The organism is Microcoleus asticus IPMA8 (assembly GCF_013179805.1).
Classification (GTDB): Bacteria; Cyanobacteriota; Cyanobacteriia; order Cyanobacteriales; family Microcoleaceae; genus Microcoleus; species Microcoleus asticus.
Genome location: NZ_SRRZ01000056.1, coordinates 1 through 45,571, shown reverse-complemented (window position 1 = coordinate 45,571; position 45,571 = coordinate 1). Strand labels below are relative to the sequence as shown.

Annotated in this window: 39 protein-coding genes and 2 pseudogenes; 16 read left to right on the top strand and 25 right to left on the bottom strand. The window is 46.8% G+C overall.

Annotated elements, in window-relative coordinates; all coding sequences use genetic code 11:
• Positions 1 to 93: 93 nt before the first annotated feature.
• The 3 genes from E5S67_RS16120 to E5S67_RS16110 form a co-directional block, all read right to left on the bottom strand.
• Positions 94 to 441, bottom strand: coding sequence for an NINE protein (locus E5S67_RS16120; protein WP_172188925.1), 348 nt, complete (start codon positions 439 to 441; stop codon positions 94 to 96).
• A 95-nt stretch (positions 442 to 536) separates the two neighbouring features.
• Positions 537 to 749 (bottom strand): hypothetical protein, encoded by a 213-nt coding sequence (locus E5S67_RS16115; RefSeq protein WP_172188922.1) that lies wholly within the window; start codon positions 747 to 749, stop codon positions 537 to 539.
• Positions 750 to 1,102: 353 nt separating this feature from the next.
• Positions 1,103 to 2,695, bottom strand: a complete 1,593-nt coding sequence (locus E5S67_RS16110) for a CPBP family intramembrane glutamic endopeptidase (protein WP_172188920.1) — start codon at positions 2,693 to 2,695, stop codon at positions 1,103 to 1,105.
• Between the two features lie 241 nt (positions 2,696 to 2,936).
• Here E5S67_RS16110 and E5S67_RS16105 point away from each other — a divergent pair, with 241 nt between their 5' ends.
• From E5S67_RS16105 to E5S67_RS16095, 3 genes are all read left to right on the top strand, one after another.
• Positions 2,937 to 4,298 (top strand): histidine phosphatase family protein, encoded by a 1,362-nt coding sequence (locus E5S67_RS16105; RefSeq protein WP_172188918.1) that lies wholly within the window; start codon positions 2,937 to 2,939, stop codon positions 4,296 to 4,298.
• Between the two features lie 226 nt (positions 4,299 to 4,524).
• Positions 4,525 to 5,838 (top strand): dihydroorotase, encoded by a 1,314-nt coding sequence (locus E5S67_RS16100; RefSeq protein WP_172188916.1) that lies wholly within the window; start codon positions 4,525 to 4,527, stop codon positions 5,836 to 5,838.
• Positions 5,839 to 5,960: 122 nt separating this feature from the next.
• A complete protein-coding gene (locus E5S67_RS16095) occupies positions 5,961 to 6,716 on the top strand; it encodes a 4'-phosphopantetheinyl transferase family protein (protein WP_172188914.1) in 756 nt (251 codons plus the stop codon).
• A 464-nt stretch (positions 6,717 to 7,180) separates the two neighbouring features.
• Here the strand turns inward: E5S67_RS16095 and E5S67_RS16090 are convergent, their stop codons facing one another.
• Positions 7,181 to 7,921, bottom strand: a complete 741-nt coding sequence (locus tag E5S67_RS16090; protein ID WP_172188911.1) for a winged helix-turn-helix domain-containing protein — start codon at positions 7,919 to 7,921, stop codon at positions 7,181 to 7,183.
• Between the two features lie 110 nt (positions 7,922 to 8,031).
• Positions 8,032 to 8,190 (bottom strand): hypothetical protein, encoded by a 159-nt coding sequence (locus tag E5S67_RS16085; RefSeq protein ID WP_172188909.1) that lies wholly within the window; start codon positions 8,188 to 8,190, stop codon positions 8,032 to 8,034.
• A 263-nt stretch (positions 8,191 to 8,453) separates the two neighbouring features.
• On the opposite strand from E5S67_RS16085, the gene E5S67_RS16080 reads away from it, so the two are divergent.
• Positions 8,454 to 9,200, top strand: coding sequence for a creatininase family protein (locus tag E5S67_RS16080; protein WP_172188907.1), 747 nt, complete (start codon positions 8,454 to 8,456; stop codon positions 9,198 to 9,200).
• A gap of 208 nt (positions 9,201 to 9,408) precedes the next feature.
• Here the strand turns inward: E5S67_RS16080 and ndk are convergent, their stop codons facing one another.
• Positions 9,409 to 9,858 (bottom strand): nucleoside-diphosphate kinase, encoded by a 450-nt coding sequence (ndk, locus tag E5S67_RS16075; RefSeq protein ID WP_172188905.1) that lies wholly within the window; start codon positions 9,856 to 9,858, stop codon positions 9,409 to 9,411.
• A gap of 303 nt (positions 9,859 to 10,161) precedes the next feature.
• Between ndk and E5S67_RS16070 the strand changes: the two genes are divergently transcribed.
• A complete protein-coding gene (locus tag E5S67_RS16070) occupies positions 10,162 to 10,917 on the top strand; it encodes a hypothetical protein (protein WP_172188903.1) in 756 nt (251 codons plus the stop codon).
• A gap of 4 nt (positions 10,918 to 10,921) precedes the next feature.
• On the opposite strand, the gene proB is transcribed toward E5S67_RS16070, so the two are convergent.
• The 7 genes from proB to E5S67_RS16035 form a co-directional block, all read right to left on the bottom strand.
• A complete protein-coding gene (gene proB / locus E5S67_RS16065; RefSeq protein WP_172188901.1) occupies positions 10,922 to 12,031 on the bottom strand; it encodes a glutamate 5-kinase in 1,110 nt (369 codons plus the stop codon).
• A 109-nt stretch (positions 12,032 to 12,140) separates the two neighbouring features.
• Complete coding sequence (locus E5S67_RS16060; protein ID WP_172188899.1) at positions 12,141 to 12,662, bottom strand: YqeG family HAD IIIA-type phosphatase; 522 nt, start codon at positions 12,660 to 12,662, stop codon at positions 12,141 to 12,143.
• A 142-nt stretch (positions 12,663 to 12,804) separates the two neighbouring features.
• Positions 12,805 to 13,929 (bottom strand): endolytic transglycosylase MltG, encoded by a 1,125-nt coding sequence (mltG, locus tag E5S67_RS16055; protein ID WP_172188897.1) that lies wholly within the window; start codon positions 13,927 to 13,929, stop codon positions 12,805 to 12,807.
• Positions 13,930 to 14,176: 247 nt separating this feature from the next.
• Positions 14,177 to 14,755, bottom strand: coding sequence for a DUF3727 domain-containing protein (locus E5S67_RS16050; RefSeq protein WP_172188895.1), 579 nt, complete (start codon positions 14,753 to 14,755; stop codon positions 14,177 to 14,179).
• 315 nt (positions 14,756 to 15,070) lie between these two features.
• Entirely contained in the window at positions 15,071 to 15,529 is a 459-nt protein-coding gene (gene ruvX / locus E5S67_RS16045) for a Holliday junction resolvase RuvX (RefSeq protein WP_172188893.1), read from the bottom strand.
• Positions 15,530 to 15,789: 260 nt separating this feature from the next.
• Positions 15,790 to 17,118, bottom strand: a complete 1,329-nt coding sequence (locus E5S67_RS16040; protein WP_172188890.1) for a GNAT family N-acetyltransferase — start codon at positions 17,116 to 17,118, stop codon at positions 15,790 to 15,792.
• Positions 17,119 to 17,309: 191 nt separating this feature from the next.
• Positions 17,310 to 18,491 carry a F420-0:Gamma-glutamyl ligase gene (locus E5S67_RS16035; protein WP_172188888.1) on the bottom strand — a complete coding sequence of 394 codons (1,182 nt, stop codon included), beginning with the start codon at positions 18,489 to 18,491 and terminating at the stop codon, positions 17,310 to 17,312.
• A gap of 24 nt (positions 18,492 to 18,515) precedes the next feature.
• On the opposite strand from E5S67_RS16035, the gene E5S67_RS16030 reads away from it, so the two are divergent.
• Together E5S67_RS16030 and E5S67_RS16025 are read left to right on the top strand one after the other, a co-directional pair.
• Positions 18,516 to 18,677, top strand: a complete 162-nt coding sequence (locus E5S67_RS16030; RefSeq protein WP_172188886.1) for a hypothetical protein — start codon at positions 18,516 to 18,518, stop codon at positions 18,675 to 18,677.
• 92 nt (positions 18,678 to 18,769) lie between these two features.
• Positions 18,770 to 19,336, top strand: a complete 567-nt coding sequence (locus E5S67_RS16025) for a hypothetical protein (protein WP_172188884.1) — start codon at positions 18,770 to 18,772, stop codon at positions 19,334 to 19,336.
• A gap of 123 nt (positions 19,337 to 19,459) precedes the next feature.
• Here E5S67_RS16025 and E5S67_RS16020 read toward each other — a convergent pair whose 3' ends face one another.
• Entirely contained in the window at positions 19,460 to 20,458 is a 999-nt protein-coding gene (locus E5S67_RS16020) for an RpnC/YadD family protein (RefSeq protein ID WP_246276809.1), read from the bottom strand.
• 192 nt (positions 20,459 to 20,650) lie between these two features.
• Between E5S67_RS16020 and E5S67_RS34765 the strand changes: the two genes are divergently transcribed.
• The 3 genes and pseudogenes from E5S67_RS34765 to E5S67_RS16005 all read left to right on the top strand — a co-directional run bounded on the left by E5S67_RS34765 (position 20,651) and on the right by E5S67_RS16005 (position 22,966).
• Positions 20,651 to 21,136 (top strand): helix-turn-helix domain-containing protein, encoded by a 486-nt coding sequence (locus E5S67_RS34765; protein ID WP_172188931.1) that lies wholly within the window; start codon positions 20,651 to 20,653, stop codon positions 21,134 to 21,136.
• A gap of 114 nt (positions 21,137 to 21,250) precedes the next feature.
• Positions 21,251 to 22,459, top strand: a pseudogene (locus tag E5S67_RS16010) (ISAzo13 family transposase).
• Between the two features lie 3 nt (positions 22,460 to 22,462).
• Positions 22,463 to 22,966, top strand: a complete 504-nt coding sequence (locus E5S67_RS16005) for an IS630 family transposase (RefSeq protein ID WP_339382883.1) — start codon at positions 22,463 to 22,465, stop codon at positions 22,964 to 22,966.
• A 263-nt stretch (positions 22,967 to 23,229) separates the two neighbouring features.
• Here E5S67_RS16005 and E5S67_RS16000 read toward each other — a convergent pair whose 3' ends face one another.
• The 5 genes from E5S67_RS16000 to E5S67_RS15980 form a co-directional block, all read right to left on the bottom strand.
• Positions 23,230 to 23,481, bottom strand: coding sequence for a hypothetical protein (locus E5S67_RS16000; protein WP_172188857.1), 252 nt, complete (start codon positions 23,479 to 23,481; stop codon positions 23,230 to 23,232).
• A 128-nt stretch (positions 23,482 to 23,609) separates the two neighbouring features.
• Positions 23,610 to 24,554 (bottom strand): GDP-L-fucose synthase family protein, encoded by a 945-nt coding sequence (locus E5S67_RS15995; protein ID WP_172188882.1) that lies wholly within the window; start codon positions 24,552 to 24,554, stop codon positions 23,610 to 23,612.
• A gap of 534 nt (positions 24,555 to 25,088) precedes the next feature.
• Positions 25,089 to 26,120, bottom strand: a complete 1,032-nt coding sequence (gene gmd, locus E5S67_RS15990; protein WP_172188880.1) for a GDP-mannose 4,6-dehydratase — start codon at positions 26,118 to 26,120, stop codon at positions 25,089 to 25,091.
• 226 nt (positions 26,121 to 26,346) lie between these two features.
• Positions 26,347 to 27,078 (bottom strand): undecaprenyl-phosphate galactose phosphotransferase family protein, encoded by a 732-nt coding sequence (locus tag E5S67_RS15985; protein WP_172188878.1) that lies wholly within the window; start codon positions 27,076 to 27,078, stop codon positions 26,347 to 26,349.
• Between the two features lie 303 nt (positions 27,079 to 27,381).
• Complete coding sequence (locus tag E5S67_RS15980; protein WP_172188876.1) at positions 27,382 to 28,548, bottom strand: glycosyltransferase; 1,167 nt, start codon at positions 28,546 to 28,548, stop codon at positions 27,382 to 27,384.
• A 299-nt stretch (positions 28,549 to 28,847) separates the two neighbouring features.
• On the opposite strand from E5S67_RS15980, the gene E5S67_RS15975 reads away from it, so the two are divergent.
• Complete coding sequence (locus E5S67_RS15975; RefSeq protein WP_172188873.1) at positions 28,848 to 30,935, top strand: iron uptake porin; 2,088 nt, start codon at positions 28,848 to 28,850, stop codon at positions 30,933 to 30,935.
• Between the two features lie 466 nt (positions 30,936 to 31,401).
• On the opposite strand, the gene E5S67_RS15970 is transcribed toward E5S67_RS15975, so the two are convergent.
• Both E5S67_RS15970 and E5S67_RS15965 read right to left on the bottom strand, forming a co-directional pair.
• Positions 31,402 to 33,168 carry an NFACT RNA binding domain-containing protein gene (locus E5S67_RS15970; protein ID WP_172188871.1) on the bottom strand — a complete coding sequence of 589 codons (1,767 nt, stop codon included), beginning with the start codon at positions 33,166 to 33,168 and terminating at the stop codon, positions 31,402 to 31,404.
• 229 nt (positions 33,169 to 33,397) lie between these two features.
• Complete coding sequence (locus E5S67_RS15965) at positions 33,398 to 34,975, bottom strand: phytoene desaturase family protein (protein WP_172188929.1); 1,578 nt, start codon at positions 34,973 to 34,975, stop codon at positions 33,398 to 33,400.
• A 203-nt stretch (positions 34,976 to 35,178) separates the two neighbouring features.
• Between E5S67_RS15965 and E5S67_RS15960 the strand changes: the two genes are divergently transcribed.
• Positions 35,179 to 35,766, top strand: a complete 588-nt coding sequence (locus tag E5S67_RS15960; protein WP_172188869.1) for a hypothetical protein — start codon at positions 35,179 to 35,181, stop codon at positions 35,764 to 35,766.
• Between the two features lie 42 nt (positions 35,767 to 35,808).
• On the opposite strand, the gene E5S67_RS15955 is transcribed toward E5S67_RS15960, so the two are convergent.
• The 3 genes from E5S67_RS15955 to E5S67_RS15945 all read right to left on the bottom strand — a co-directional run bounded on the left by E5S67_RS15955 (position 35,809) and on the right by E5S67_RS15945 (position 37,804).
• Positions 35,809 to 36,612: a tetratricopeptide repeat protein gene (locus E5S67_RS15955; RefSeq protein WP_216670498.1), complete on the bottom strand. Its 804-nt coding sequence runs from the start codon at positions 36,610 to 36,612 to the stop codon at positions 35,809 to 35,811.
• A gap of 84 nt (positions 36,613 to 36,696) precedes the next feature.
• Positions 36,697 to 37,161, bottom strand: a complete 465-nt coding sequence (locus tag E5S67_RS32475; protein WP_216670496.1) for a DUF2281 domain-containing protein — start codon at positions 37,159 to 37,161, stop codon at positions 36,697 to 36,699.
• Between the two features lie 160 nt (positions 37,162 to 37,321).
• A complete protein-coding gene (locus E5S67_RS15945) occupies positions 37,322 to 37,804 on the bottom strand; it encodes a hypothetical protein (RefSeq protein ID WP_172188867.1) in 483 nt (160 codons plus the stop codon).
• A gap of 210 nt (positions 37,805 to 38,014) precedes the next feature.
• Between E5S67_RS15945 and E5S67_RS15940 the strand changes: the two genes are divergently transcribed.
• The gene (locus E5S67_RS15940; RefSeq protein ID WP_172188865.1) at positions 38,015 to 38,200 is read left to right on the top strand and encodes a ribbon-helix-helix domain-containing protein; all 186 of its coding nucleotides are present in this window, start codon (positions 38,015 to 38,017) and stop codon (positions 38,198 to 38,200) included.
• Between the two features lie 109 nt (positions 38,201 to 38,309).
• The gene (locus E5S67_RS15935) at positions 38,310 to 39,068 is read left to right on the top strand and encodes a DUF429 domain-containing protein (protein WP_172188863.1); all 759 of its coding nucleotides are present in this window, start codon (positions 38,310 to 38,312) and stop codon (positions 39,066 to 39,068) included.
• Between the two features lie 74 nt (positions 39,069 to 39,142).
• On the opposite strand, the gene glgP is transcribed toward E5S67_RS15935, so the two are convergent.
• Entirely contained in the window at positions 39,143 to 41,701 is a 2,559-nt protein-coding gene (glgP, locus tag E5S67_RS15930) for an alpha-glucan family phosphorylase (protein ID WP_172188861.1), read from the bottom strand.
• A 665-nt stretch (positions 41,702 to 42,366) separates the two neighbouring features.
• On the opposite strand from glgP, the gene E5S67_RS15925 reads away from it, so the two are divergent.
• Together E5S67_RS15925 and E5S67_RS15920 are read left to right on the top strand one after the other, a co-directional pair.
• Positions 42,367 to 45,201 carry a TonB-dependent siderophore receptor gene (locus E5S67_RS15925; protein ID WP_172188859.1) on the top strand — a complete coding sequence of 945 codons (2,835 nt, stop codon included), beginning with the start codon at positions 42,367 to 42,369 and terminating at the stop codon, positions 45,199 to 45,201.
• A 65-nt stretch (positions 45,202 to 45,266) separates the two neighbouring features.
• A pseudogene (locus tag E5S67_RS15920) lies at positions 45,267 to 45,571 on the top strand (hypothetical protein); the annotation flags it as partial.

Genomic DNA, 45,571 nt, shown 5'->3' with positions numbered 1-45,571 from the left:
CCTTCTTCCTTCTTCCTTCTTCCTTTTTCCTTCTTCCTTCTTCCTTCTTCCTTCTTCCTTCTTCCTTCTTCCTTCTTCCTTCTTCCTTCTTAATTACAATTCTCGCAGCAATTTTTGGCGTTTTTCTTCATATTCTTCAGCCGTAATTGCGCCCATATCGTAAAGTTTTTTCAATTCGCCGATCGCCCCTGTTACATCTTTTGCCGCTCTGAGGACATACCCAGACGGCAACATTCCGCCATTGTACTGTACCTGAAAAGCTTGTTCCGACATCAGCAGCAGGCCGATAAAATCGAAAAATGCGATCAGTGAGGGAATTAATGTCCAAGAAAATAGCAAGTATAATACCCCTGCTAAGTTATTGCCCAAATAAAATTTGTGAACTCCGAAACCTCCAACAAAGAAAGCTAACACAACTGCTACTGTTTTATCTTTTACCATTTTTACTTTCCCCAGTTTTTTTATTTGAACTTCCGCGCTCGACCTTTAACTATCGACCTTAAACGATCGAGCTAAGGAATCTTACTAATTTTTACTCATTTATTTGGGTTTTTGCGAAACTTAGACATCGCAAAATACAGCAGAACTATACCGGCTTGAGCCTCTAGAATGACCAAGTAGCCTCTCAAGAAATAATTGAGTTCGCTGCCTGAATTGAGAGAAAATATTAAAATGCCTAGGGCTGCGTAGGGTGCGAAACGCATCCAACTCGGCGTTCCCTCTAACTTGCGGCTGTTAAAATTGCTCATTGGGTTTAACCCTCATCCTAAATTAAAATTTAGCTAGAAATTGGCCGGATTGTCAACTTCCGCTTGGTGCGATCGCCCGGGCCAGTCTCTCAATCATCAGCCGACAAGATATTACTTCCATGTTAAACCAAGTTTTTCCGCTAAAGTAAGCGACCGGGGCGGGTCTATCTCGATCTGTTGCTGATATTAAAGATGAGGGTGAACCAGCCCCTACTGGAATTCGGATTATTTTACCGAACTAGATATTAGGGGCGCACCGAGCACCCTACTGCTGTTTTTGGCAAGAGTCGATCGCCCTCACGAAAACTGTCAAAAAAACAACGTTAATTCACAATTATTAACAACCGCCAGAATTAAGTGGCGCCGCCGCCCAAAAGAAACAGACTCAGGAGAGTACCGCTGTTCCAAAGACTGTGGAGAAGCATGGGAGCGAGGAGATTGCGCGATCGCGTGTACACAAACCCCAAAACCGCACCCAAAGTCGCCAAAGGCAGAATCTCAGACACATTCAAGTGAGCCACCGCAAACAAGAAAGCAGAAGCTGCGATCGCCCCCCAAACAGGCAAATAGCGAGTCAGAGAAGGCAGCAGAAAGCCCCGAAACACGATTTCCTCAAAAACCGGAGCGGCGATCGCAGCAGTGCCGAAAAACACCGCCAAAGCCACGTTGTCCCTACCTTCGAGAACGATCGGCAAAATCGGATTGCTGCCACCTTGTCCCTGCCAGAATTGCTGATTGATCAGCGACACCAAAACTACCAAAGGCAAAGCAACAAAATAGCCGCCAAAACCCCACAAAAACCAATTTCCCCGCCAATTAATCCGAAACCAACCTTCCGGCAAAGGCAAAAAAGACTTGACCGAAAAATACAGTACCGAAAGCCCCCCAGCCGACAGCAACAAATAAGTAGCAAAGATATAAAAAGCCTTTTCGCGCGGGTCAAAAGTAGCAGGATTGAGTTTTAAAACAGCCAGAGAAACCGGCAGCAACAAATAGGGAATCAAGATTTGCCCGACAAAGAAAAAGCCGACCACAAGTACCTGCCAAACAATCTCACCATCCCAAGGCACATCCCAAATCAAGCTCGCATTTCGCGCCAACAGCGGGCCGGAACCTGCTGTCTCTAACTGCTGCCGCTGCAACAGCCACTGCACGGTCAAACCAACCAGCAAAACCGTACCAATACAAAGCGCGATCGCCGGAACGCCAACTATAATTGCCAATTTTTCTACAGCTTGCTCAGCCGTTGCTTGCTCTGCTGCTTGCAGCGCCACCAGCTCTTTAGAACGTTCTTGCAGCTTGTAAAGTTGAGCTAGAGCGCGATAGCGAAACCAGCCATCCAAAGACTTTTGAATCCGCGGCTCGGCATCCGGCAGCAGTTGAGCCGGATTGCTCCAAATTCCCGTTAAAACTTGAGCAGTTACCACCGAAGAATCGTCATCTATTTTAGTTTGGTAGCGCTCAACTAAATTTTTCCAAGTTTGGAGAGCCGCCTCAGTTTTACCGCTGCTTGCCTGCAAAATTCCCAGGCGCAAGTCAAGTTCGTTTTGCAGCGCTGACTGTTGCTCGATCGACTCTGACAAAGCCTTTTGTTGAGCCAATTTGAGAGTAGAATCTTCAGACTTGAAGGCGATAGTAGTCTGAATTTCTTTAAATTGTGCTTGAGTTGTTTCGAGAGTTTTGCGAGTCGAGTCTCGCGCTGCTTGATATTGTGTCAAAGCCGTATTTAAAGGATCTGCACCGACAATATTGTTGCGCGCCGAACTTAAATTAGCACTCTGATTATTTTCTCCTTGCCACTCGGAGGCGTGAAGCAGCAAATTTGTCTGGTAGAGTTCCAGCCGACTTTGAATTTGTGGCTGGTTCCAACTAGCAACTAAAGATAAACCGACCAGGGCGATCGCGATCGCCGTTAAAATACCTAAAATCACCCGCTTCAATGTCATTCCTGCTTTTCCGTCCCGCGCGAATCCGTGGCTAAATCTTTTCCGTCTTTAATCATAGGTCGTTGCAGACGAGAGTATCCCGACAACTGGTAAAATTTCACTGGCTCATCTTTTTGACTCGCCTCAACAAGACTTACGCCACAAATCCTTGACCCGCCATGTATGGGTAAGGTGCGCACTGCGCACCCGCAGCGGGGTAGCAGGCTAAATCTAAAATCTAAAATCTAAAATCTAAAATCGAATGACTCGCATTATCTTAGTCCGTCACGGCAAAAGCACCTACAATCAAGAACGCCGCATCCAAGGCCGCCTGGATAAATCGATTTTGACAGAAGCAGGCCGCAGCGCCGCCCTGCAAGTAGGCGACACACTCAGCAGTATCGCCTTTGATGCCGCCTATACCAGTCCCCTGCAACGAGCCAAAGAAACAGCGGAAATCATCCTGTCGCGCTTGACAAATCCGCCACAACTCGAGCCAACTGATAATTTGATGGAAATCGATTTGCCTCTGTGGGAAGGAATGTTGCGCCAAGATGCGATCGACAAATTCCCCGAAGCATATCAGCAGTGGCAAAGACAGCCAGACAAATTTTCCATGAAACTGGCATCTGCTGACGGAGACATCGAACACTTTCCCGTATTGGCAATTTTTGCTAACGCCCGTCATTTTTGGCAAGAACTTTTATCGCGCCACCAGCACGGCACAATTCTAGTAGTAGGTCACAACGGAATCAACCGCGCTCTCATCGCCACCGCGTCGGAAATTACCCCGGATTACTATCAATCAATTCAACAGTCAAATTGCGGAATTAGCGTCATTAATTTTGGAACTTCCCCTGTTACTAACGACGAACTAGGACAGCCAAAAAAGAAAGTTGCAGTTCAATTAGAATCGCTGAATTTAACTTCCCATACCGGGGAAATTTTTCCCAAACCGAGGGACGGACACCGAGGCCCGCGCTTGTTGCTGGTACGTCACGGCGAAACCGACTGGAATAAAGCAGGTAAATTTCAGGGGCAAATTGACGTGCCTCTCAACGATAACGGCCGCGAACAATCCCGGCGGGCGGCAGAATTTCTCAAGGATGTAAAATTAGATTTTGCAATCAGCAGTTCGATGCTGCGCCCGAAAGAAACTGCGGAAATTATTCTCAAATATCACGGCGGTTTGCAACTGGAACTGCGCGATGAATTGAGAGAAATCAGCCACGGACTTTGGGAAGGAAAATTTGAATCAGAAATAGAAGAATCCTATCCGGGTTTGCTGGAGGAATGGAAAACATCTCCTGAAACAGTGCAAATGCCCGAAGGAGAAAATTTGCAGCACGTTTGGACTCGGGCGATCGCATCTTGGCGAGAAATTGTAAATTCTGTTTCTGGTACTGGGATTGTCGTTGCTCACGATGCCATCAACAAAGCAATTCTCTGCCACCTGTTCAATTTAGAACCCGAACATTTCTGGAAGTTCAAACAAGGAAACGGCGCGGTTAGCGTGATTGATTATCCCCACGGCCCCGATGGTTTGCCGGTATTGCAGGCGATGAATGTCACAACTCATTTGAGCGGCGGCGTTTTTGACCAAACAGCCGCAGGAGCACTGTAATTAGTAAAGTGTTCAGCGCGAACCCGTAGCGGAAGGAACGCCCACCGCTACGCTTCGCCCGCCTGAAAAATGTTTGAATTTTGATAACAACCGCGCCCGACGCTTAGGAATTTCTTAATTCCTGAAACTAATGCGGTGGATTGCTTCTTCCTTCTTCCTGACATCCGTTACATCCGTTACATCCGTTACATAATCCGTTGCCGAACTTCCTTCTTCCTTCTGCTATATGAGCCGCGAACTGCTACAAAATGTACGAGTGCTAGATCCAGTTTCAGGGAGCGATCGCATCGCTGATATTCTGATTGCTGAAGGTAAGATCAAAACAGTCGAAGAAAAAATTGCTGAGTTTCCCGCTGATACGAAAGTGCGGGATTGCCGGGGACTGATTTTGGGGCCGGGGTTAACTGATATCTACAGTCACAGCGGAGAACCGGGTTTTGAGGATCGCGAAACGCTGGAATCTTTGATGCAGGCTGCGGCGGCTGGGGGTTTTACGCGAGTGGCGATTTTGCCGGATACCTCGCCGCCTGTTGACAATTTGGCCGGTTTAGCTTTGTTGCAGCAACATATCGGCAATTTGTCGCCCGGGCGGCCCCGCTTGTATTTTTGGGGCGCGCTGACAGCGGGTGTTAAAGGGCAGCAGATGGCGGAGTTGGGCGAGCTGGCCTCCTCTGCGGTGGTGGGTTTTGCGGACGGTTTGCCGCTGTCTAATCCGGCTCTGGTGAGGCGTTTGCTGGAGTATATCAAGCCTTTGGGCAAGTCTGTGGCTTTGTGGCCGTGCGATCTAACTTTGGCAGGAAATGGTGCGGTGAGGGAGGGTGCGGTGTCGGTGCGCTTGGGTTTACCGGGAATTCCGGCGAGTGCGGAAACTTCGGCTTTGGCGGCAATCCTGGAGTTGATGGCATCTGCGGGCACTCCGGTACACATTATGCGCGTTTCTACGGCGCGCAGCGTGGAATTGATTCGGGATGCGAAGGCGCGGGGTTTGCCGGTGACTGCGAGTGTTACTTGGATGCACTTGCTGTTGAATGTCGGGGCAATTTCAGGAGACTCTAAAGATTCCGGCGGCAAAAATGCTTTGACTGCTTTGTTCGCCTACGATCCGAATTTACGCCTAGAACCGCCGCTGGGCAATCTCAGCGACCAATTAGCGCTGATTCAAGCTGTGAAAGATGGCGTAATTGATGCGATCGCGATCGACCACAACCCGCATACTTATGAGGAGAAAACTGTGGCTTTTGCTGATAGTCCGCCCGGGGCGATCGGCTTGGAATTAGCTTTGCCTTTGCTATGGCACGGACTGGTAGAAACAGGCGAATTTTCCGCTTTAGAACTGTGGCGAGTGTTGAGCGCAGGCCCTGCCGTTTGTCTCGGACAAACCCCTGCCACGGTTGCGCCGGGAGTCTCTGCTGAGCTGATTTTGTTCGACCCGGAAATGAGTTGGACTGTTGACGGGCAAAGTCTGAAGTCGCGATCGGCAAATACGCCTTGGTTGGGACAAAAAATTGCAGGAAAAGTTGTACAAACCTGGATTTATTAACATTTGGAATTGCAATTCATCTGTTGTAGAACAGGCATCTTGCCTGTTGCTCAAAGTAGAACAAGCATCTTGCCTGTTTCTGGGAATGCTGCATGAGGTGAGTCATAAGAGAAGATAAATACATGATTACTGCTTTTGATTCGTGGAATTCCCCACCGCTCGACTTGACATTGGATCGGGGCGAAATTCATGTTTGGCGTGTGTCTCTGGCTCAAACAGAATCTTGCTTGCAGAGTTTACAACAGACTCTCTCTACCGACGAGCGGACAAAAGCCGAGGGTTTTCACTTTCCCAAAGGTCGATCGCAATTTATTGTAAGTCGTGGCGCGCTGAGAGCGATTTTGAGTCGCTATCTTAACATAAATTCTCACATTTTACGCTTTGACTACAATCCTTACGGCAAACCCTCTCTCATCGCCGCCCAAGGTGGAAATACCCTGCGTTTCAATTTGTCTCACTCTGGCGGAATGGCTCTAATTGCTATTACCAAAAATCGAGATATTGGTGTCGATATTGAAGGCATAAATCCCAACTTTCCTTATCTGGAGATTGCTGAAAAGTTTTTTTCACCTTTAGAAAGCTCTGTGCTGCAAGCGCTCCCTGAATATCTCCAACCCACAGCTTTTTTCACCTGCTGGACTCGCAAAGAAGCCTATATCAAGGCAGTCGGTAAAGGACTTTCTATTCCCCTGAATCAGTTTGATGTCAGCCTCGCACCAGGAGAACCAGCAGCATTGTTAAATGTTGAAGAAAACCCTGATGAAGCATCAAGATGGTCTTTAATTGAATTAATTCCCTGTTCAGATATGGTGGCGGCTGTTGCGGTTGCAGGAGATTGCTGGAAACTTCATTGTTGGGAGTGGACAGGGGAGTTTTGAGTTATGGTTTGCAGCCAGGAATGCAAGTCCTTCATCATCAGCTTAGAGAGCACTGGGTGCGCAATGCCAGCCCGATCGGGAGTGACTGCCGAGCCTGGTCTAAAAGTCTTGCTGTAGAAAGGTGACGGTGGCGCGAGTCCACAATCAAAGGTGGTTTTTTCTTTTTAGGCGAACGTGGCTACTTAGCGAAAAAGCTCGCGCCACACAACTTTAAAAATAGTAGGTTCGTCGCTTATTTCTCAAATTTACCCAGCGATGAACCACGAAAGTGCAAGGGTTTTTAGCCTTGCTTATGCTATAACTTGCACTTGCTAGGTCAAAACAAAAACAAGATTAAAACTTTTATCTGGCCAGCCTTCTGCTTTTATTCACCAAGCCCTACACAGACCAATAAGGACACAACATTGTTGTGTCCCTACGTCATATTCGACTGCAATTTGCCACCCTACCACGCATTTAAAAAATTAACCAAATCGATAGCCGAACCCGCGTACAGTAATGATATATTCCGGTTTGCCCGGATCGATTTCCAACTTTTCGCGCAGCCAGCGGATGTGCACGTCAACGGTTTTACTGTCTCCGATAAAATCTTGACCCCAAATTTTTTCCAGCAAATGATCGCGAGACCAAACTCGCCGCGGATTAGTCATAAATAGTTCTAGTAAGCGAAACTGTTTTGGAGAAAATTTCACTTCCACACCGCGAACCAACACCCGGCATTCTTCAGGATACAGAGTTATGCTCTTATATTGCAGGCTCACGGGTTGCGGCAACTGACCGAGGCGCTGGCGCCGCATCAGCGCCCGACACCGAGCGATAAACTCCCGCATTCCAAAAGGCTTGGTCAGATAATCATCCGATCCGGCTTCTAAGTAAAAAGCGCAATTGTTGGCACTTCCTCTAGCACCGATAATCAAAATAGGGACGGGATTTCCTTGATGCCGCAACATTCGACACAGATCCAAACCGTTAATTGAATCCATAATTAACAGGTTAAAGGCAAATTCACCGTGGTATGAAGAAGAAGCCTGTACAGAAGGCAGAGCGTTGCGCCCGTCGCTAGTAACCACCACCTCGTAGCCCTGTTCTTTAAGGGCGAAAGCTAGCATTTCCCGCAACAGGTCTTCACCTTCCAATAACAAGATTCGGCCGGCTTGTCCAACAGCCAACCTCGAAGGACTTTCGCTTAATTCAGCAGAAGACATAAATATCCGTGGGAGTTATGTTTGTATGTAGCTAGCGAGAGGGGCCTTGTTCGGTAGCTGAGGCACTCTCGCGCTGCGATCGCTTGTACGATCGCGATATGTTCGATCGCTTAGAATCCTTCTCCAGTCCATCCCACAGACACGCGCTCGACTTTTGCTACTTGCTCGTGCAAGGAATACAACCGTAGAGCAGTTGCCGGAGCCGCGCTGTCTGCCTGCGTCCTGGCCTCAGAAGTCTGGTCATTTTTAGGGGTCGGTGTTAATTTCATAAAACATTGCCCGCTGTTAATCGACCAGGTAACACCCAATCTATAGGGAGATGCTTGTTATACTACTCTTAAAAGGTTATTAAAAGGTAAAGTTTGGGTAATCAATTGGTTAAATTATTAAGGTTAAGTAATATAAATGTAAAGTTGCGCTCGCACTGTAAAGGTTTTTTTAAGAATACAATAATAAGTTGACCCAGAGTCCTTTTTTTCCCGTGCCCGCTACGATCGACTATAGCAAGTAAAAATTCTGTAGACTCCCTATCATGTTGCTGCATTTGAGTACCTGGCCCGAGGTAGAAGCTTATCTCGATAGCTCCCGAGGCATAATTATCCCGATCGGCTCCACCGAACAGCACGGGCCCACCGGCTTGATCGGCACTGACGCCATTGCAGCGAGTGCGATCGCCCGCGGTGTCGGCGAAGCTGCCAATGCCTTAATCGGCCCGACAATTAATGTAGGGATGGCCTTGCACCACACCAGCTTTCCCGGCACAATCACCCTCCGACCGCAGACGCTAATACTCGTAATCAGGGATTATATTACATCTTTGGCAAAAGCGGGATTTGTAAAATATTTTTTCATTAACGGTCACGGCGGCAACATTGCCACGATGAAAGCAGCATTTTCCGAGACTTACGCGCATTTGTCAGACTTGAATTTACCGAATGCCGATCGAATCCAGTGTCAAATCGGCAACTGGTTCATGTGCGGTTCAGTCTACAAACTAGCAAAAGAATTGTACGGAAACCAAGAAGGCTCCCACGCCACCCCCAGCGAAATCGCCTTAACCCAGTACCTTTATCCAGAAGCAATCAAGCAAGCTCCGCTTTCGGAAGAAGTCGCTTCCGGGCACAAAATTTACGGTGCTGCTGATTTCCGCCGCCGATTTCCCGACGGTAGAATGGGTTCAAATCCGGGCTTAGCAACCCCCGAACACGGTCAGCAGTTTTACGAATTAGCAGTCAAAGAATTAACTGATAATTATTTGGAGTTTGTAAGTTCCGATTAACGTTTTTTCTTCTCGTTACCAGGAATATCCTGGTAACCATAAAAAATCTCAAGCTCTATCGCTTTTCCTAATTGTTGATAATTTGTCGTGTTGATAGAACTGAGAATAATTTTAAGTTTTGACCATAAATTCTCAACGGGCGAGAAATCTGGCGAAGAGGGCGATAAGTATTATATCTCCCGATTAATCAATCGGGAGAATATCAAAACTACTCCACAATCCAAGGAGTTAAACAAGGTGTCCAAGCACTCAATTCTTCTTCCTTGAACCAGAGACTAATTTCATCACGGGCAGTTTCCACAGCATCAGAACCGTGAATAATATTGCGGCCGACATTCACAGCCAAATCGCCGCGAATTGTCCCCGGTTCTGAATTCAGAGGATTTGTTGCGCCAATCATTTTCCTCGCCGAGGCCACAACGCCGTTGCCTTCCCACACCATCGCCACCATCGGCCCGGAAGTAATGAAGTCTACCAGTCCCGCAAAAAAGGGTCTTTCTTTGTGTACGCCATAATGCTGTTCGGCAAGTTCGCGACTCGCCGTGATTAGCTTCATGCCAACTAGCTTAAAGCCTTTGGCTTCAAAACGACCGATAATTTCGCCGACGAGTCCGCGCTGTACGCCGTCGGGCTTAATCGCTAAAAAAGTCCGTTCCAAGATTAACTCCTATAATTTTCTTAACTGATCCAAAAGATAGATTAACCCAGAACGCATCCAAAGGCAATTCGTCATGGAAAATTGTCATCTATACTCATTGCCACACAAGTAACTGTAGGTAAGAGTGCCCTGCTTCTCAACCCCGATTTAGTGGTGGAACACAATATGATGCAAATCACACTTTGTCCTGACTACAAACACAAATAAACATGATATCAAATACAAAGATATTTCCTACAATACCTCGATAATCAAGCCAGGTGTGGAACCCCAGTTTAAACAACTTAGTGAGAGTGCGAGGCTATGAAAGAAGTTCTAGAATTTATTCAAACAAAAAAGCAAGAATTTGCAGACTTACCCTTATTTGCATTTCTAGGCGATCGAAATATTTACCTGCAGCAAAGACTAATTTTTGCACCTATTCTCGCTCCTTTGGCTGTGAGCTTGAGCGATTTAAATAAATATGTAATCCGAGAATCTTATAGTGATAACAAAGTTCAGGAACTAATTAATAAATATACTTATAACCAAAACTATTACTGGCACGATTATCTAGAATACCTACAGGAACTGGGCTTTAACCAATCAATAACTTATGGTGATTCTAGACTGCTTTGGGGTGAAGAAACTAAAAAAACGCGATCGCTGTGTTCAGTGCTCGAACGCTACGCTTGGAAAGCCTCTCCCATTCAGAAACTGGTGTTAATGGAAGTCCTCGAAGGAACGGCTAAAGTTTTTTTTGAGGCGGCGCTAGCAGTGGTAATGGAATTACAGCAAATTACCAAAAAAGAATATGTTTATTTTGGAGGAGGTGATGTGGGTTTAGAAAATTATCACCTTTTAAACACGCCAGAGATGTTGCAAGTTTTAGCAGAGATAAACCTTACTAATGCGGAACGCCAAGCAGCTTTAGAATTAGCAAAAAATGTATTTGAAGTGTTTACAGAAGCGATGAACGAGCTGTTCCGACACAGCCAAACAAATTCTTGCAATACTGTGCTGCAAGTATCCTCAATTTCTGCATTCGCTCATTGCGCGATCGACTGTCTCGATATGTAGCAGTTTAAACAATCACTAAATTATCTCGGTGTACCGCCGTTTCTACACCCGCATAGCCTAAAATCTCAGCAATTTTATCGGACTTGCAGCCCTGGATTTGTCTCAATTCTAAACTGCTATAATTCACAAGTCCTCTAGCAATTTGCTTGCCTGTTGCGTCGCACAACTGCACGGAATCATCAGCTTGAAATTGTCCTTCTACTTGAGCAATACCCGCAGCTAAAAGCGATTTTCCGCCGTGGGAAATTGCCTTGACAGCACCCGCATCTAAATATAGTTTTCCTGCCGGAACTAGCACGTTAGCTATCCAGTGCTTGCGAGCGTTTACAGGGCGCGGTTGAGGCTCGAATTGAGTACCGATCGACTCTCCGTTGAGTATTTTCTCGATATTACCAGGAAAGCAGCCGTCAGTGATGACGGTGCGCACTCCCGATGCAGTTGCTATTCTCGCGGCTTCAATTTTTGTCACCATTCCGCCGGTTCCCCAACCGCTGCGGGAATCTCCTGTTTGCACCTGAAATTCTGTGAGCTGTGCCATACTTTGGACTAGGGCGATCGGCTGCGCGTCGGGATTGCTGCGCGGATCGGCGGAATACAGTCGATCGACATCTGTGAGCACGAACAACCAATCTGCTTCTACCAAACTCGCCACCAGCGCCGAAAGCGTGTCGTTATCGCCAAATTTGAGCTCGTCTACGGCTACTGTATCGTTTTCATTGACGATCGGAATCACGCCCAATCTGAGCAGTTGCTGAAAAGTATTGTAAGCATTAACATAACCGTTACGCTGCACTAAATCGCGCCTGGTGAGCAATACTTGAGCGATCGGCTGTTGCAGAGTAGTAAACAAGTCATCGTACACCCGCATCAGCCGCCCTTGGCCCACGGCCGCCACAGCCTGTTTCAGAGCAATGTTTCGCGGGCGTTCCGTCAAACCCAAGCGCGCGCAGCCAACCCCAACCGCACCCGAAGAAACCAAAACTACTCGATGACCTTGCTGCCGCAAACCGGCTAAAATTTCGACCAATGCAGCAATAGTTGAAAGAGCTAAGTTTCCCGTAGTCGATCGAGTCAGCGTCGAAGTTCCTATTTTAACAACAATAGTTTTAGTCATTGGTTTGTTGACTGTTGACTGTTGACTGTTGACTGTTGACTGTTGTTTGTTGTCATTAGTTACCAATGCCCTATGCCCTATGCCCAATGCCCTATGCCCTATGCCCAATTTAATCTTTAATTTTCAGAGTAGCCCCCAAAGCTTGAGAAACCCAAACTTCAAAAGAGCGCACCGGATACTTGCGAAGCGCATAGCCAGCATCAACCATTGGTTCCACTAAAATAGTGAACATACCCAAACGATTGCCAGCTAAAACATCAGTAAAAAGTCGATCGCCCACCATCGCCACCTGTTCCACCGGCAAATTCATCGCACTAATAGCCCTTCGCAACTTGCGGCGCGACGGCTTAGCAGCACCAGTGATGTAAGGTAGATTCAAAGACTCAGCAATCCGACCGATCCGAATCTGGTTTACATTATTGCTCGCCAACCACAGCGATACCACCGGTTTTATTTCTTCCACCCACAAGGTGAGTTCAGGAGAAGCATTCATTGCTGTAATGGGAACGAGAGTTTCGTCCACATCCAAAACTAATCCTTTAATATTATATTTTTGCAGAATCTCAGCCGTTAACTTCATGACTGAATCGCCTAGAACTAAGTCCGGCTGTAGTATTTTACCCCAAGTCATAATGATTTTAGATTTTAGGTTTTAGATTGAGAAATAAGAAATTGGAAGTTAAAGATTAAGAAAGTAAAAAATCAAAAGTGAATAATTATTGCTTTTGCTGTCTTACTTTTGACTTTTTACTTTTGTATTAGTCATTACCTATCTATTGGGTCGATCGCAACTGCTGGTCAACTTTAGCAATCGCAGCATCGTGTTCCGCCTGCGTGCGGCTAAAAATGTGAGTGCCGTCGTACCGCGCCATAAAATACAGGTATTCTGTATTTTCTGGATTCAGAGTCGCCTCCAAACTTGCTATTCCCGGAGATGCGATCGGAGTTGGCGGCAGCCCTACATTCACATAAGTATTGTAGGGAGAAGGCGTTTCCACCTGCTTAAAAGTCAGAGGTTTTTCCTTAGTTTGCCTGATGCCGAGGGCGTATTCAACAGTCGGATCTGACCCCAACTTCATGCCTTTATTCAAGCGGCTGGTAAACACTCCAGCAATGCGATTGCGCTCGGAAGCAACTACAGCCTCTTTTTCCACAATGCTCGCCAGCGTCACCCACTCTTTCAAATCCAGCTTAGTATTCTTCTGATTCTTTTGATATATCGGCAAAGCCAACTGCTCGAAACGACCGAGCATTTGCTTGATGACAGCTTCCGGGCTAATTGCATCGCCGTCTAGCTGATAAGTATCCGGGTACAAAAAACCTTCCAAATGAGGTAAGCCGCTCGGCAGCCAAGGGTACTGAGCGTAGGGAACTTGACTCGCCACCGCAATAAAATCTTTAGCGGGGAAAAAACCTTGCGCTTCAAAATAAGCGCTCATTTGTTGCAGCGACCACCCTTCTGGAATCGTGAAACTCTGCTGTACAACTTCGCCCTTCCAAATTTTATCAGCCACTGCACTCAGAGGCTGAGTCGGCGACAGTTGGTAAGTTCCTGCTTGAAAACCTCCCTCGCGGTTTTGCAGAGTCAGCCAGCGGGCCCACATATTCCATGCCGAGCTCGATCGAATCAACCCTGCGGCCTCTAAATCCCGGCCGATTTTTTGACTGGGAGTACCCTCCGGGATTTGGATAGAAACAGCAGCATCCTCTGCCGGGGAAGTTGACGTTTCAGCTATTTTAGGCGGCGCCGAAGCCCAGCTCCACCAAGCCCAGCCCTGCCAAGCGCAAATCCCCCAGATTGCCGGCAGCAACGCCAGATAAAACAACCATTTAGAGACTTGCGGAGTACCTTTTCGGCCCTCGCGCGCGCTGCCTGTTGTCATTTGTTCTTTATTCATAGTCCGTTGTCCTGGATAAGTGGCGATTAACTAGCGACTAATGACTGATGACCTGCGATTGATGACCGAAAAGTTACGGATACAAGCCATTTAAAAGACTCAATTCACGCGGCCCAATTCAAAAGCCCGAGCGTAAAGGCTGAAGGCACAATCTCGAAAAAATTCGATCGAGCGAGCAGTTTACTTTTTTATAAAATAGTAAAAAATTCTGCTTTTTGCCGTCAGACCTTCTGCCTGCAATTAATATCTAATCAAGCTCGTCAAAAAACTGGTCTTCCAGCATAGGCAACATCGGTTCCAGCCTTTGGAACTCTTCTTCCGAGAGCAATTCTGGCTTGCCGTCGTCATTCATTCTAGCCAAGATAAAGAACGGGTCGAGAGGCGTATAAATGGCGTATTCCTGTTCTTCGTGGTAGAAGCTGGTCAGCCACATCAGCTCCTCGAACTCGGACTCCTCATCCGGATCGACATCGGATGCCATATCCTCTTCGGGAAATTCCGGCAATTCGCCAACCACAGTCAGCGTCACCGCCGTGCGTCGAAGGGTCAAGTTCTGCTCTTGCAGGACAACTTTAGCTGTATCAAAAATTTTGTCAATTTCGGTCTCGTCTTCTACAGGAATTGCTGCTTCGTCGGTATCGTCTCCCTGCCAAGTAAAAATTTCTACGGGTGAGTCAATCGGAAGCAGCAAAGCGTATTCTTGACCTTCTAGGTTCATAGAATATTCTATGTTGCAAGTCAGCGATCGCCCAACTTCATCCGTCAGGGTGACGGACTCTTCGTTGGAATTGCCATTCTCTTTTTTGCGGTATGGGGATGAGGACATCGCGTGTATCTTATTTTCCGTCAATAATTCAGTAACGTTTGCTTGACAATTGGGAATTTTCGTGGCGATATTCTGGCTAAGTGGGCGACTATCGCCAGTCCACAAGCTTAAACCGCGAGACTCGCGGCTTTTTCCACAGGCGAGGAGTGCAGCGTTTAAATCTCAGTCGAGTCAGCAAGCGACACTGAGGACAAATCACGATTTTGTGCTTCTTTAGTACCGAGGGTACAGCAGAATTTTCTCCAGTTTGTCAAGGGTTACAGGTGTGCTTCGCAAACTTGCACAACCAGGATATCACGCCTCTGTTACAAGCTATCAAGGATTGGGAATGGCGCAGATATTTTGCCTCCGTTCGTCTAGCCACTGCTGCAAAATCAGGGCCGCTGCTTTGCGATCGATCGAACCCTTGTTTTGCGACAGCGAAATCCCTTGTGCTTTCATCAATTCCTCTGCCTCAACCGAAGTCAGGCGCTCGTCCACGTATTCTAGGGGGAGTTCTAAGGCTGCGGCGATGCGAGTAGCATATTTCTGCACCTGTCGGGCTTGAGCACCCAATTCTCCGCTCAGGGAGTAGGGCAAGCCTGCAACCAAAATTTGCACTCTCCGCTCTCGGACGAGCTCTCTGAGATAAGCTACGTCTCGATCGAAGGACGATCGTACTAGAGTAGTAATCCCCGTAGCTATTAAACCGGTGCCGTCACACCCGGCGATGCCGACTCGTTTGAGACCGATATCCAATCCCAGAGCTGAAATCCATAATTTATCGTTGGACATTCAATTTTAGATTTTAGATTTTAGATTTTAGATTTTAGATTTACTGTTTTTTGCGGAAATAATCTTCTTTAACGAACCGCGAAGACGCGAAAAACGCTAAGCAAGAAGAGAATAAAGCAAGAAGAATATAGGTAATCTTAAGTTGATATCAATCAAAAGCAGAAGGGATATTTTGGGATTATGACAGAAAAAAAGGAATTTCTTGGATGATTAATTTTCTTTTTTTCTGCCTTCTACCTTCTACCTTCTGCTTTCACTTATTAAGAATTGAGTTCTCCGGGCCAGCCTCCGTCTAGAGGCAATTCAGGCAATTTTAGAGGCAAAATGCTGCTATCTGTTGCTGCTGATTCGGAATTCTGGAAGTTCAAGGGGTTAACTTGATTTGTTTGGCTGTTTCCTGAGTCAGCCAACAGGGGTTTAATCTCACAGGACGGGGGCCCTGCTGTCGCTTCCCCAGCCATCGGGCCGAGCCAGGACATCCGGCCCGGTACGGGTTTGCGAGTTGGCTGGAAGCTTTGCAACATTTCTGATAGCTGGAGTCCTTCGAGAGAGACCAACTTGGACTCGCGCAATTTGTGCCACACCGATCTAGACATCAGCAAACTGTGTTCCACGCGCACTGCTCCAAATTGCTCTAAATAAGCTTCCCGTTCCGGCTGATAGTCAGCGGAAGCCAGTTGCAGGCTTTGAACCGGGAAATCTTGAACGAGGCGCGCCATCTGGGACAGTAGTTCCGGGTACAGCCAAGTGTAGGCCGGGTGTACCGTCAACTGGGCGACGTGCGGTTGGTGGCCGTTGCGGGATAGCTGCACCTGAAAATAGCCGATCGCGGCTTTGCGCTGGGGTTCAAACACGTAGCCGCTGACTACCTCGGTTTTGCCCAGCCACTGTCTGGCACCTTCGACTAAAGCGCCGAAAAAACTGGTTTTGAAATCTTGAATGTGGCGATCGAATACTTGGCGCACCAGCGGCGGCATAGAGGCGGTATCCAGTTGGTAGAGCAACTGAGCGTCGGCGTTGCTAACAGGCAGCAGGTTGGGCAAATCTGGCGTCGAGTTTGCCATTTCTTGAAGGCGTTCTGGGGCGATCGTCCAGTATGTCATCTGGGCCAAAGGCTGAAACCCGTTCTGCCGATACAAAGCCAAGGAAGTTTTGTCGCCGACATTCACCTCCAACAGCCACGTCCGCGCCTCCCAGACTGCCTCAAAGCAGTAGCGCAGCAGCATGGAACCAATTCCTTTGCTGCGGGCTTCCGGGTCTACTCCTATGCGATCGATCCGCCAAGTGCTGCGGGTGCGGTTGAAAGGAGAAATCTGAATTATGCCCTTAACGCTCCCCTCTTCTTCGGCAACGTGGGCCCGGAACAGAGACTGACAAGGGTTGGGAAACCAGCTAAAAATCTTTAGCAGTCCGTACCAGCGGCGAATCTGCTGCAACTTTCTACCTAGTACCAGGTCGCAGCTTCCGCCCTTGCGGTTTTCTGGCTCTTCGGCTGTTTCCGCGCACAGTTGTTCCATCACCTCGATGTCGCGATACTGAAACGGGCGAATCACAACCTGGTTTTGGTTTTGGGAGGGAAATGAAGTCATAGCAGGAAAGTGGGGAATGGAAATTTAAAAATAAAAATTCAGAAAGGGGAAGAGTTAGAGAAGTTTTGAGTTTTGAAAGCGTATATTTTGAGTTCAAAACTTAGAACTTTTGATTCTTCTCCCTTTCTCGATCGATCGAAAATTAAAAATTTCAAATCATCTTTTTGAATTTTTAATTTTCTGTTTTCAACTCAAGATTTTTGTGGCAGAGGTCGAATTAAAACGACCGGTGTGCGCTCGTCAGCATTCCCAGCGGGGTTGCTGCGCAAGGCTTGCTCTAAAAATGTTACCGATAAATCGGAGGTCGCTGCTAATATCTTAACTGCTTTCAAGTCATTAGCGTCTACGATCGCCGCCGCAAGTCCGGTTTCTCGTTGAATTTCTTCTACAACTTGCTGGGGATTGTCCGGGCCGAGGACAATAAATTGGTCGAAGGGCGGCAAAGTCCCGGTAACGTCGTCGATCAGCCTGGCTTGTTCGCCTGCTAGTTGGTAAAAGACTCCCGGTTTGCCAAATATTTTGGCCACAGCGCCGATCGCAAATGCCGCGACTACCCGCCAAGGCCCAACTACATCCACCAACGTCTGCATTCCGCAAGCCGTGGCCAAACTCGACGTGGGCAAGAAAAACAAGCACACTCGCTTTGCCGCCCATCCGGGTTTGACTTCGCTGGGATGGCGGTAGCGTCCCTGCATCAAAGCTAGGGGAGTTTCTGCCAGGGCGACAATATCGCCTTTCTGGGCGCGCGGCAGCACGTACCGCTTGACAATTTCTACGGGATTGTCCAGTTCCGCCAGTATGTGAGTGCGAATCGGCAAGACTTCTGCAACTCCGACATTTCTGGCTGTGGGTACGGTGTCCGAGTTCGGAAATTGCAGCGGGACTACTACGTTACGGACTTTGGGGATGCGCCCGCCGGGGCCGTAGGTGACGAAGTGTACTTGCACCCAAGCTGACTGCAATTTGGTTAAATCTTGCCCTTGAATGTCTACAGAAACTTTAATTTTCGTGTTTTTTTGGGCTTTAACAATATAGCCGAACCAGTAATCGTCTGCTCTGGCTGCTGCCTCTTTGTGGCACGGAATCACCTTTGTCTGGGAAGTAACGCCATCCAAACTTCCGTCTGACAGCAGTTTCACCTGTGCCCGCACTTCCGGCAACATAATCTCAAAGCGCTGTGTCAGGTTGCGGAACTCCATTTCCCCGACTAAAAGATAGCGGTTGGGTTCGGAGATGGCTAAGTGCCATTCTCCGGCTGTTAGTTCTAGTTTATTTGCACTCCCAGTCCGGCGATAGTTCAACTCTAGGCCCAATCCGCCCAATGCTAGCAGCGAACCGGCTGCTGCGATTCCTGTTGCTAAAGTCTCAATCACTCAAATCACCGCCAATAATATTTTGTGTTTACTGTAGTCGATCTCGGGTACTTTGAGCGACGATCCGGTAGTAATTGGATTGCGATCGGTTTGTTGGGGGCGATCGAGCTTAAGTTTATGCTGCGTCAGGGCGATCGATCGAAAGTCTGCGGTAAAATATCCGACGAATACACGTACAGTATTTGAGGTTTATGGCACTTGCTAAAAAAGGCACGAGGCTAATCAATGTTAATGATGTTGAATACCGCTGGGTTGTCCACCCGAACGATGAACCTGGTATGGCAATTGTTGTAGAGTGTGCGGACAATCCAGGACAGAGAATGATTACCTGGGTCGAGTACGGTAACATCATTTCACCTTGGTTGGTAAGGAGAGCTATCTTACACGCCCTCGATCGAGGTTGGTATCCACAACAAAAAGGGGCAGAGATAGTTTTTCGGCTCGAAGGCATCGTCTCAAGGGAAGGTAATTGGACTGGAGTACCATCTGAACATAAAGCAGCTTGGCAAGAGGTGTTTCAGGCATCTCAAGAGTCGTCGCTCCATCTATCAGCACCGTGTCCTGTTTGTAGAGTTACTGCTTTGTGTCGCTGGTATTACATAGGAGGAAAACCCATTAAGACAGAAATTCAAGGGGTAACATTCGTTCTAAATGGTGATTTATGGGAATGGTGTAGTAACTGTCATATCTTTCAACACTATTGTTGTTTAGTTCCACGTTGGTGGTCATGTGACTTAGATGTTGATACAGAGAAACTTACCGCTTTACCTAAAGCGATTGAAAAAGCCATGAAAGCGAGAGATATAAGCTTCTATTCCAACTCTAGTAAAATTGCTAGTTTTTGACCCATAATGGGAGGTAATTGAGCGATGGATAAATTAGATAGTTCTAACTAAGCCAACCTAAAAAAATATAAAACCACATACCCGACTTTTTTAAGAAGTCTGGTATCTAACAGATTCCGTATTTTATATTGCCAACCTTGTTCTCAATTCATCCGCCGATAACTGAGGCAATTGTTCTACAAACAGTGTCAATTGTTCCACCGGCATTGCTAGTAAATTGGTAAGGGCGGTAGGCAGAATATCCCCCAATTCATTTTGGCGAATTCTCAAAACATTTTCTGCTAATAATCTGACCGCTTGTTGTTTTCCTGCTTCATCGACGGTTAGCATGGATATTGCCAGCAACAGCACTGTAAATTCCGCAGCGGGTAACTTTGATATTGGAGATAAGAAAGCAGTCATTTTTGAGTTAATTTCTCCCAATCTAACTTGCAGAAAATTTTCTAAAATTAAGCGCTGTTGTGCTTGTCTGCCTTGTTCTAGTCCTCGTTCAATTCCTTGTTCAATTCCTTGTTCAATTCCTCGTTCAATTCCTTGTTGTTGTGCGGCTTCTAACTGTTCTCTAAAAAGTGATGGGATCGCCATAATTAACTCCCGCTCTTCTGGCTGTAACTCTTGTTGGGTATCGGTTACTAAGTTTGACTGTAACTGATACAACAATTCTAGCGCGATAATCCGTAACGGATCGTCGGTTGCTAAAGAGCTCAACTCGCCGATCGCCCTTTGCTGCACTTTCCCTTTCCCCAAAATCCTCAACCACATGGTTTCGGGAGTTTCGGGCAATTGGTGAATCACCACAATTGCCGATTTCAAATGCCTAGGCAAAAAATAAATGCCCTCCATCCAATGCTCAGGCTTGGGTATCGCGCCAAAACCCTCCAGCATTGCTTTCGATGCTGTAGGTGTCAAAATCCACAGTGTCGGCAACTTAGCATCATCATAGCGAGTATTTTCTCTTCTGGCTTGCCGCTCCAATTCACCTCGCAAATCCCATAACTTACTCATACAGCTAATGACTTCGCCGACAGTTACTGGATTGCGAAACGGTTCAAAAATTGCCGTCGTCTCAGCCATTTTTCCCAACAATCCTAAAGTTGCTGAGTATTCAGGAATTACAGTCATTGGAATGAAATAAACATCGATTTCTCGGACTTCGGCAGTAACATCATGCCCGATAAGTAGGTAGACAGAATTAATTATACAAAAAACTGATAAAATATAATGAAATAAAACAAGTTGTGTATCAACAGAGATTTGACATGATATTTTTTCGAGAAATTAATCCTCTTTCATTAAAATTGCTGAAGCGAGTTCATCGCCAAAGCCGACATCATCAGGTGCGTCACGCGTGCTCATTTCCTAATTTTAGCATCAGGAGGGGCAAAAATCGAACAGTTAATTAAAACTTTTCAAGTAACTCGCAAAACAATTTATAACTGGTTTGAACGATGGGAATCTGAAGGAATATTAGGACTATACAACAAACCTGGAAGAGGCCGTCAAGCCACATTTGATTCTGCACAAGAATACCAAATTAGAGAATGGACTAAACAAGAACCCAAACAATTAAAACACGTAGTACAGAAGATCAAAGAAACATGGGGAATCAAAATCAGTACCAAAACAATCAAAAGAATTCTCAAAAAGTTTAATATGAGTTGGCATCGAATGCGTCTAGAGGTTGGAGGAGAGCCAGACCCCTCAGAATATCAAGAGAAAAAGACTCAACTCGACGAATTTAAACAATTAGAAGAGCGAGGGGAACTGGATTTGTATTACTTACGAATGAAAAATAAATAAGTTGATGAGTTATCGGTTATAATAAAAAAAGTGTGAGATGACAATTTTTACTCCTACAGAGATCGACTCACAACGGATTTTTCTACTTAACTATTATAATTTACTTTAAAATCCATGTCTTATTCTATTTCAATTGAGTCAGAAATGAAAAAATTTTATAAATCCTTATCAGAAAAGGATAAAAGAAGGTATGCAGCTATAGAAGCTCAAAAATTAGGATGGGGTGGAATTAGCTATGTAATGCAACTTTTGGGATGCAGTCGAAATACCATCATCAAGGGAATAGAAGATTTAGAAAAAATGGACTCAGAGACACTAAATAATTCCAGGATTAGAAAGAAAGGAGGGGGAAGAAAAAGTATTCTGTCTACTCAAATTGGCATTGACGCAGCATTTTTAGAGGTTTTAAAAAACCACACTGCCGGAAACCCAATGAATGAGTTAATCAAATGGACTAATTTGACGCATAAAGAAATAGCTTCTGGACTACGAGCAGCAGGTTTTACCATTAGTCTCCCCTTAGTTGCAAAATTATTAAAAAAGCATGGGTATGTGAAACGAAAAGCTCAAAAAAAACAAACAATAGGAATTAATAAAAATCGGGATGCTCAATTTAAAAACATTGCTAGACTTCATGCAGAGTATAGAAAAGCAAGCAATCCTATTATTAGTATTGATACCAAAAAAAAAGAAGTTATAGGAAATTTGTATCGTCCGGGAACTCTCTATACAAAGGAGCCTGTCACTACTTTCGATCATGATTTTTGGAGTTTAGGTCACGGTAAAGTCATTCCACATGGGATTTATGATTGTCAACAAAACCGAGGATATATAACATTAGGAAATAGTAAAGATACCAGTGAATTCGCCTGTGACTCTTTAAAAAATTGGTGGAATAATTATGGTAAAGCTACCTACCCTAACGCTAATTCTATCTTGGCAAAATGTGATGGGTGAGGTAGTAATAATGCCAATCATTATATTTTCAAAGAAGATTTGCAAAAATTAGTTAATGAAATAGGAATTGAGATCAGAATTGCTCATTACCCTCCTTATACATCTAAATATAATCCCATAGAACATCGACTTTTTCCTCATATTACCAGGGCTTGTCAAGGAGTAATTTTTACAAGTTTAGAATTAGTCAAAGCTCTCGTCGAAAAAACTCAAACTAAAACGGGACTCTCTGTAGCTGTAAATATCCTTAATAAAGTTTATCAAACTGGTCGAAAGGTGGCTGATAATTTCAAAAATACTATGCAAATTGTTTTTGACGAATATTTGCCCAAATGGAATTATCGAGCCGTACCCCAACCTGAGTAATTCATTAAGTTATTTATTTTTCATTCCTTAGATGAAACTGGTTTTTGTCTCATCCCTTGCGTTCCCTATGGATGGCAAGAGCGGGGAAAATACTTGAAAATAAAAAGTCGTCGTAGTCGTCGAATCAATGTGTTGGGTATCATGAATAGAAAAAATAATCTTGAAACTTATGTTTCACTTCAAAGTATTAATTCTGATGTGATTGTTGCTTGTATTGACGCTTTCTTTCCTATAGTCAATAAGCCCACGGTGATTGTTGTAGATCGAGCATCAATTCATACCAGTGGTTACATTCTTGATAAAATAGAAGAATGGAAAGAACGTGGGATTACCATATTTGAACTACCTACCTATTCACCCGAGTTAAATTTGATAGAAATTTTGTGGCGGTTTATTAAGTATGAATGGATTGATATAGATGCTTACTCTAGTTGGGAAATTTTTACTGCATCTGTGGAAAAAATCCTCAGAGAATTTGGTGATAAATATGTAATTAATTTTGTCTAACTACTTATTCACCGTCCCGATGGGAGACAGCAGTTCTGTTAACAAGTCTTTGGCAAAGCGATCGTGAATAAATCGCGTCATAAAAATTGCTTGTCATATTTTATGATTAAATTTTCTCATGTTATCGTCAGATATTTAAGATATTTTATCTAACAACCAGCAGACAAACATAAAACATAAAACACTCAGATACCCGACTGTTTAAAGAAGTCGGGTATCTAACAGATATCGCATTTTACGTTCAATTAAAATGCAGCCCGCCATCAATACCCAATTTGCAAAGTCACAAAAGCTTCTACCTGCTGTTCCCCTCCCACCACAGGCGTTGTAGCATCAGCAGCAGCAGGGCGAGCATTAGCCAATTGCCGGTACATAGGAGGCGGCGCGATCGATCTACAACTGACCAATTCTTGTTTTTCCAAGCCAGTACAGTAAATAATGTGGGTAATCCCAAAGTCATGCCAGTAGTCACGGTGGAATATAAAGCAAGCCAATGATTGTGGCAGGTACACCATACAATAGTTTCCATACACCAATTCGCCAAGCTACTAAAGGTAGACCAATCAAGAAAACCAAATTCAGAATGCCGAAAGGTTGATAACTAAAAAAAACCGGTTTCTTCAAGAAACCGGGTTTTTCATACTCAAACTGCGTGTTTTCGATACCAATCAATCGTATTTTTCAAACCTTCCTTAAACTTCACCTCAGCAACAAAACCAAACTTTTGCTTAGCCCTTTCCGTATCCAAACAGCGGCGTGGCTGACCGTTTGGTCTGTCTGTTTCCCAAACAATTTCTCCCTCAAATCCCATCAATTCGCAAATCGTTTCCACTAAATCGCGAATTTTAACTTCGCTATTCGTTCCCAAATTTACAGGGTCAGATTCACTGTAAGATTGAGCCGCCATCACAATTCCCCGCGCGGCATCTGTGGAATACAAAAACTCGCGGCTAGGGCTGCCATCGCCCCAAACTGGGAGTGTTTTGTCTCCCCTTTGTTGCGCTTCGTGGACTTTACGAATTAATGCGGGGATGACGTGGGAACTTTTCGGGTCAAAGTTATCTTCCGGGCCGTACAGATTTACTGGTAGCAAGTAGATACCGTTGAATCCGTACTGCTGGCGGTAGGATTGCAGTTGCACTAATAAGGCTTTTTTGGCAATTCCGTAAGGTGCGTTAGTTACCTCTGGATAGCCGTTCCACAGGTCATCTTCTTTGAAAGGAACTGGGGTAAAGTTGGGATAAGCGCAAATCGTGCCGACGCAGACAAATTTTTCGACTCCTGCTTCGTAGGCGGCGTGGATTAGTTGCGCGCCCATCATCAAATTGTCGTAAAATAATTCAGCGGGCTTGAGTTGGTTTAAACCGATGCCGCCGACGTGGGCGGCGAGGTGAATGATGAGATCTTGTTGGTCGGCGGCGCGCTTGCAGTTTTCCATAACGCGGAGGTCGCAGTCGCGCGATCGAGTCACCGAAATTTTATCAGCATCGGCCCCTGCTTTCACTAACTGGTCGATTACCTGACGGCCCAAAAAACCGGCGCCGCCCGTGACTAGAATGCGTTTGCTGCTTAAATCCAAGCTTGTCATAATTTTAGCCTCGGGATTTTGAATAAGGGTCGATCGACAATTCCAATTCTAAAATTGTTGCTTTAGCAAAAAAAGCTTTCAGCTACAGAACGCGGTTGCCCACAAATCAGTTTTAGCTGCTGCAGATAGGGAAAATGTGAGCCGTGCACACCCGAAAGTTAGATTTATGAGCCGCGAGTCCTCAACTATCATTTTAATGTTTTTGTTAGCCCGCACATCTGAAAATTTTGCGAGCAATTAAGCTGGTTCTTTGAATGCCGATCGCGCTAATGAGTAGATGCTGGAAAAAAACCATAGTATATTGTGGGGGCGAGTACGGCTTAAGATCGCGAGATACAAGCGAGTAGAGCAGTGAGTTCACCCGTCCTCCCATGTAGTGTTTATTTGTCGCCACCTACTTAGCTGTAACAATCCTCTAATCCTTTATGGATTGTGTGCAGGGGCAACCCCCCCGGTGCGCGCCTTTCGCGAAAGGGGGTAGACACGGGGCACTACCCCTACAAATTGTTCGCACTGACGGCTTTGTTTAGCTACTCAATCAAATCCGTTGCCCGAACCCCGACCTTGCTGGTCTAAAGCTTTCATGTCAGCATCTACCATTAAATGTACTAACTCCTGAAAAGTTACAGAAGGTTCCCAATTTAATTGCTGGCGCGCCTTAGTCGAATCGCCAATCAACAGTTCGACTTCTGCCGGACGCAAGTAGCGTTCGTCAAACTCCACATATTTTTGCCAATCTAAATTGACGTAAGTAAAAGCCAAATCGAGAAATTCCTTAATGGAATGGGTCTCGTTAGTAGCAATGACATAATCGTCAGGCTTGTCTTTTTGCAGCATCAGCCACATCGCCTGCACGTAGTCTTTAGCATAACCCCAGTCCCGCTTGGAATCGAGATTGCCCAAGAAAATCTTTTTCTGCTTGCCTGCGACTATTCTGGCAACGGCGCGAGTAATTTTTCGAGTTACAAAAGTTTCGCCGCGGCGGGGAGATTCGTGATTGAACAAGATGCCGTTGCAGGCAAAAAGTCCGTAAGATTCGCGATAATTTACTGTTTGCCAGTGACCGTAAACTTTGGCGCAGGCGTAAGGACTTCTGGGATAAAAAGGAGTTGTTTCCTTCTGCGGAACTTCCTGCACCAAACCGAACATTTCCGAAGAACCTGCTTGATAGAACCGCACTTCTATGCCGGTGCGGCGCTGATAGTCCCGAATTGCTTCTAGCAGGCGCAATACTCCCATTCCTACTGTGTCAACCGTATATTCCGGCGAGTCAAAACTGACTCGAACGTGAGATTGAGCGCCTAAGTTATAAATTTCTACCGGCTGAACTTCTTCCAATATCCGGCGCAGAGTAGTACCGTCGGTTAAGTCGCCGTAGTGCAGAAACAACCGCGCTCCCTCGCTGTGAGGATCTACATAGATGTGGTCAATTCTATCGGTATTGAAACTGGAACTGCGCCGGATAATGCCGTGAACTTCATATCCTTTCTCTAACAGTAACTCGCTCAAGTAGGAGCCGTCTTGGCCTGTAATACCTGTTATTAGCGCTCGCTTGCGTTGCGTCATCTGATTTTCCTTTGACAGGCTGTGTTAATTCACTTCGGACTTTGTGGGCAGAGGCTGTTGTTGCCTGTAGATCCTCTTCTCAAACTCTACGTTAACTCACAATTCTTCGATCGGCATCAAGGAACTGTTTAGTTTTGACAAAGAGTTTGTCGCTTGCTGTCAGTAGTCAGCATCAGTGGCTAGTAACAAATAAAACTAACTACTGATTGCTGACTGCCGACAAAAATTAATATGCGCCGTTATTTTTGGGAAATATCACAACTCCTATTGTTTTGAAAACAATCCACATATCCATCCAAAGGTTTTTGTCATTTGCATAATAGAGGTCGATTTGGACTCGGCGGGGATAGGGAATGTCGTTGCGACCGGACACTTGCCACAAGCCTGTAATTCCAGGTCTTATGGTGAGAATTTTGTTGATGTGACGGCCGTATCTCGGCAGTTCTTCTTCAACTAAAGGTCTCGGCCCGACGACGCTCATATCTCCTTTTAAAACATTCCAAAACTGGGGAAATTCGTCTAAACTTGTCATTCGTAAAAATCTTCCAATCCAGGTAATTCGAGGGTCTTGTTTCAGCTTGAAATTGTCCTCAAACTCTTGACGCAAATGCGGAGAATTTTCCATGATTTCCAGCAATATGTCGTCCGCATTTTCCACCATCGTTCTGAATTTAAGGCAATAAAACCTTTTACGGTTTTTGCCTACTCGTTCCTGTACGTAAAAAATAGGCCCGGACGAGCTTAAGGCGATTAAGAAAGCCAAAAGCAGGTAAACCGGAGCAAACAGGATCAGAACCGATAAGGAAAACAGGATGTCAAATAACCGCTTGAAAAGTTCTCCGTCGAGGCTCTGTAGAGAACGACTTATTCGTCTATCTCCTTGCAGGACAGGCCCAAAACCGCGTCTTGCGATCGCTCGAATTACCTTGCCGGAGATTAGTTGGCTGTCGGCAGTCATCTTACTCCTTCACTTCACACCACACACAGTCCTGATCATAAAGCCTCAAGACGCTTTGTTCTCTGAATTATGTTTCAAATACTCAATTTTCTGCCTTCTGAATACTTGAGAAGGCAGAATGCAGCTATTTTGAAGGCAGCGGAAGCTTAAGGCATAAGGCTTCTGAAGGAAGAAGTCCGATGGGTGAAGAGGGCACAAAGCGCTTATACAGAGGGCTTCTGAAGGCACTTATGCAAAAGGCACAAGGCAGAAGGCAGATTTGCCCCTTCTGGCCTTCTGGCCTTCTCCCCCTCTCCAACTCTCTCAACTCCCAGACTTGGTAAAATCGCGAGATTGAAATTCCTGATAGCAGCTTTCCACAAAAGCTATATAGCGCTGCCCAAAGACTTCGGGGGCAAACTGTTCAGCGCGCAACCTGCTGATTTCTGGCTCAAATTTGCCTTGCAACTGCTCAAATTCCTCGACAGCTTCGACTAATGCTGCTGCGGTTTGGGAAGAAAAAAATAAACCTGTCCCAGTCTCTGGATGTTGGCGAATGTCGAGCACTGTTTCTAAGGCGCCGCCTGCTGCATAGGAAATTACCGGCGTTCCGCAAGCTTGAGCTTCTACTAAAGCTATGCCAAAATCTTCGCAAGCTGCATAGACAAAAGCTTTCGCCTCTGCCATGTACTTTTCAACTATGGAGGCGGGCTGCCAGCCGAGCACTTGCACGTTGGGTTTGGCGATTTGCCGAATCATTTCTAATTCTGGCCCGGTGCCGATGACAATTAGAGTATGCCCGAGTTGATTGAATGCTTGGACGATCGCACTAACGTTTTTGTAACTTACCAACCGGCAAACTGTGACGTAAAAGTCTTGTTTTTGCCGCATCAAGGAAAATCGATCGATGTTTACCGGCGGATAAATCACCTCAGCCCGCCGCCGGTAGCACCGCCAAATTCGGCGCGCCGTGTGTTGGGAGTTGGCGATGAAATAATCAACGCGGTTGGCGGAAATTACGTCCCACTGCCGCAGTCGATGCAACAAATATCGCGTCAGCAGCCCCGGGATGCCCCGTCCGGCTTTGCTGCTGCGCAAATAGTCAAAAGTTAAGTCCCAAGCGTAGCGCATGGGCGTGTGGCAGTAGCAGACGTGCAGTTGCTGGGGACTGCTGAGGATGCCTTTGGCGACGGCGTGGGATGATGAGAGGATGATGTCGTATTCTCGCAGATCTAGTTGTTCGATCGCGATCGGCAGCAAGGGCAGATATTTTTGGACACCGCTGCGGGCTCCGGGAAAGTGCTGCAAAAATGTTGTGCCAATCTGTCGCCCGAAAAGATAGCTTTCGGGATTGGCCGATTCAAAGTCGATGAGGGCATAGACATCTGCCTCGTCTACGTGTTTGAGGATTTCCTGCACTACGAGTTCTGAACCGCCAGTAGCTAAGGGCGTCAACCATTCGTGAACTAAGGCGTATTTGAGTTTTTTCACTTGTATTTGTAGCCGATCGAACGATTTGTTAGCGCCAGTTCTGTCAATATTAATCTTACCGAGGGATCACTTACGCACCCTAAAGCCATCAACTGGGTTTCTACGTAGATATCTAGATCGAACCAAGGATTTTTGGCATAAACGGGGGTGTTATGAAATCAGAGACAGCCAAACCGCCATCTGCGACAACGATTCCCCCAATTGTTGACAAGAAATACTATTAGGCGGAATACTGAAGGTGATTTGCGAGCGCCTAAATCTTCGGAACGGGCGATCGGCTCAATGTGGTGTGAGGAAAAATGTCCAAATTTTTGTGGAAGGGACTTTTCGTTAGTCCCGCTGTATTGGCAGCAAGTTTAGTCGTATCTTCGAGGGCGCTAGCAGCAGAGCAACCTGTAGAAATTGCCGCGACAGCTCAAGCTCATCAATTGCAATTACCCGGTGCTGCAACCGAGGCTGCAAAGTCTGAGACGGCAGCGGTTACAGCCGAACCAGCGCCACTAGCTAGCAACTTGACTGTTGAGACTATTGATAAAGAAAGTGCGAACCTCTACGAGGGCTTCGCTAACGAAGCGATCGCCCCAGTTGCCGAACAAGCAAAAGCACCGGAAGTTGCAGCAGCAGATTTAGGCGAAACCAAACCCGCAGTCGCGCCCGCAAATTTAAGTGCCGAACAACCAGTCGCAGAGCAAATCCCCGCAGTCGCGCCCGCAGATTTAAGCGAAACGCAACCCGCCGTTGCACCTGCTAATTTAAGCGCGGAAAAATCCGTCGCACAACCCGAACCGATTGCCCAATCGAGCGATCCAAGTGCCCAACCTCAAGCACAGCCAAATGTTTTAGAACAAATCAACCAATACAGCGCAGAAGACAGCAGCAGCGAAGATGCGGCCGGTCAAGTAACCTCTGTTTCGCAACTTTCCGACGTTCGGCCCACCGATTGGGCGTTCCAAGCTTTGCAATCCCTAGTAGAGCGCTACGGTTGTATAGCTGGGTATCCTGACGGCACTTTCCGCGGCAACCGGGCGATGACTCGCTACGAGTTTGCAGCCGGTTTAAATGCGTGTTTGGATAAAGTTAGCGAACTGATTCAAGGCGGTTCGAGAAATCTGGCGACGCGAGAAGATTTGGCTTCTGTGCAAAGGTTGCAAGAAGAATTTGCGGCGGAATTGGCAACTTTGCGCGGCCGCGTCGATGTTTTGGAAGCGCGCACCTCTGAATTAGAAGCAAATCAGTTTTCAACTACAACTAAACTCAACGGCGAAGTGATATTTGCTTTGACGGGTATCGCCGGAGGAGATGATGCCGAGGGTCGCGAAGCTGATAAAACGACGGCTTTTGGCAGCAGGGTTCGTCTCAATTTCGACACGAGTTTCTCTGGCGAAGATTTGCTCAGAACTCGACTGCAAGTTTTGAATCTGGGTTCGTTTTCTACTAATAATACGAAAACTGCTGAAGGAGAATTGCGGTTTAATGCCGGGCCTTTTGGCGAGGCTAGCAATACTGTAGGTTTAGATGCGCTGCTTTACCAATTTCCTCTAAGCAAAAGCACTACTGTAATTCTAGAAGCCAACGCCGGCGCGGCTGACGATTTTACCAACACAGTCAACCCTTACTTTGACGGAGACGGCGGCTACGGCGCTCTTTCTAACTTCGGTACTCGCAATCCGATTTACTATTTGACTGGCGGTTCTGGCATAGCTCTGCGACAGCAATTCGGGGAAAAACTCGAGCTGAGTTTGGGATATTTGGCCGGCAACGCGGCGGACCCGATGCGGGGTAACGGTTTGTTTAACGGTTCTTACGGCGGTTTGGCTCAGTTGACTTTCAAACCGAACGATAACATGGCTTTAGGTTTAACTTACGTTAATTCCTACAACTTTGTTACCGGTACCGGCAGCAATGCTTCTAATTTCCCGGCGCGTCTCGGTTCCTTCGGGCTCGACAGCGATAGCAACCTGCCAGTTTCTAGCAATTCCTACGGCGCGCAAGCTTCGTGGCAGTTGAACCGGAGATTTGCAATTGGCGGTTGGGCGGGTTACACCAACCAGCGCATTTTATCCAACTTGGCTACTCCTACCGGTTCTGTGCAGCGGGGGGATCAAAAAATCTGGAACTGGGCAGTTACTTTGGCTTTTCCCGATTTGTTGAAAGAAGGAAATGTGGCGGGGATTCTGGTAGGTATGGAACCCAGGGTGACGAATTCTACTAATCGGACTTTGCCGGAAGATAAGGATACTTCGCTGCACCTTGAAGGTTTTTATCAGTTTAAGTTGAGCGACAATATTTCTGTCACTCCTGGTCTGATTTGGCTGACTGCTCCCGACCACAATAAAGATAATTCTGATTTGGTGATTGGGGTAGTCAGAACGACGTTTACGTTCTAGGAGCAGCCCACACCGATTTTAGATTTTAGATTTTAGATTGGCGGTTTTAATCTAAAATCTAAAATCGCCAATCTACAATCGGTGGGGGCTTGGGTTTAATGTTTAAACAGAAACGACCAGCTTTTGCTAAAGCTGGTCTGCACAAATAGTTAAATCCGTTGTGTTCCCACAGTGTTTTTCTCACAGTGAGGAAACCCAAGTTGCACGTTTCTTTGCAGCGGGTTCTCAAAGAAATATCATCTCTCTTAAGCGGTATTATAACAACAAAATTTAATTTTGTGTAATAAAACTTTACATTACAGACGAATTTTAATATTTAGGGCGATCGCACTCCCGGTCACTTTGTATAATCCAATGTGGCTTCAAAAACCCGGTTTCTGCGTAGGTTTATCGGTTCCAAACCTGTTATTTTGCCTAAAAACCAAGTTGCGATTGCCGATCGACCATTTTACTCACTTTATATAAATCAAGCCGGAGCTTGCTGCGGTCTACCCCAGACAATTCGCTCCTGCTTGTATACAACCATACCGGGTTTAGCACCTTTCGGCTTGTATACATATTTCGGTTCTGTATAAACCACGGGGACTTGTTCGCTGTGGCGGGCGCGACTGTAGTAAGCAGTCATGTCGGCGGCAAATTGCAAATCGGTTTCTTCAGCCACAGTACCGGGTTTCAGACGCAGCAAAGCGTGACTTCCGGGAATCTCTAGGGTGTGGAACCACAAGTCGTAGTCGTTGGCGGTGCGAAAAGTGAGTTGGTCGTTTTGGCGATTGTTGCGTCCGATTAATAATTCAAAGCCGCTGGGGGTTTGGTAGCGGTGAAATTCGATCGCAGCATTTTTGTCGGTACTGCGGTAATCTGGTACGTCTAGATATTTTTGCTGGATCAGTTCTTCGCGGATTTCGGCGAGGGTTTGCAAATCTTGGGTGTTGCGGTAGGTTTCCAATACCGAAAGTGCGACTTCAACTTGTTCTAAATAGTCGATTTCTTCCTGTACGGCGGCTAACAAAGGTTCTACTGCAATGCGGGCTCTTTTAAGTTTTTGGTGTTTTTTGTAGAGGGCTTGAGCGTTTTGAACTGCGTTTTTTTCCGGATTTAGGGGAATGATAACTGGTTTTTCGGTTTCAAAGTCGGGGAGAGAAATTGATTTCATTCCCGGTTCCCAATGCTGCAAATTTGCCATCAGCAAATCGGCTTGGGATTTGTGGGTATCGGCGTCTGCGGATTGCTGCAAGCGTTCTTTAAAGGTGTTGGCTTTGAGGCGCAGTTTTGCTAAGACATTGTTGAGTTTTTGGGTAAGCTGATGCCGCAGTTGGGCGAATACTTCTTGATTGATTTCGCCTGTGTAGTAGCTGTTAAGTAATTCTTGAACGGAAGAGAATGAAGAAGGAACAGAGGAGTTAGATTCGTTTCCAGGTTCTGCCTCTTTTATATCGGGTGTCGGCCAGTCGATGACGGTGTAGCCTTCGGGGGTAAAACTCGGGTGAAATTTGGAGTTTTCTAGGCATTGCAGCCAGTATAGCCAGCGCTGGAATAGTTGCTGCCATTGGTCGGGATTGAGGCTGTCGGTCGATTGTTCAGGGTCTAAAGAAGCCGATCGAATCATTGACAAAACTAAGGCTTTACTCATCCCTCGGTAATTCTTCAGCAGATTGCCCTTTAATTGACCGGGAACCAGGCTAATTCGCGATTGCCAGCGGTTTTGAGATTCGCTCAGACTCGGCACTGCATCGGTCAAAGACGGGGGCATTTCGTAGGGCTGCCCGGTTTGGATGGGACGGACGGTGGACTGTTTGGCGCTGACTTGGTGGGCGCAGGTGACAACGAGGTTGTCTTGGGCGGTGAGGATGACGTTGCTGTACTTGCCCATGATTTCGGCGTACAGGTGCCAGAGGGCCGCTTCTCCGGGGCGTTTTGCGAATTGCAAGTCGATGACTCTTTCCCAGGATGCAACGGGGGCGATGGAAACTAAGGCTAAACCGCTGAGTTGGTGCCGCAGTTGTTCGCTGAAGGTGAAGGTGTCGGGAATGCGGGGCGGGGGGTCGCCGACGCAGATGCGGGCGGCGACAGGATGCCAGGAAAGGTCAATCCAGCCGCGCCCTTTCATGGTGCGGAGGGCTAGGGACACGGTAAATCGATCGCGCTGGTAGACTTGTTCTAAGCGCGCTGGCAGCCATTGGGCTCGCAGTTCGCTGCAAGCTGCGGTTAAAGTTGTAAAGTCTACGGGTTGCACGGTGGCCTCTTTGCGATCGAACTATCTATTTCTATGCTGACAGATATCCGTCACATTTTACTAACTATATTAAATTATTGTTGGCTCTTTCTTCGCCTCCTTCGCTAGGAAAGCTCTTCAATAATTTAGTTAACAAATAACAAATAACTAATAAACATCTCCTAAAAAGCAGATTTTGAACAGAAACGGTGCTTGTTCCACAAGAATTATGGGAGATGTCTAATAACAACTAACTAATAACTTCCCGAATCAATTGCAAATGTTTGTACAAAGGTGCGATCGTATTGGCTGCGATCGCCCCGCTAGCAGCAACAGCCGGCAAACCAATTCCCGGAAACGTCGAATCTCCGCAGCAAAACAGCCCAGCTAAAGGCGTTCTCGGCCCGGGAAACAAGCCGCTACCAGCCCGAATTCCGGGCCCGTAGGAACCGCGATGGCGGCGCAAAAACCGTTCGTGGGTGAGGGGTGTCCCAACTAAGGTGACTTCGCAGCGCGATCGAATATTGGGGATAATTCTCTCTAAGGCTTCCCACATTACCTCGGCGCGCGCTTGTTTTTGCAGCTTGTACTCTTCGCTGGTGCGATTCCCTACGGGATAGCTGCGCTTCACGAGCTTTTGCCACACATCGTAAGGCTCGTTTCCGGGCGTATATGCGTGAATGACGTGCTTTCCCGGAGGCGCGAGGTGGGGGTCGAGGAGGGAGGGAATCGAGACGAGAACGACGTTCTGAGGGGCGGAAACGCCCTTTTCCCAGTCTTTGACGAAGATGTAGTGACAAGCCAAGTCCGATCGCACTCCGGCAGCATCAATTCCCAGATGCAGGTGCATGAAGCTGTCGCACTCGGGCGTCGCCTGCCTCTCTTGCCGAAACCTTTGCGGGACTGAGGTTTCAGGCAACAGTTTCAGTGTATCCCAAACGGAAGCGTTGGAGACGACGGCTTTGTGCGATCGAATAATTTTGCCCGATCGCAGCCGCACGCCCGCAGCCCGGTTGTTTTCCACCAAAACTTCTGCAACGTGGGAATTTAGCAGCAACCGCCCTCGGTGGCGCTCTAAACCGCGTACCAGGGCATTTACCAAAGCTGCACTACCGCCGATCGGATAGTCCAAAACTGCATTGGGGCGATACCAGTCGGCGAACATGAAAGCGACTTCGGCTGCGATCGTTCCGTCGGCGGGAAGTCCAGACAGCAGGAAACACAACAAATTCAGCCAATTTCGGACAAACTGATCTTTGACATTTTTGTCCATAATTTTGCTGAAAGGGCCTGCAAGTGCGATCGCCTCGCCAGCACTTTGCAGGAAAGCCGGCGCAAATTGGCCGAGGGTAAAAACAGCGCCCAAATCGAAGCGCAAAGCCAGGGAGGGCAAGGCTGTGGCAGCTTTGGCGCAGGGCTCCATGATGCGCTGGAGTTGCCGCCATTCGGCGACTGCTGCCGCGCCGCGCAGTTGTGCGAGCACTTCGCTAAATTGACTCGCACCGACGGATGTGTCGAAGTCGCCTTCTGGCAAACAGCAACCCCAGGTATCGTAGGTGATGCAGGGGAGTTTTTCGCCGATCGCATCCAAAACTTGCCGCAGGGGATTGGCAGAGGGGCTGTAGGATAATCCTGAGTACAGGGAGGGCCCGGAGTCGAAGCTAAATCCGTCGCGTTCAAAACCGTGTGCGGCGCCGCCCGCGATCGAATGGCTTTCGCAAACCACAACCTCAAAGCCATAGCGGGCGAGCATTGCAGCGCAAGTCAGACCGCCAATCCCGCTGCCGATGACGATGATTTCTGTGTCTGTGGGGGCGATCGCAACCATGTTTTTCTCCGCTACTTCAGCTAATATTATCAATGTCTTGCAGCTTTAGGACTTAGGCATTTAACAGATGCGATCGTCCCTAGCCCCCCTTAATCAGGGCGAAGAAGCAGTAAAAGTCAACCCCTAATCCCCGATTTTTTGGGGTCTTTAGGGGGAGTTCGACTCAGCTAATACCCTTAAAATACAAATCTGTATATTATTAAATGGAAAATCTATCTATTCTAGAACAAGCTGCCCAATCTAATTCTAAACCATCTCCTGACGCTGTAGTCGCCGCCCTCCTAGAAGCTGAGAAAACCGGCAAAAAAAATAAAATTCGCTATTCTTTTGAACAATTAACCGGCAACTGGCAACTCTGCTTTATCACCAGCACCAAAAAGACTCGACAAAAAGCGGGGCTTGTGTTGGGTGCGGGACGTTACATCCCTCAGTGGATTGCGAAAATTCAAATTGCTTATGCGGCCGAACCTGTTGCTGAAGGAAAAGAGAATAGCGAAAGCGGCAGGGTGGAGAATTCGGTGCAAGTTGGGGCGATCGTACTAACTCTTTCCGGGCCGACTAAATTTTTGGTTAATAAAAATATTTTAGCTTTTGATTTTACCAGAATTACCGTGAAATTGTTGGGTAAAACTGTGTATCAAGGATTTATTCGCGGTGGAGAAGCCCGGGAGGCGGAATTTTTTAGTTTGAGTGTGGGGAAACAGGCATTTTTTGCATATTTTCTGGTAGAAGATGGGATAATTGCCGCTAGGGGAAGGGGCGGTGGCTTGGCTTTGTGGGGGAGAGTTTAGCGTTTCTTAATTGCCTGCAATACAGCAGGGAAATAACCTTGTTCATTGGGGAATTGGCGGGATATTTGTTCTGCTTGGCGGTTGACTTCTGTTGTTGACTGCATCAATATTACTCAAAGTAGTAGTTTCCCCCGCGCGATCGCCCAGTTCCCGCATAATTGGTAAAGCTTGGTTAAAGTATTTCAATGCTTCTTGCGGTTGGGAAATGCTGTTGTATATTCTACCAATATTATTCAAAGTAGCAGCTTCTCCCCTGCGATTGCCCGCTGACCGCATAATTGGTAAAGCTTGGTTAAAGTATTTCAATGCTTCTTGCGGTTGGGAAATGCTGTTGTACGCTAAACCAATATTACTCAAAGTAGCAGCTTCCCCCTTGCGATCGCCCGCTGACTGCGTAATTGGTAAAGCTTGGTTAAAGTATTTCAATGCTTCTTGCTGTTGGGAGATGCTGTTGTACGCTGCACCAATATTATTCAAAGTAGCAGCTTCCCCCCTGCGATCGCCCACTGACCGCATAATTGGTAAAGCTTCGTTATAGTATTTCAATGCTTCTTGCGGTTGGGAAAGGCTGTCGTAGTTAAGACCAATATAATTGAGTGCTAGTGCTTCACTTTTTTTCTCTTTAAATTGTCGCGCCATGGCTAGAATTTGCTGCCATGTTTCTATTGCCTGTCGCGCTTCTTGTCCTTGCTGTCCCTGTTGTATTGCTTGCTCTATGAGTTGGTTTAATTTTTCAAGCTGTGAATTTTGACTTTGCGCCCAACTCGGTTGCACCATTAGCGGCACAGTCAGAGGAGTCAGACACACACCCAAAACCAAAACACTGCTAATAATTTGTTTCATCATTTTCATAATTTACCAAAGTCGATTAATAGAATAGGCATCAAACGCAAAATCTTTACTTAATATGAGTATCTCACAGAAGTCTCATTACATATAATCCTTAAAATCTTTTAATGGCTCGTCAAAACCGTCAGATATTGAAATTAAATCGCGATCGCTGCCAAATAGCGGTGCACGGCGCTTTTTAGGAGGAATCACCGATGATTTTCTATTGGTTGTGCGATCGCCCTCTAGAAATTCTCCAATTTTTCGCCATTCCTCTCTGTCTTCATCTGACAAAGATACTAAAAACTCTTTCATCCTTTTCCACTTCTCTTCGTTGTTGATTGGCGAAACTTCCCGGACTTCAATCAGAACTAAGGAGCCGTCAGGAATGTTAATGTTTTCTGACAGTTGGATGCTTTTACCTTGTTTTATGCCTTTAACTTGGATAGGTTCGGATTTCATCGCTTGCTTGAGATAAACTGCCGATATTAGGTCAGGCCAGGTAAAGTTTTCAGGTAATTTATCGATTAAGCTGCGGACTTCTTCTTTAAGATTGATGGTTTCCATCGGTTTTAGTAAAGAGAGTATGGATTTTAATTGTAGTACAAGCGGTATTGAAGCGATCGAGCTTTTAGCAAAAGTTCATTCCAACTGATATTTTACATTTGTTGCAACAGTCCGGCGGGGGTTAAAACCCCCGACGGACTACGGGATTTGTGTTTTTTAATTAAGCCCGATCGCACACAACTTCAAACACACCCCCTGGAATAAACCGACACAAAGCCCTCCGCCGATCGTCCGCATCTTGGCGGTTGACAAAACGGGCAATTGTATAGTGCTCAGCATTCGGTAAAATTCGGACGATCGCCCAAGAAGTGCGATCGCCCTGCTTTGACTTGTCAGGTGTTTTCGATCGCGAATTTGAGTTGAGTTCGATCGCGGGGCGATCGGCGATCGTCGGAGAATTGGCTTTTCTGAGAGTGTTGAGGTAGCGAGCGATCGTACTTCCTTTGAGATTCGCCCCGACGCGCAGAATCAGAAACACCGCAAAGCTTTCGATCTCTGGCCCAGTCATGCGCGCGCGATCGGCATCAAAGTCCTCATCAGAGTAGCTGCGGATACCCGACAGCAGTTGCGTTATGCCAAAATCATTCACAGCTTGTTGATAGCCGCGGGTATATTCGCTGCCGTCGCTCACAGGCTTTACCATAGTAATAGTCTCCTTTTATGTGGATTGTCTCCTTGTATTTGGGGAACCATCAGCCAGCGCGGGCCCTGCAAAAGTTCAGCGCTGGCTTTTGACTCTCTAAGAATATAGCGCATAATGCAGCATATTGCAACACTTTGCTGCATATTAGACAAAATTGTCTAAAATACTCGACAATGACGATCGGCTTAAATAAAAAATAATTAACCTCTAATGGCTAAACGTATATCAACCTCCATAGCAGAAGGAATTTATGACCTACTTCAAGAGTGGGCAAATGAAGAACGCCGTTCAATCAGCGGCTTGTCAGCATTCATTTTGGAACAAGCGGTGAGAGAACGTCAAAAACAAATGCAAAAACAGTCCCCACCATCCGATGAGAAACAGGAGAAAAGTTGAGTGGACGCATCAAAGCCAAAGAAACCGGGTTTTTTGCGGTTTTTGCTGTCTGTAACTAAGTATTTCGCAAAAAAACCCGGTTTCTGACCACCCGTGCGTCCAGAACTATATGAAATTTATCGGCATAGACTTAGGTTGGAGCTCAGGAGCAAGCGGTTTGTGCTGTTTGAATTGGCAAAATAACCAATTAGAATTAATAGAGTGCGATCGCCAACAATCCCTGAACGACATTCTCACCTGGATCGATACCCAAGTCTCCCCAACCGAACCAGCAATAATCGCAGTAGACGCCCCCACAATCATCCCTAATCCTGCGGGAATGCGCGAAGCAGACAAACTCACCCACAAACACTTCGGGCGCTACCACGCCGGCTGCTATCCCGCCAATCTTTCCCGCCCCTTCGCCCAAAAAACAATCGAATTCGGCCTTAGTTTAGAAGCCAGAGGATTTGTCCACGCACCAATAATAGAAGCTCAAAAATTAGGCAGATATCAAATAGAAGTCTATCCCCATCCAGCCACAATAAACTTATTTAAATTAGACAAAATTATCAAATACAAAAAAGGAAAACTGGCAGAACGTCAACTAGAATTGATGAAACTCTGCCAGTATATTATAGATATTTTACCGAGCCTTGAACCCTCTCTAAATCTGTCTTGTGGCACAGGCAAGATGCCTGTGAGCCTTGGCGGTTTAATTCCTTTAGAAATTCCCACCAGTGTTGCAACCCTCAAAGCCTTAGAAGACCAGCTAGATGCCTTGCTGTGCGCTTATATAGGCGCGCACTGGTGGTACTGGGGAATAGAGCGGAATTTGGTATTGGGCGATCGCACAACCGGCTACATCGTCATTCCCCAACTTCGATAACACGAGAGGAAGAATGACAGAATAGGGCATGACAACAGTCAACAGTCAACAGTCAACAGTCAACAGTCAACTGACTAATGTGCCCAGAGAATCACGCCAGCTTCATAAGGACTGCTGAGATTGTCGTGCTTCGGCAAAACCCGCAACGACAAACCTTGCAAGCCGCTAGAAGTATAAGTAATGTCAGCCGTATAAAGGCTAGTATTGTGAGAATCTTCTCCCAAATACTCCATCACCACCGGCACGCCACCGATGATATTTCCGTTAGCATCAACCGAACCTTGATAAAGTTCGACTTGCACGTCCGCAGGCGTCAATCCCATCAGATTAATCCGAGATTTAACAGCGATCGACTGATTGACCTTAACTTCCTTATCCTGGGAAATATCAACAGCCTCAATTTTAATATCCTTCCACTTCGCGAGAATGTGCTTCTTCCAGTGAGACAACTCCTTGGCGGGAGCGCAATTATCCGAAGTCATGGTGTGGAAGCGATCGCTCACCGGGAAATATGCCCGCCGCGCGTAATCCTTCACCATCCGAGCAGTATTGAAGAAAGGACAGTTCAAGCGAATCGAATCCTTCATTTTCGCCGTCCAACCGCGGGGAATTCCATCATCATCCCGGTTGTAAAACAGCGGTACAACTTCCTTTTCCATCAAGTCGTACAAAGCATTCGCCTCGACCTCATCCTGATACTTAGTATCTTCGTAAAACTCCCCATGTCCGATCGGCCAACCGGTACGAACATAATCAGCCTCATCCCACCATCCGTCGAGGATGCTGAGATTCGGTAAACCGTTCATCGAAGCTTTCATCCCCGAAGTCCCGGAAGCTTCCCGGGGGCGGCGCGGCGTATTCAGCCACACATCGCAGCCAGACACCATCATCCGAGCGACGTTAATGTCGTAGTTCGGCAAAAAGACCATCGAGCTCATCGTGTCGTGCTCGCGGATGAAGTGAACGATATCCCGAATCAATTCCTTACCCGGAATATCCATCGGGTGAGCCTTCCCAGCAATCACAAACTGCACGGGACGGTTGCTGTCCCGCATGATCCGCATAATTCGCTCGACATCGCGCAAAAACAGTGTAGCCCGCTTGTAAGTAGCAAAGCGGCGGGCAAACCCGATCGTCAGCACCTTGGGATTGAGAGCCTCCCGCGCCCGCTCGATTTCCGTTTGGGCCGCGCCGCGCTCGCGCAAAGTCTTTTGCAGCCACTCCCGTGCGAACACCACCAACTCCGATCGACAGCGTTCGTGATTCCGCCACAATTCCTCATCAGGAATCGACGACAGCCTGTCCCAGAGTCGATCGTCCTTGCGAGTCATTTCCCAATCCGGGCCGAGGTATCGATCGTACAACTCCTGAGTAGACTTCGCCACACAACTGCGAGCGTGAACCCCGTTGGTAATCGAAGTAATCGGCACTTCTTCCTGCGGCAAACCCGGCCACAATCCCTGAAACATCGGGCGCGACACCACACCGTGCAAAGCCGCCACCCCGTTGACAAAACTTGACATTTTAATAGCCAAAATAGCCATATTCAGAGGCCCGGACAAATCGCGAGTATTCTCGCGGCCCAATCCCAGAAACTCATCTTGCGACAAGCCAAAAATCTTGGGATATTGATCTAGATAGTGCATCACCATATCCGGCTCGAACAAGTCAAACCCAGCAGGTACCGGCGTGTGAGTCGTAAACATACTGCTCGAAACCACCACCTGTTCCGCTTCCACGAAACTCAGGTGATATTCCTCCATCAGCATCCGAATGCGTTCCAAAGCCATGAAAGCCGCGTGGCCTTCATTCATGTGATAAGCAGTAACTGTCAGCCCCAATGCCTTGAGCATTTTCACGCCGCCGATGCCCAGCATGATTTCTTGGTGCATCCGCAGAGTTTTATCACCGCCATACAGTTGGTCGGTAATATCTTGGTCGTAGCGGCTGTTAGGTTCAATATTTGTATCCATCAGGTACAAAGGAACCGTTCCCACTTGTACCCGCCAAATTCGGGCATACACCTTGCGGCCGGGATAGTCCACCTCAATCCGCAATTCCGAACCGTCGGGATTGCGTTCTGGGTGCAGCGGCATATTGTAGAAATCGTTGAGCGGATAGCGTTCTTGCTGCCAGCCGTCGGCGTTGAGATACTGCGAAAAATAACCTTCTTGGTAGAGCAAGCCGACGCCGACTAAGGGCAAGCCCAAATCGCTAGCTGATTTGAGGTGGTCGCCTGCGAGCACGCCCAAACCGCCGGAATATATGGGCAGGGCTTTAACTAAGCCGAATTCCATCGAAAAGTAAGCATAGCATTCCTGCAGCTCGGTGCCGCGCTGTTTGCGGTACCAGGCGCGATTTTTGAGATAATCGTCTAACTGCTGGGCGGCTCGGTTCATTTGGGCGATAAAGCCTTCGTCTTCTGCCATTTCTTGCAGTCGCTCTTGAGATATGGTTCCGAGCATCAGCACCGGGTTTTGGTTGCTGGAGTCCCACAGGTCTCGATCGAGGCGGCGGAAGAGGTCTTTGGTATCGACGTTCCAGTCCCAGTGCAAATTGTAGGCAAGCTTGCGCAGGGGTTCGAGAATTGTCGGTAGCGAGGGGGAAACGTTAAATGTGCGAATTGGCTGCATAGACAAAGCTTTTATGTTGGAGTAGCGCTATTTTCCTCTGTCTTTAGCTGCAAGTCCGTGATTCTGCACACTATTTTAAGTTTTAAGCCGCGGGGGGCGATCGACTGTTACCTTAACTTCGGCGGCTAATGCTGAGTTCGATCTCCCTTAAAACGACTTGCCGCACTTGTGGATCTGGTTTTTCGGTTCAGTCCAGGCCGAGCCAGCAGTAACGCGATCGCCCGATTTTCCTTCTTAATAAGTTCTTCTCGGGCTGTTGTCAGAGCTTATTAAGATTAGTTCTTGATTAGGTCGAGCCTAAATCTCAAATTAAGCCTCCAGTCCGCTCTTAGACTTAAGTCCGAAGCTTATAGCTCAAGTCCTCGCTTTAGTCCTCACAGGCCGGAGGGCCCGAGGGTCTCACAGGCCGGACTGGAGGTGTAACGTGTTTGTTGACATCAACGGCCGGCCACCCGATCGGCCTGTGAGACCCTCCGGCGCATTTTACTAATAAATGAAAAATTTTATTAATAAATAAGTGAAAATTTTACTTGACATTGACACCATACTTATTATATTTTGAGCGAGTTACTGCAAATGATTAGTGATAAAGTGCTGGGTTGTTGACCGCCACCCTTACGAATTGCGTAGCAGCCCCAAAATATTACCGATGTTGTGGTGTGAAGATGAAACTGTATTTATCATTGGGGTGCGTTGTACTGCTGAGTGTTGGTATCGCGCCTTCAGTGGCGGCTGAGGCTGCTAAAGAGGACTTAACAGAATTTGAACGATCGATCGCACCTGCGCCGATCGAGATTCATCGTGAATCAGATGAATTGCCTCAACAACAGCCCGCGATCGCCACTGGGTTACAGCTAGAAATTCCCATTCAGGTGAAGTCGTTGATTAAAAGTCAGAAGCTTGAAACACAGCAAACTGCCGCAGACGACTCACGCCAACCCAATCCCGAGTTGACGCAAAATATTTCCAACTCAGACGATCGCTCTACCTCTATCCCCAATCCTCCACCAGTAGCTGCTGCGCTATCAATACCGACGACATCTATTCATAAAGTCAACGAAATAGAACAACCCAGCACCAGTGCAGAGGGATTATTGCCGCGCAAGCAACCAAGTTTTAGCTTCTCTTCAGGAGTGCAAATCTCTCAATCAATCGTACAAGTAACAGGAGTGCGACTAAACTCAACTCCGGCAGGTTTAGAAGTCATTTTAGAAACAGCTTCCGGGCAAGTGCTGCAAGCGAATACTAGGGCAGAGGGAAAAACCCTGATCGCTGAGATTGCCAATGCTCAATTAGCCCTACCAGGGGGTGGAGAATTTAATGCCGAGAATCCATTTGAGGGAATTAATTCAGTCACGGTGACTGCTGTTGATGCCGTTAGTATCCGCATCATTATTACAGGGCAAGAAAATTTGCCAACAGCAGGTGTAGTCAGAAGCGATAGCGGTTTAGTTCTGAGTGTCAGCACAAAAAAAATTCAAATTACCGTCACCGCCGGTCAGCAAACTCCCTATCGAGCTCCCAATGCTTCCACTGCGACGAGAACCGACACGCCAACTCGAGACATTCCTCAGTCGATCCAAGTTGTCCCTCAAGAAGTGATAGAAGATCAACAAGTCACCCGCTTAGATGAGGCACTCCGCAACGTTAGCGGTGTCACAGTGGGCGGAGATGCTACAGGGCGGGGTGGCAGCTTCGGCCTTCGGGGTTTTGACAAGGCCCCTATCCTGCGAGATGGGTTTAGGCGTTACGGTTTGTTTGAAACTTTTCCAGAAGTCGCCAACCTCGATCGCGTTGAAGTTCTGAAAGGGCCAGCTTCAATTTTGTACGGAGAAATTCAGCCAGGGGGTTTAATTAACTTAGTATCCAAACAACCGTTATCAGAACCTTTCTACGAAGCTGAACTGCAACTTGGAAACCTGAGTTTTATCCGACCCCGCTTTGACATTTCCGGCCCTTTAACCTCAGATCGCAGCCTGCTTTACCGCCTGAACGGATTGTACCGAACAAGTGAGAATTTTGTGGACTACGACCAAGACAATCAGCGGTTCTTTATTGGGCCGACGCTTGCTTGGAAAATAAGCGATCGCGCCGACTTGACAGTCTCTCTTGAATACACCGACGATAAGCGGGCTGCCGATGATGGACTGCCTGTTGTTGGCAATCGAGTTGTTGACGTTCCGCGCGATCGCGTTGCCGGCGAACCCGATGATAGAGTAGACGCTCAATACTTTAATGTTGGCTACAATTTCGAGTACCGTTTCAGTGACAACTGGAAGCTAAGAAATGCCTTTCGCTATTCATCCTACAACTTCGATTTCAATGTAGTCGCTCTGCCAATTTTCTTTGATGAAGAAACTGCTGAAGTTAATCGCTTCTTTGCTTCTCAAGACGGCCAAGATAAAAACTACGCCCTCCAAACAAACATCGTCGGTGAGTTTGCTACAGGTTCAGTCGAACACACCCTCATATTCGGTGCAGACATCAGCTACAACGATGAAAGACTTGTCGCAGTCGGTGATTTTATCACACCGCAAACCCTCAATATTTTCAATCCGGTTTACAGAAAAGTTCTCAAGCCAGATGAAGATGCCCTACCTAATTTTGGAGGAAATGATGTAGAGACAAGCAGATATGGATTCTACGTGCAAGATCAAATTTCAATTTTCGATAATTTAAAGCTGCTAGCAGGTCTTCGCTATGACACCGCAGAGCAAAAAAACCGAGTTATTCCGGGTACTTCCAACCCAGATGCAAGCGAAACAACTCAAAATTACGATGATTTTTCCCCCCGTGTAGGGATTGTTTATCAACCCATTCCAGAAGTTTCTCTTTATGCGAGTTATTCGCGCTCTTTTAATCCCGGTTCGGCAACAACAGCCGGGGGCGGTCTGATCGAACCCGAAACCGGCTCGGGTTACGAAGTCGGTGTCAAAGCTGAGTTGCTCGACAGAAGGCTGGCGGCTACAGTGGCATACTTTGACATTAAAAAACAGAACGTTGCTGTCACAGATCCGAATAATTCTTTATTCTCAATTGCCTCTGGGGAACAGCAAAGTCGTGGTGTTGAACTCGATATTTCGGGACAAATTTTGCCGGGGTGGAATATTATTGGAGCTTACGCCTATACGGACGCTGAAGTTACAGCAGATACAGACCGCGAGTTGGTGGGCAACAGATTGTTTAATGTTCCCAAACATAGCGCTAGTCTGTGGACAACTTATGAAATTCAAAGCGGCGAGTTGCAGGGTTTAGGTTTTGGGCTTGGGTTCAACTTTGTTGGCGAGAGACAAGGGGATTTACCTAACAGCTTTCAAGCGGATAGTTATTTCCTCCCCAATGCTGCTGTTTTTTATCAGCGCGATAATTGGCGAGCTGCCATCAATATCAAAAACCTCTTCAATGTCAACTACATTGAATCTGTCACGGGTAGCAGAGCTTCTGGCAATAAGCCTGGTGAACCATTGACAGTAATTGCTTCATTTACTGTGCAGTTGTGATAGTTATTTTGCGACTTGACAACGACTCGATCGCGTTCTAAATTTTTCTACCAGGAGACTCCACCATGAAACGATTTCAACTCAAAACAATTCTCATTCTAACTGGGGTAGCAACGATCGCTTGTCAACCCCTATCAGATTCACCACAAGTCAATCAACCTGACGCGAAACCAGCCTCAGAAAACATTGCAAGTCGATCTCAAAAGACTGCTGTGGCAGCGCCCCCAAAAATTACGCCTCCATCACCTGGAGCCACTCAAGTTATCTCGATGAATGCTTATAAAGTCCCTTACTTAGGATTTAATGGCGTGTTTAATCTCAACACAGAACACCAGAACTCTGTCAAAGATCCGCGCAACCCCAAACGCAT

What these genes read in the sequence shown, in the direction of transcription:
- E5S67_RS16120 (WP_172188925.1), bottom strand. Translation starts at nt 441, where the DNA reads ATGGTAAAAGATAAAACAGTAGCAGTTGTGTTAGCTTTCTTTGTTGGA.
- E5S67_RS16115 (WP_172188922.1), bottom strand. Translation starts at nt 749, where the DNA reads ATGAGCAATTTTAACAGCCGCAAGTTAGAGGGAACGCCGAGTTGGATG.
- E5S67_RS16110 (WP_172188920.1), bottom strand. Translation starts at nt 2,695, where the DNA reads ATGACATTGAAGCGGGTGATTTTAGGTATTTTAACGGCGATCGCGATC.
- E5S67_RS16105 (WP_172188918.1), top strand. Translation starts at nt 2,937, where the DNA reads ATGACTCGCATTATCTTAGTCCGTCACGGCAAAAGCACCTACAATCAA.
- E5S67_RS16100 (WP_172188916.1), top strand. Translation starts at nt 4,525, where the DNA reads ATGAGCCGCGAACTGCTACAAAATGTACGAGTGCTAGATCCAGTTTCA.
- E5S67_RS16095 (WP_172188914.1), top strand. Translation starts at nt 5,961, where the DNA reads ATGATTACTGCTTTTGATTCGTGGAATTCCCCACCGCTCGACTTGACA.
- E5S67_RS16090 (WP_172188911.1), bottom strand. Translation starts at nt 7,921, where the DNA reads ATGTCTTCTGCTGAATTAAGCGAAAGTCCTTCGAGGTTGGCTGTTGGA.
- E5S67_RS16085 (WP_172188909.1), bottom strand. Translation starts at nt 8,190, where the DNA reads ATGAAATTAACACCGACCCCTAAAAATGACCAGACTTCTGAGGCCAGG.
- E5S67_RS16080 (WP_172188907.1), top strand. Translation starts at nt 8,454, where the DNA reads ATGTTGCTGCATTTGAGTACCTGGCCCGAGGTAGAAGCTTATCTCGAT.
- E5S67_RS16070 (WP_172188903.1), top strand. Translation starts at nt 10,162, where the DNA reads ATGAAAGAAGTTCTAGAATTTATTCAAACAAAAAAGCAAGAATTTGCA.
- proB (WP_172188901.1), bottom strand. Translation starts at nt 12,031, where the DNA reads ATGACTAAAACTATTGTTGTTAAAATAGGAACTTCGACGCTGACTCGA.
- E5S67_RS16060 (WP_172188899.1), bottom strand. Translation starts at nt 12,662, where the DNA reads ATGACTTGGGGTAAAATACTACAGCCGGACTTAGTTCTAGGCGATTCA.
- mltG (WP_172188897.1), bottom strand. Translation starts at nt 13,929, where the DNA reads ATGAATAAAGAACAAATGACAACAGGCAGCGCGCGCGAGGGCCGAAAA.
- E5S67_RS16050 (WP_172188895.1), bottom strand. Translation starts at nt 14,755, where the DNA reads ATGTCCTCATCCCCATACCGCAAAAAAGAGAATGGCAATTCCAACGAA.
- ruvX (WP_172188893.1), bottom strand. Translation starts at nt 15,529, where the DNA reads ATGTCCAACGATAAATTATGGATTTCAGCTCTGGGATTGGATATCGGT.
- E5S67_RS16040 (WP_172188890.1), bottom strand. Translation starts at nt 17,118, where the DNA reads ATGACTTCATTTCCCTCCCAAAACCAAAACCAGGTTGTGATTCGCCCG.
- E5S67_RS16025 (WP_172188884.1), top strand. Translation starts at nt 18,770, where the DNA reads ATGGCAATTGTTGTAGAGTGTGCGGACAATCCAGGACAGAGAATGATT.
- E5S67_RS16020 (WP_246276809.1), bottom strand. Translation starts at nt 20,458, where the DNA reads ATGACTGTAATTCCTGAATACTCAGCAACTTTAGGATTGTTGGGAAAA.
- E5S67_RS16000 (WP_172188857.1), bottom strand. Translation starts at nt 23,481, where the DNA reads ATGGTGTACCTGCCACAATCATTGGCTTGCTTTATATTCCACCGTGAC.
- E5S67_RS15995 (WP_172188882.1), bottom strand. Translation starts at nt 24,554, where the DNA reads ATGACAAGCTTGGATTTAAGCAGCAAACGCATTCTAGTCACGGGCGGC.
- gmd (WP_172188880.1), bottom strand. Translation starts at nt 26,120, where the DNA reads ATGACGCAACGCAAGCGAGCGCTAATAACAGGTATTACAGGCCAAGAC.
- E5S67_RS15985 (WP_172188878.1), bottom strand. Translation starts at nt 27,078, where the DNA reads ATGACTGCCGACAGCCAACTAATCTCCGGCAAGGTAATTCGAGCGATC.
- E5S67_RS15975 (WP_172188873.1), top strand. Translation starts at nt 28,848, where the DNA reads ATGTCCAAATTTTTGTGGAAGGGACTTTTCGTTAGTCCCGCTGTATTG.
- E5S67_RS15965 (WP_172188929.1), bottom strand. Translation starts at nt 34,975, where the DNA reads ATGGTTGCGATCGCCCCCACAGACACAGAAATCATCGTCATCGGCAGC.
- E5S67_RS15960 (WP_172188869.1), top strand. Translation starts at nt 35,179, where the DNA reads ATGGAAAATCTATCTATTCTAGAACAAGCTGCCCAATCTAATTCTAAA.
- E5S67_RS15955 (WP_216670498.1), bottom strand. Translation starts at nt 36,612, where the DNA reads ATGATGAAACAAATTATTAGCAGTGTTTTGGTTTTGGGTGTGTGTCTG.
- E5S67_RS32475 (WP_216670496.1), bottom strand. Translation starts at nt 37,161, where the DNA reads ATGGAAACCATCAATCTTAAAGAAGAAGTCCGCAGCTTAATCGATAAA.
- E5S67_RS15945 (WP_172188867.1), bottom strand. Translation starts at nt 37,804, where the DNA reads ATGGTAAAGCCTGTGAGCGACGGCAGCGAATATACCCGCGGCTATCAA.
- E5S67_RS15940 (WP_172188865.1), top strand. Translation starts at nt 38,015, where the DNA reads ATGGCTAAACGTATATCAACCTCCATAGCAGAAGGAATTTATGACCTA.
- E5S67_RS15935 (WP_172188863.1), top strand. Translation starts at nt 38,310, where the DNA reads ATGAAATTTATCGGCATAGACTTAGGTTGGAGCTCAGGAGCAAGCGGT.
- glgP (WP_172188861.1), bottom strand. Translation starts at nt 41,701, where the DNA reads ATGCAGCCAATTCGCACATTTAACGTTTCCCCCTCGCTACCGACAATT.
- E5S67_RS15925 (WP_172188859.1), top strand. Translation starts at nt 42,367, where the DNA reads ATGAAACTGTATTTATCATTGGGGTGCGTTGTACTGCTGAGTGTTGGT.